At 73.1% G+C, this 55,558-nt stretch carries 51 protein-coding genes and 1 pseudogene (2 of these 52 only partly in view); 14 read left to right on the top strand and 38 right to left on the bottom strand.

Features of this window, described 5'->3' with window-relative positions; all coding sequences use genetic code 11:
* Positions 1-93 carry the 3' end of a response regulator gene (locus M1E25_RS08590; RefSeq protein ID WP_251412181.1) on the top strand. 624 nt of this gene lie to the left of the window's left edge, so the window shows 93 of its 717 coding nt (coding positions 625-717); its start codon lies off the left edge, out of view; it ends in the stop codon at positions 91-93.
* A gap of 11 nt (positions 94-104) precedes the next feature.
* Here the strand turns inward: M1E25_RS08590 and M1E25_RS08595 are convergent, their stop codons facing one another.
* From M1E25_RS08595 to M1E25_RS08605, 3 genes are all read right to left on the bottom strand, one after another.
* Positions 105-1,820 carry a sensor histidine kinase gene (locus tag M1E25_RS08595; protein WP_251412183.1) on the bottom strand — a complete coding sequence of 572 codons (1,716 nt, stop codon included), beginning with the start codon at positions 1,818-1,820 and terminating at the stop codon, positions 105-107.
* Positions 1,821-1,908: 88 nt separating this feature from the next.
* On the bottom strand, positions 1,909-4,338 hold the full coding sequence (locus tag M1E25_RS08600; protein ID WP_251412185.1) for a glycoside hydrolase family 65 protein: 2,430 nt from the start codon (positions 4,336-4,338) through the stop codon (positions 1,909-1,911).
* Positions 4,339-4,353: 15 nt separating this feature from the next.
* Entirely contained in the window at positions 4,354-5,214 is an 861-nt protein-coding gene (locus M1E25_RS08605) for a universal stress protein (protein ID WP_251412187.1), read from the bottom strand.
* Between the two features lie 263 nt (positions 5,215-5,477).
* Between M1E25_RS08605 and M1E25_RS08610 the strand changes: the two genes are divergently transcribed.
* Positions 5,478-6,149, top strand: a complete 672-nt coding sequence (locus tag M1E25_RS08610) for a CBS domain-containing protein (protein WP_251412189.1) — start codon at positions 5,478-5,480, stop codon at positions 6,147-6,149.
* A gap of 117 nt (positions 6,150-6,266) precedes the next feature.
* Here M1E25_RS08610 and M1E25_RS08615 read toward each other — a convergent pair whose 3' ends face one another.
* Complete coding sequence (locus M1E25_RS08615; RefSeq protein WP_251412191.1) at positions 6,267-7,262, bottom strand: Acg family FMN-binding oxidoreductase; 996 nt, start codon at positions 7,260-7,262, stop codon at positions 6,267-6,269.
* Between the two features lie 238 nt (positions 7,263-7,500).
* On the opposite strand from M1E25_RS08615, the gene M1E25_RS08620 reads away from it, so the two are divergent.
* A complete protein-coding gene (locus M1E25_RS08620; protein ID WP_251412193.1) occupies positions 7,501-7,959 on the top strand; it encodes a cyclic nucleotide-binding domain-containing protein in 459 nt (152 codons plus the stop codon).
* 138 nt (positions 7,960-8,097) lie between these two features.
* Here the strand turns inward: M1E25_RS08620 and M1E25_RS08625 are convergent, their stop codons facing one another.
* From M1E25_RS08625 to M1E25_RS08635, 3 genes are all read right to left on the bottom strand, one after another.
* Positions 8,098-8,802: a helix-turn-helix domain-containing protein gene (locus tag M1E25_RS08625; protein WP_251412195.1), complete on the bottom strand. Its 705-nt coding sequence runs from the start codon at positions 8,800-8,802 to the stop codon at positions 8,098-8,100.
* A 113-nt stretch (positions 8,803-8,915) separates the two neighbouring features.
* The gene (locus M1E25_RS08630; protein WP_251412198.1) at positions 8,916-9,779 is read right to left on the bottom strand and encodes a universal stress protein; all 864 of its coding nucleotides are present in this window, start codon (positions 9,777-9,779) and stop codon (positions 8,916-8,918) included.
* A gap of 66 nt (positions 9,780-9,845) precedes the next feature.
* Positions 9,846-10,892 (bottom strand): zinc-dependent alcohol dehydrogenase family protein, encoded by a 1,047-nt coding sequence (locus M1E25_RS08635; protein WP_251412201.1) that lies wholly within the window; start codon positions 10,890-10,892, stop codon positions 9,846-9,848.
* Between the two features lie 141 nt (positions 10,893-11,033).
* On the opposite strand from M1E25_RS08635, the gene M1E25_RS08640 reads away from it, so the two are divergent.
* On the top strand, positions 11,034-11,699 hold the full coding sequence (locus M1E25_RS08640) for a CBS domain-containing protein (protein WP_251412204.1): 666 nt from the start codon (positions 11,034-11,036) through the stop codon (positions 11,697-11,699).
* A 45-nt stretch (positions 11,700-11,744) separates the two neighbouring features.
* Here the strand turns inward: M1E25_RS08640 and M1E25_RS08645 are convergent, their stop codons facing one another.
* From M1E25_RS08645 to M1E25_RS08660, 4 genes are all read right to left on the bottom strand, one after another.
* Complete coding sequence (locus tag M1E25_RS08645; protein WP_251412206.1) at positions 11,745-12,035, bottom strand: DUF1876 domain-containing protein; 291 nt, start codon at positions 12,033-12,035, stop codon at positions 11,745-11,747.
* A gap of 74 nt (positions 12,036-12,109) precedes the next feature.
* A complete protein-coding gene (locus tag M1E25_RS08650; protein ID WP_251412208.1) occupies positions 12,110-12,727 on the bottom strand; it encodes an Rv1733c family protein in 618 nt (205 codons plus the stop codon).
* A gap of 121 nt (positions 12,728-12,848) precedes the next feature.
* A complete protein-coding gene (locus tag M1E25_RS08655; protein WP_251412210.1) occupies positions 12,849-13,376 on the bottom strand; it encodes a flavodoxin domain-containing protein in 528 nt (175 codons plus the stop codon).
* A 131-nt stretch (positions 13,377-13,507) separates the two neighbouring features.
* Positions 13,508-15,817 carry a heavy metal translocating P-type ATPase gene (locus tag M1E25_RS08660; RefSeq protein ID WP_251412212.1) on the bottom strand — a complete coding sequence of 770 codons (2,310 nt, stop codon included), beginning with the start codon at positions 15,815-15,817 and terminating at the stop codon, positions 13,508-13,510.
* Positions 15,818-16,000: 183 nt separating this feature from the next.
* Here M1E25_RS08660 and M1E25_RS08665 point away from each other — a divergent pair, with 183 nt between their 5' ends.
* Entirely contained in the window at positions 16,001-16,861 is an 861-nt protein-coding gene (locus M1E25_RS08665) for a universal stress protein (protein WP_251412214.1), read from the top strand.
* A gap of 45 nt (positions 16,862-16,906) precedes the next feature.
* A complete protein-coding gene (locus tag M1E25_RS08670; protein WP_251412216.1) occupies positions 16,907-18,451 on the top strand; it encodes a bifunctional aminoglycoside phosphotransferase/ATP-binding protein in 1,545 nt (514 codons plus the stop codon).
* Positions 18,452-18,641: 190 nt separating this feature from the next.
* Here M1E25_RS08670 and M1E25_RS08675 read toward each other — a convergent pair whose 3' ends face one another.
* From M1E25_RS08675 to M1E25_RS08740, 14 genes and pseudogenes are all read right to left on the bottom strand, one after another.
* Positions 18,642-18,863: an acyl carrier protein gene (locus tag M1E25_RS08675; protein WP_251412218.1), complete on the bottom strand. Its 222-nt coding sequence runs from the start codon at positions 18,861-18,863 to the stop codon at positions 18,642-18,644.
* Between the two features lie 20 nt (positions 18,864-18,883).
* The gene (locus M1E25_RS08680) at positions 18,884-20,266 is read right to left on the bottom strand and encodes a dihydrolipoamide acetyltransferase family protein (protein ID WP_251412221.1); all 1,383 of its coding nucleotides are present in this window, start codon (positions 20,264-20,266) and stop codon (positions 18,884-18,886) included.
* Between the two features lie 2 nt (positions 20,267-20,268).
* A complete protein-coding gene (locus M1E25_RS08685; protein WP_251412222.1) occupies positions 20,269-21,267 on the bottom strand; it encodes an alpha-ketoacid dehydrogenase subunit beta in 999 nt (332 codons plus the stop codon).
* Positions 21,264-22,280, bottom strand: a complete 1,017-nt coding sequence (pdhA, locus tag M1E25_RS08690) for a pyruvate dehydrogenase (acetyl-transferring) E1 component subunit alpha (RefSeq protein ID WP_251412231.1) — start codon at positions 22,278-22,280, stop codon at positions 21,264-21,266. The genes M1E25_RS08685 and pdhA overlap by 4 nt, the downstream gene beginning before the upstream one ends.
* Positions 22,277-24,073 carry an acetate--CoA ligase gene (acsA, locus tag M1E25_RS08695; protein WP_251412234.1) on the bottom strand — a complete coding sequence of 599 codons (1,797 nt, stop codon included), beginning with the start codon at positions 24,071-24,073 and terminating at the stop codon, positions 22,277-22,279. Before acsA ends, pdhA begins: the two co-directional genes overlap by 4 nt.
* 107 nt (positions 24,074-24,180) lie before the next feature.
* Positions 24,181-25,611: an MBL fold metallo-hydrolase RNA specificity domain-containing protein gene (locus M1E25_RS08700; RefSeq protein WP_251412236.1), complete on the bottom strand. Its 1,431-nt coding sequence runs from the start codon at positions 25,609-25,611 to the stop codon at positions 24,181-24,183.
* A 109-nt stretch (positions 25,612-25,720) separates the two neighbouring features.
* On the bottom strand, positions 25,721-26,902 hold the full coding sequence (locus tag M1E25_RS08705) for a 4-hydroxybenzoate 3-monooxygenase (RefSeq protein ID WP_251412238.1): 1,182 nt from the start codon (positions 26,900-26,902) through the stop codon (positions 25,721-25,723).
* A complete protein-coding gene (gene pcaDC / locus M1E25_RS08710) occupies positions 26,899-28,113 on the bottom strand; it encodes a bifunctional 3-oxoadipate enol-lactonase/4-carboxymuconolactone decarboxylase PcaDC (RefSeq protein WP_251412240.1) in 1,215 nt (404 codons plus the stop codon). Before pcaDC ends, M1E25_RS08705 begins: the two co-directional genes overlap by 4 nt.
* Positions 28,110-29,657: a 3-carboxy-cis,cis-muconate cycloisomerase gene (gene pcaB, locus M1E25_RS08715; protein WP_372500543.1), complete on the bottom strand. Its 1,548-nt coding sequence runs from the start codon at positions 29,655-29,657 to the stop codon at positions 28,110-28,112. Before pcaB ends, pcaDC begins: the two co-directional genes overlap by 4 nt.
* Positions 29,626-30,198, bottom strand: coding sequence for a dioxygenase family protein (locus tag M1E25_RS08720; RefSeq protein WP_251412244.1), 573 nt, complete (start codon positions 30,196-30,198; stop codon positions 29,626-29,628). Before M1E25_RS08720 ends, pcaB begins: the two co-directional genes overlap by 32 nt.
* Positions 30,198-30,998 carry a protocatechuate 3,4-dioxygenase subunit beta gene (pcaH, locus tag M1E25_RS08725; RefSeq protein WP_251412246.1) on the bottom strand — a complete coding sequence of 267 codons (801 nt, stop codon included), beginning with the start codon at positions 30,996-30,998 and terminating at the stop codon, positions 30,198-30,200. Before pcaH ends, M1E25_RS08720 begins: the two co-directional genes overlap by 1 nt.
* A 71-nt stretch (positions 30,999-31,069) precedes the next feature.
* Positions 31,070-32,287 (bottom strand): thiolase family protein, encoded by a 1,218-nt coding sequence (locus tag M1E25_RS08730; RefSeq protein ID WP_251412249.1) that lies wholly within the window; start codon positions 32,285-32,287, stop codon positions 31,070-31,072.
* A complete protein-coding gene (locus M1E25_RS08735; protein ID WP_251412320.1) occupies positions 32,284-33,021 on the bottom strand; it encodes a CoA-transferase subunit beta in 738 nt (245 codons plus the stop codon). Before M1E25_RS08735 ends, M1E25_RS08730 begins: the two co-directional genes overlap by 4 nt.
* Positions 33,022-33,144: 123 nt before the next feature.
* Positions 33,145-33,942: pseudogene (locus tag M1E25_RS08740) on the bottom strand (CoA transferase subunit A); the annotation flags it as partial.
* Positions 33,943-34,109: 167 nt separating this feature from the next.
* On the opposite strand from M1E25_RS08740, the gene M1E25_RS08745 reads away from it, so the two are divergent.
* Together M1E25_RS08745 and lnt are read left to right on the top strand one after the other, a co-directional pair.
* A complete protein-coding gene (locus M1E25_RS08745) occupies positions 34,110-35,765 on the top strand; it encodes an IclR family transcriptional regulator domain-containing protein (RefSeq protein WP_251412252.1) in 1,656 nt (551 codons plus the stop codon).
* Between the two features lie 112 nt (positions 35,766-35,877).
* The gene (lnt, locus tag M1E25_RS08750; protein WP_251412254.1) at positions 35,878-37,476 is read left to right on the top strand and encodes an apolipoprotein N-acyltransferase; all 1,599 of its coding nucleotides are present in this window, start codon (positions 35,878-35,880) and stop codon (positions 37,474-37,476) included.
* Here lnt and M1E25_RS08755 read toward each other — a convergent pair.
* Positions 37,400-38,305, bottom strand: coding sequence for a Gfo/Idh/MocA family protein (locus M1E25_RS08755; protein WP_251412256.1), 906 nt, complete (start codon positions 38,303-38,305; stop codon positions 37,400-37,402). The genes lnt and M1E25_RS08755 overlap by 77 nt on opposite strands.
* Positions 38,306-38,502: 197 nt before the next feature.
* Here M1E25_RS08755 and M1E25_RS08760 point away from each other — a divergent pair, with 197 nt between their 5' ends.
* Complete coding sequence (locus M1E25_RS08760; RefSeq protein ID WP_251412258.1) at positions 38,503-39,015, top strand: DinB family protein; 513 nt, start codon at positions 38,503-38,505, stop codon at positions 39,013-39,015.
* Between the two features lie 48 nt (positions 39,016-39,063).
* Here the strand turns inward: M1E25_RS08760 and M1E25_RS08765 are convergent, their stop codons facing one another.
* The 6 genes from M1E25_RS08765 to M1E25_RS08790 all read right to left on the bottom strand — a co-directional run bounded on the left by M1E25_RS08765 (position 39,064) and on the right by M1E25_RS08790 (position 43,475).
* Positions 39,064-39,474, bottom strand: coding sequence for a hypothetical protein (locus tag M1E25_RS08765; protein WP_251412322.1), 411 nt, complete (start codon positions 39,472-39,474; stop codon positions 39,064-39,066).
* Positions 39,475-39,721: 247 nt separating this feature from the next.
* Positions 39,722-40,390 (bottom strand): uracil-DNA glycosylase, encoded by a 669-nt coding sequence (locus M1E25_RS08770; protein ID WP_251412324.1) that lies wholly within the window; start codon positions 40,388-40,390, stop codon positions 39,722-39,724.
* 144 nt (positions 40,391-40,534) lie between these two features.
* Positions 40,535-41,305, bottom strand: a complete 771-nt coding sequence (locus M1E25_RS08775; RefSeq protein WP_251412260.1) for an SDR family oxidoreductase — start codon at positions 41,303-41,305, stop codon at positions 40,535-40,537.
* Positions 41,306-41,320: 15 nt separating this feature from the next.
* Positions 41,321-42,082, bottom strand: coding sequence for a 3-oxoacyl-ACP reductase FabG (gene fabG / locus M1E25_RS08780; protein WP_251412262.1), 762 nt, complete (start codon positions 42,080-42,082; stop codon positions 41,321-41,323).
* Positions 42,083-42,270: 188 nt separating this feature from the next.
* Positions 42,271-42,654 carry a DUF3037 domain-containing protein gene (locus M1E25_RS08785; protein WP_251412264.1) on the bottom strand — a complete coding sequence of 128 codons (384 nt, stop codon included), beginning with the start codon at positions 42,652-42,654 and terminating at the stop codon, positions 42,271-42,273.
* A complete protein-coding gene (locus M1E25_RS08790; RefSeq protein WP_251412267.1) occupies positions 42,651-43,475 on the bottom strand; it encodes a HipA family kinase in 825 nt (274 codons plus the stop codon). Before M1E25_RS08790 ends, M1E25_RS08785 begins: the two co-directional genes overlap by 4 nt.
* Before the next feature lie 57 nt (positions 43,476-43,532).
* On the opposite strand from M1E25_RS08790, the gene M1E25_RS08795 reads away from it, so the two are divergent.
* Together M1E25_RS08795 and M1E25_RS08800 are read left to right on the top strand one after the other, a co-directional pair.
* Positions 43,533-45,614, top strand: coding sequence for a S9 family peptidase (locus M1E25_RS08795; protein ID WP_251412269.1), 2,082 nt, complete (start codon positions 43,533-43,535; stop codon positions 45,612-45,614).
* An 89-nt stretch (positions 45,615-45,703) separates the two neighbouring features.
* Complete coding sequence (locus M1E25_RS08800; protein ID WP_251412270.1) at positions 45,704-46,165, top strand: Rieske (2Fe-2S) protein; 462 nt, start codon at positions 45,704-45,706, stop codon at positions 46,163-46,165.
* 15 nt (positions 46,166-46,180) lie between these two features.
* Here M1E25_RS08800 and M1E25_RS08805 read toward each other — a convergent pair whose 3' ends face one another.
* A complete protein-coding gene (locus M1E25_RS08805; RefSeq protein WP_251412272.1) occupies positions 46,181-47,107 on the bottom strand; it encodes a LysR family transcriptional regulator in 927 nt (308 codons plus the stop codon).
* 72 nt (positions 47,108-47,179) lie between these two features.
* Between M1E25_RS08805 and M1E25_RS08810 the strand changes: the two genes are divergently transcribed.
* A complete protein-coding gene (locus M1E25_RS08810) occupies positions 47,180-48,160 on the top strand; it encodes a DMT family transporter (RefSeq protein ID WP_251412274.1) in 981 nt (326 codons plus the stop codon).
* On the opposite strand, the gene M1E25_RS08815 is transcribed toward M1E25_RS08810, so the two are convergent.
* Positions 48,151-49,482, bottom strand: coding sequence for an aminotransferase class I/II-fold pyridoxal phosphate-dependent enzyme (locus M1E25_RS08815; protein ID WP_251412276.1), 1,332 nt, complete (start codon positions 49,480-49,482; stop codon positions 48,151-48,153). The genes M1E25_RS08810 and M1E25_RS08815 overlap by 10 nt on opposite strands.
* Before the next feature lie 34 nt (positions 49,483-49,516).
* Between M1E25_RS08815 and M1E25_RS08820 the strand changes: the two genes are divergently transcribed.
* Positions 49,517-50,182, top strand: coding sequence for a pyridoxamine 5'-phosphate oxidase family protein (locus M1E25_RS08820; RefSeq protein WP_251412278.1), 666 nt, complete (start codon positions 49,517-49,519; stop codon positions 50,180-50,182).
* Positions 50,183-50,234: 52 nt separating this feature from the next.
* On the opposite strand, the gene M1E25_RS08825 is transcribed toward M1E25_RS08820, so the two are convergent.
* A complete protein-coding gene (locus M1E25_RS08825) occupies positions 50,235-51,194 on the bottom strand; it encodes a DMT family transporter (RefSeq protein ID WP_251412280.1) in 960 nt (319 codons plus the stop codon).
* 162 nt (positions 51,195-51,356) lie between these two features.
* The gene (locus tag M1E25_RS08830) at positions 51,357-52,352 is read right to left on the bottom strand and encodes an EamA family transporter (protein WP_251412283.1); all 996 of its coding nucleotides are present in this window, start codon (positions 52,350-52,352) and stop codon (positions 51,357-51,359) included.
* A gap of 166 nt (positions 52,353-52,518) precedes the next feature.
* Here M1E25_RS08830 and M1E25_RS08835 point away from each other — a divergent pair, with 166 nt between their 5' ends.
* Complete coding sequence (locus M1E25_RS08835; protein WP_251412285.1) at positions 52,519-53,340, top strand: PhzF family phenazine biosynthesis protein; 822 nt, start codon at positions 52,519-52,521, stop codon at positions 53,338-53,340.
* Between the two features lie 30 nt (positions 53,341-53,370).
* Here the strand turns inward: M1E25_RS08835 and M1E25_RS08840 are convergent, their stop codons facing one another.
* Together M1E25_RS08840 and M1E25_RS08845 are read right to left on the bottom strand one after the other, a co-directional pair.
* The gene (locus M1E25_RS08840; RefSeq protein WP_251412326.1) at positions 53,371-54,168 is read right to left on the bottom strand and encodes a CPBP family intramembrane glutamic endopeptidase; all 798 of its coding nucleotides are present in this window, start codon (positions 54,166-54,168) and stop codon (positions 53,371-53,373) included.
* 128 nt (positions 54,169-54,296) lie between these two features.
* Positions 54,297-55,558 carry the 3' portion of a glutamate-cysteine ligase family protein gene (locus M1E25_RS08845; RefSeq protein WP_251412287.1) on the bottom strand. 235 nt of this gene lie beyond the right edge of the window, so the window shows 1,262 of its 1,497 coding nt (coding positions 236-1,497); the start codon falls outside the window, past its right edge; the stop codon is at positions 54,297-54,299.

Here is a 55,558-nt window from a genome sequence, read left to right on the forward strand (position 1 = left end):
GTGCAGCGACGCGTGCAGGCAGCGGTGATGGCGGCCGGCCTGGCCTCGGGCGGTTCGGGCCAGTCCCCGCCGGGCGGGGGCGCGGGCCGCTGAGCTCCGCCGGGTCAGTCCCCGGGCAGCGGGACGGCCCACACCAGCCGGGTGCCACCACCGGACGGCTCTTCGAGACGGACGTCACCGCCGAGCGCCTGGGCCCGCTCGGAAATGTTGCGCAAGCCCCCGCGCGGAGTTCCGACGGCGATGCCCCGCCCGTTGTCCACGACGGTGAGCCGCAGCCCGTGGCCCGCGACCGCGAGGGAGATCTCTGCAGCGCTCGCCCGGGCATGCCGGGCAATGTTGGTCAGGGCCTCGCCGAGCACGGCGACCACGTGGTCGGCCATGTCGCGCGGAACGTCCGTGTCGACCAGCCCCTCCATACGCAGAGCGGGGGTGAATCCCAGCTGGGGGACGGCCTCCTCGATCGACTCCGCCACCCGCACCCGCAGGCCCGGTTCGGTCGGCCCGCCCTCGTGCGTCCGCAGGCCGAAGATCGTGGACCGGATGATCTTAATGGTGGCGTCGAGGTCGTCCACGGCACGCTGCAGGCGTTCCGTCGCCTCCGGGTGCGCGACGAACCGCTGCATGCTCTGCAGTGTCATGCCCGTGGCGAACAGGCGCTGGATCGCCAGGTCGTGAAGGTCGCGGGCGATCCGGTCGCGGTCGGCCAGCAGCACCAGCTGCTCGGCGTCCCGCCTCCGCTCCGCCAGCTCCAGTGCCACCGCCGCCTGATCCGCGAACCCGAGCAGCGGGCCCGTCTCGGACTCGGTGAACACCGGCTCGCCCTGGGGCCGGGCCAGCAGCAGCACACCGCGCACGCCCTCGCCGGTGCCCATCGGCACGGCCACCGCCGGCCCCAGGCCCGCCCATCGCCGGGGCCCCACCGTGATGCGGGGATCGTGCTCGATGTCCGTCGTGGTGACGGTCTCGCCGGTGATGAACGCGGCCCCCATGAAGGAGCCCTCGCACGGGGTCACCAGGCTCAGATGGCGCTCGGCCGCGAATCCGACGGCTCGTGCCACCTGCAGCTCCTGGGCTCCCTCGACCGGCAGCGCGACCACGGCCAGGGCCGCGGAGCTGATGTGCCGGGCGCTGTTGACGATGAGTTCGAGCACCTGGGACTGGGGCGCACCCGAGAGCAGGCTGCTGGTCACCTCCGTGCTGGCCTTCAGCCAGCGTTCGCGGCGGCGCGCCTCCTCGTACATCCGAGCGTTCTCGATCGCCACGCCGGCGGCGACGGCCAGGGTGGAGACGACCGCCTCGTCCTCGGCGTCGAACTCCTTGGCGGTGCGCTTCTCGGTCAGGTAGAGGTTGCCGAAGACCTCGTCCCGCACCCGGATGGGGACGCCGAGGAAGGAGTGCATCGGCGGGTGGTTCTCCGGGATGCCGTAGGAGGCGGCGTGCTCGGAGAGCTCCGCGAGCCGCAACGGTTCGGGGTGACGGATCAGCTCGCCGAGGATGCCGTGTCCGGCCGGGAGCGGGCCGATCGCCTCGACCTGCTCCTCGCTCATACCGACCGGGATGAACTGGGCGAGTGTCCGGTGGTCCTCGCCGATCACCCCCAGGGCGCCGTACCCGGCGTCCACCAGGACCACGGCGGCCTCGACGATCCGCTGGAGCACCTCGGGCAGATCGAGCTCCTGTCCCACGGAGACGACCGCCTCGAGCAGCCCGTGCACCCGGTCCCGCGTGCCGCGAACCTCGTCGATACGAGCCTGCAGCTCCTCGAGGAGGTCGTCGAGCCGCAGGCGCGGCAGCGACCCGGAGCCCGCTACGCCTTCCACGCCACCGGTCCCCTTTCTGCAGGTTCCCCGCCCAGGTTCCCGAAGGGCAGCCGACCGGCTTCCCGTTTCACAGTATCCAGCGGACGGCTCAAGGGCGCGGCAAGCGCAGGGTGCGAGCCTCCCCAGGGGCGATGGTGACACTCTGACCTGGGAGAACGACCAGAATGGGATCGCTGTCGGAGTCGGGGACGCTGATCCGCAGCCGGTGGCCGCGCAGCCGAACCCCCACACCCCAGTGGCCGCGGTAGCGCAGGGAGAACCGGAACTCCGGGAGCTCCGGCAGCGGCGCCGGGTCGAAGGCGAGGGCCCCACCGCGCGGCTCCATCCCGGTCAGCCCCCGCTGGACGAGGTCCAGCGTCCCCGCCATGGCACCCAGATGGATGCCCTCACCGGTGGTCCCTCCCTCCACGTCGCACACGTCGGTCTCGAGCGCCCTGCGGCAGTAGTCCCAGGCGTCGGTGCGCCGGGCCTGCGCGAGCACCCGTCCGTGCACGAGACCGCTGAGCGTCGAACCATGACTGGTGCGGTCCAGGTAGTAGTCGACGGTGCGGCGCCAGGTCGGGGCGTCGAGCCGGTATCCGAGCCGCTCGAAGAGGGCGGACAGCTCTGCGGGCCGGAACAGGTATCCGAGCATCAGGACGTCGGCCTGTTTCGAGGCCCGGTAGCGGTTCACCGAATCGCCCTCGGCCTCCAGGATGCGGTCCAGCCGGCGGATGTCGCCGTAGCGCTCCCGGTAGCTCTCCCAGTCCAGTTCGGCGAGCCGCTCGTAGCCGTCGAACTGGCTGACGACGGAGTCGTGAAAGGGAACGTGCAGGGTGCGGGAGACCTCGTCCCACCGTTCGAGTTCGTCGAGTGCGATGCCGAGCCGCTCGGACAGTTCCTGGCGGCGTCGCGCGGGCAGGTCCCGCATCAGCCGGACGGCGCGCTCGAGAACCCAGGCGGCCATGACGTTGGTGTAGGCGTTGTCGTCCAGACCGGGCTCCGTGCTGCCGGGGTAGGCGTCGTGGTACTCGTCCGGCCCGATCACGCCGCGGAGCCGGTGGCGCCCGAGGGAGGCGTCGAAGTCGGCGCCGGAGGCCCAGAACCGGGCGATCTGGAGCAGCATCTCGGCGCCTTCGGTGTGCAGGAACTCGGTGTCACCCGTGGCCTCGCAGTACTGCCACACGTTGTACGCCACCGCGGAGCCGACGTGGCGCTGCAGCCGCGAACGGTCGGGAAGCCAGTGCCCGGAGCGCGGATTGAGGTGGAGGCACGGGGTCTCCTCACGGCCGTCGCTCCCGCTCTGCCAGGGGTACATGGCACCGGCCCGGCCGATTTCCCGGGCCGCCCGGGAGGCGGCCGGCAGCCTGCGGTGGCGGTAGCGCAGCAGAGCCCGCGAGACCTCCGGGAAGTGGAGGTTCAGATACGGCAGGACGAACAGCTCGTCCCAGAAGACGTGGCCCCGGTAGGCCTCACCGTGCAGGCCCCGGGCCGGAACGCCCGCGTCCGTGTCGACGGTGTGCGGCGACAGCGTCTGGAGCACGTGGAACAGGTGCAGGCGCAGGACGCGGCCGGCCTCGCCGGGCACCTCGATCGCGGCCCGCTGCCACAGGTGCTCCCAGGCGGTGACGTGCGACGCCAGCAGCGCCGGATAGTCCGGCGCGGCGTCCGCGTGGACCAGTGCGCTGCCGAGCGGGTCGCTGATGGCCCGGTCGCGGGAGGTGTGCAGAGCGACGGTCTTGTCGACGGTGACCGGGCTCCCCGGCGCCAGCGGGACCACCACGGTCCGCGCCGCCGAGTCCCGGGCCCGGCTCAACCGGGACGAGGTGGGTTCGGCACCGGTCACCGTGGTGCGCGCGGCCATCCCGATGCGGATGTCCGAGGTCGTGGTGCGGCAGCGCAGCCACACGGTTCCCGGCTCCTGCGCCCCGGTGTGCACATGTGTCAGATGACGGTCGGCGAGGTCCCGGTAGCGGGCGACGTTTCCGTTGGTGACCGCGCCGTCGAGGCGGGACTCCACCTCGAGGTCGCCGGCCCAGTCCTCCGCGGTGAACACCGTCCGCAGGGCGGCCAGATGGGGCGTCCCCATGTGCACCAGCCGCTGCTGTTCGACCGCCAGGACACGTCCGTGGCCGTCCCGGAGGCGGAACCGGCGGGTCAGGAGTCCCCGGCGCAGGTCGAGGGTCTGGCGTTGGTCCAGCAGGGCTCCCGATCCGGCGGAGAGCCAGGGGCCGGGCCCACCAGGGACTGCCTCGCCGGAGCCGTGGCGCCCGGCGTCGCACGGACGGAACCGCAGGGGAAGCCAGTTGGGCAGGTTGACCAGGTCCTCGTTCTCGACCTGTTGTCCGGCGACGGTCGAGGTGAGCCGGTTGTAGCAGCCGGCCGCGTAGGTGCCGGGGTAGTGCACGTCGTCCGCCCCCTCCTCGGGCGCTGCGCCGCGGGTGGCGAAACGCCCGTTGCCGAGGGTGCACAGGGCCTCCCGCAGGCGCTCGGCACCGGGGTCGTAGCCCTCGTACTCCCACGTCCAGTAATCCGCCACGTCGAGGCCGTCCCCTCAGACCGACCGGGGGACGACAGCGACCGGACACGAGGCATGGTGCAGCACGGTGTGGCCGGCCCGGCCGAGTTGCAGCCCGGTGCGGTCCCCGGTGCGCGTCGCACCGACCACCAGGAGGTCGGATGCGGCCGATGCCCCGAGGAGCACCTTGCCGACCGGCCCCTCGGCGACCTCCCGGTGCAGGGTGGCGGGGCTCCGTTCGGGCAGGGACACGCCGACGGCCGCGGTCAGGGCCTCCGAGGCCAGTTCCTCGTGGGCCACGTGCGGTCCGCCCGTGAGCAGCGGGTGGTACTGGGCGTGATGGGCCGGGGCCCGCCAGGCGCGGACTGCGTGCAGCTCGCAGCCGCGTGCCTCGGCCTCTTCGACGGCGAAGCGCATCACGGCCGCGTCCGCCGAGGCGTCGCCCACACCGAGGGTGATCCGGTGGAAGGTCCCGTGGACGGACCGTTCCGTGCCGCGCACGACGATCACGGGGCAGTGGGCCCGGGCCGACACCGTCAGGCTCACCGAGCCGAGAAGCAGTCCGGCGAGGGTGCCGTGGCCGCGGCTCCCGGTGACGAGCGCCCGGGTCCGGCGGTCCTCGTCGAGAAGGGCGTCCACGGGGTCGGCGGCGATCACGACACCCTCGACCTGCACCGGACGGCAGGCCCTGCGGGCGCGTTCCACAGCCGCGTCGACGATGTACTGCGCAGCGTCCAGGCCGGCGTGGCCCGGATCCGCGCTCCCGTGGCGATCGTGGAAGGCGGCGTGGACCAGACGGAGAGCGGCACCGTGACGGGCAGCCTCCGCCACGGCCCAGTCGAGGGCCCGCAGACTGCCGGCGGAGCCGTCCACGCCGACCACCAGAGGCCTCTGCATCCTTCCCACCGCCTCTCGGGGGCCACCGAAGTACCGATCCCCCGCCGGGACTTCTTCACCGTGGCACCGGCGTGGCCCGGCGGGCGAGGGGCGGGTCGGCCCCGTTTGGGGACCTTCGGCCCCAGGTGCGGGGCCGGACCCGCCGGGAGGCTGGAGGCAGGCGGGCGGCGCAGGACCGGCTCCGGCCGGACGCCCGGCCCCGGGCCCCGGCCCCGCGGCATGGTGGGCGTCCGCGGCCGGGTCCCGAGTGAGGAGAGACGGCCATGAGGCATCGCGCGGTGGGGAGTCTGATGGCGGGCGATGTGGTGACCGTTACCGCTCCGACGCCGTCGTCCGCATCGGCCGATCTGATGGAGGAGCACCGCATCAACGGTCTTCCGGTGGTGGATGCCGACGACCGGGTGGTGGGCATGCTCTCCGCCAGCGATCTGCGCCGCCTGCGGACCTCCGAGGAGGATGTCCGGCGGGGTGACGGGAGGCGCGGCCGGCTGCCCCGGGCAGTCCGCCGGCCCGGGAAGCCCGCGGCGCGCACGGCCCGGGGCCGGCGGACGACGGGGGATGTGATGACCGTTCCGGCAATCGTCGTCCACGCCGAGGAGAGCATCGCGGAGGTGGCCAGGACGATGGCGGGCCGTGGCGTGGAGCGGCTGCCCGTCGTCGACGAGGAGGACCGGCTCGTCGGTATCGTGACGCGCCGCGATCTGATGGAGGTCTTCCTGCGGCCCGACGGGGAGATCCGCGGCGAGGTGACCGAGACGGTCCTCGGGCAGACCCTGGGGCTCCCCTCCGACGCCGTCGACGTCCGGGTCGCCGACGGCGTGGTGACGCTGAAGGGCCGTCTGGGACGGGCGGGCGAACTCCCGGTCCTGCTCCGGCTGGTGCAGCAGGTCGACGGGGTCGTGTCGGTGGTCGACGAACTGACTGCGTCCGGCTGACGACCGCGGAACCGTTGCCGCAGTCATGCCCGGGCGCACCGCGCGCAGGGCGGCCGTCACGGAAAGCCGTCGAGGGTTTCCGTGACGGCCCGTTCCGGCGGGCGCAGGCCCTCAGGCTCAGGCAGTGCCGGAGATGTCCAGCACCTCGCTCACCGGCCGCCGCGGGGTCGGCGTGCCGGGCGGTCCGTATCCCAGGCGCAGGACCACTTGGACGTGTCCGGTCCCGGTCACCGGTTCCCGCAGCATCCAGCGCAGATCCGGCCACTCGACGGCCTGAGTGGCGAACGAAGTGCTCAGACCGTCGAGTGTGGCGAGCAGCAGCACGCGCTCCATCGCCTGCCCGGCGGCCATCCAGTCCGGGGGGCCGTCCCGCTCCGTGCTCAGCAGCACCAGGTGCGGGGAGGTCTCGAAATCGGCCGCCGGACGTCCGGGAACGGTGCGCCGGCCGGCGAAGTCGCGGACCGGCGCCCGGCCGCCCCGCATCCGTGGCCCGAAGGCATCCTGCGGGACCCCGTCGCTCGCCCGGTGGCCGGTCTCGCCGCCGGGCCGCGTCCAGTGGGCGAGGTCCTCGTCGCGTTCGGCGTCCATGTAGTCGTAGGCCTCGGCGTCCGTGGTGGCAGCGAGCACGGCCTGCAGATGCGGCCCGGTGGCGAAGTCCAGCCGTACGCCCTCCTGCCGCGCGGTCTCCCGCAAAGCGGTCTCCACATCGCGGGGGATTCTCCGCTCCTCGAAGGGGTTGCGGCTGGTGTGCCGGAGCCCGATGGCCGGGTACAGGGTGGCCAGCACGCCGGGCCGGGCGGCCGGGACGACGCGCACCAGGGCCAGCAGCGCGGGGTCGCCCGCGTCCGGGAACAGCACGGTGTCGGCCGCCCACCCATGGTCTGCCAGGGCCACCCGAAGGTTCAGCAGGGCGGCGGCACAGCCGAGATGCAGGGCCCGGCCCTCGGGGTCGGCATGCGGGATGGTCCGGTCGAGGTCGGCCCGCAGCTGGAACGTCCGGCTGCCCCGGGCGTACCGGAAACGCCACGGCTGCGCGTTGTGCATCGACGGGGCGGCAACGGCTGCGGCGACGAGATCGCTCACCGTGCGGTCGTCGAGTGGTCTCTGGGGCACGTTCCCTCCGGCACCGGCGGGGCGGCAGGTCCCTTTCCACCGTGCCGCGCGGGGTCGGCGGCGGCTGGGGCCGAACGTCCCCGGCCCGCGGCCGTCCGGTGCAACGGGTGCCCTTCCGGGCCGGCCGCGCACCGGACGGGACCGGTCGGTCCGGGGATGGGCCGTGCGGCCCATGACCCGCCTGTCCGGGCGGCCGCACGATGGGGAGGACGCCGGGGTCGAGGACGGAGGTCTGATCATGACGAGGCATGGTGTGCTGCGTGCTCTTCCGGCGAACCGCCGTGACCGGTTCATGGCCCTGGCGAAGGAGGTGTCCTTCCCGGAGGAGACCCGCATCGCCGAGGAGGGCAGCCCGGCCGACCGGTTCTGGATCATCCACACCGGCAATGTGGCGCTGGACATCAGCGTCCCGGGGCGGCGTCCGGTGGTGGTCGAGACCATCGGCATGGGAGAACTGCTCGGCTGGTCCTGGCTGTTCCCGCCCCGCCTGTGGCACCTCGGAGCGGAGGCCACCAGCCCGGTGCGCGCGTGGGAGTTCGACGCCACGGCCGTGCGGGAACTGTGCGACGAGGACCCGGTCCTGGGCCGGGCACTGATCACCTACATCGCGCACATCATCGCGGACCGCCTGATGGCCGCGCGGACCCGGCTCGTCGATCTGTACGGCCCGTACCGAGCGGGTGCGATACACCGCTGAAACGCCGGCCCCGCGACTCGACGGCACGCCCCTTCCGGCGCAGGCACCGCCGGTCCACGGCCGTGGTCCCGCGGCCCGGGCGTCGGTCCGGCGAGGTCCCTCGGCGTGGGCGTCCGGCCGGGTCCTGCCGCAGCCGGCTCAGGCCGCGGCCCGCCCGGTGCGGATCCTGCGCCCGGTGAAGCGCTCCGGCTCGATGCGCACCCACAGATCCCGCTCGCCCCCGGGCCACGGCTGGATGTGCGCCTGCTCGGCGAGCCTGCGGACCTCCTCGGGGTCGGTCACGTGCGCGGCCGTGCCCGAGACGAGCACGCTCCACCCCTGGCTCAGGGCATCGTCCACCTGGTCCACCTCGAACGCGACCTGCTCGCCGGGCACCGGGTCCGGGGCGCTGCCGGGCACCGTTCGGTAGACAATCGCGCCGGCGACCACCGCGTAGTTCACCGGCAGTGCCTCCGGGCCGCGCGGCGTGGACTGGACGACCCTCCCCACCCCCCTGTTCCCCAGCCGGTCCCAGCACTCCTCGGGGCCGAGGTCCAGCAGTTCGGGGTGGGCTGCCGCGTCACCGGTGCCGGGCGGGGCGTCGACGCCGCCCCCGTAGAGCTTGCCGACGGTCGTCCGCAGAACGCCTGCCAGCCGGATGACCGCTCCGGGGCTGACGTCCGCGGGCCGCTCCTCCAGGTACTGCAGGTATCTCGGAGCGATGCCCGCGGCGGCGGCCACGTCCTCGCGGGACAGGCCGAGTTCCTCCCGCCGCAATGCGACCCGGCGGCCGAGGTCACCCGGGCGGGGCGGCCTGGCACGGGGGCTCCGGCTGCCGGCTCCCCCGGTGCTGTCGTCCGTCACCCGTCTCACGTCCTTCCACCGGCGGTCCCCTGCGTCCCTCTCTCCAGGGGATCACCGCTGCGGGCATCACGCCATTGCGGCGGAAGGCCGGACCTCCCGCCGCGACGTCCGGGTCAATCGTGGGGAACCACCGCGACCGGACACGGGGCGTGGTGCAGCACGCCGTGCGTGACGTGCCCGATGTGCCCCCCGACACCGCGGCCGTGCCGGCGGCGTCCGACCACCAGGAGATCGGCGGCGGCTCCCGCTTCGGTCAGGTCCCGGCCCACCGACCCGTGGAGCACGTGCTCGACGACCTCCACCCCCGGGTACGCATCGCGCCACGGACCGAGGAACCGGGCCAGCGCCTGCACCTGCTCGCCCTGCAGTTCGGTGACGAGACCGGGGCCGATCGGGGAAACCGCGTAGCCGTAGGCCAGATGCTGGTTCCAGACGTGCACCACGTGCAGGGCGCTCTTGCGGGAGGCGGCCTCGTCGAACGCGAAGGCGATCAGCGGGTCGCAGGGGAGACGGAAGTCGAGGCCGAGCACCACCACCCCCCGGCTCTCGCTCTCCGGCACCCGGGGTGCCCGGACGAGGACGACCGGTCGTTCGGCGCGGGCGATCACCTGGAGCCCGACGGAACCGTAGAGGAAACCGTTCACCGTGCCGAGCCCGTGACTGCCGAGGGCCAGCAGTTCCGCCTCCGCGGCCGCGCGGAGCAGCAGTCCGGCGGGGACGCCCGGGACCTGTTCGGCACTCACCTCGAGCCCGGGACGGCTTCCTGCGATCTCCCGCTCGGTCGTCCTCAGACGGTTCTCCGCCCAGTGCCGCTGTTGCTCCGGCCCGAGCGGGAAGTGCGGATTGCTCGGCAGCCACTCCCACACCTGCAGGAGCCGCAACGGCAGGTTGCGGCGGGAGGCCGTCTCGGCGGCCCATTCGGCCGCGGCCATGCTCTCGGGCGACCCGTCCACCCCTGCGGTCACGGGCAGTTCCATGGCTCGGCCTCCTCGCTTCGCACCGGTCCGGTCGCTGCCGCTGCCGGACCTCCTGTCCCGGGCCCGTCAGGGCGGACGCTGCCCGTTCATCAGCACCGCCGCCCCGGTGACCCGGTCACCGGCGAGGTCCGCCAGAGCCCGGTCCGCCCGGTCCATCGGGTAGCGCTCCACGTGCACCCGGGGGCGCAGCCGCTCGGCCTCCTCCAGGAACGCACGGGCGTCGGCACGTGTGTTGGCCGTGACGCTGCACAGAGTGCGCTCCTGGAAGAGGTGGGCGGCGTAGTCCAGAGCGGGGATGGTGCTGAGGTGGATGCCGGCGACGGCGAGCGTGCCGCCCCGGTCGAGTGCCGACAGGGCCACCGGGACGAGGTCGCCCACCGGGGCGAAGAGGATGGCGGAGTCCAGGGGCTCGGGCGGCGCGTCGTACGCCCGGCGCGCGGAGGCCGCCCCCAGTTCCAGGGCGAGCCGGCGCGCGGCCTCCGCCCGGGTGAGCACGTGCACGGTCGCGCCGCGGGCGAGCGCGAGCTGGGCTGTGATGTGCGCGGAGGCCCCGAAACCGTAGATGCCCAGACGTCCCGCGACAGGTACCCGGGCGCGCGCGAGCGCCCGGTAGCCGATGATGCCGGCGCAGAGCAGCGGCGCCAGTTCGTCCTCCGGCCAGTCCTCGGGGAGCCGGTGGACGAAGCGGGCGTCGGCGAGGGTGTACCCGGCGTAACCGCCGTCGAGGTCCCAGCCCGTGTAGCGCGACTGCGGGCAGAGGTTCTCGCGCCCGGACCGGCAGTACGCGCAGCTGCCGCAGGTGCCGGCGAGCCAGGCGACGCCGACACGGTCGCCCTCGCCGAGACCTTCGGCGGGCTCGCCGGACCGGACGACCCGGCCGACCACCTGGTGGCCGGGGACGCAGGAGACCCGGTGCACCGGCAGGTCGCCCTCGGCGAGGTGCAGGTCCGTACGGCACACGCCGCAGGCGTCCACACGGACCAGGACCTGGTGCGGGCCCGGCTCGGGGACGGAGCGCCGGATGCGTCGCAGCGGGGAGGTGCGGACGGGGCCGGGCCGATCGACGACCCAGACGTCCGTCTGGGTGGCGGTTTCCTGCGTCCTCCCGGCCATGCCCCCAACGTGGCACGGCCGGGAGGGGTGCGCGCATGGGCCCATGCGACCGGTGCGGGGGCCGCCCGGCCCATCTCGGCCGGGCGCGCCGGACCGCAGGCTGGTAGGTGACGTGCGTCGGTCACGGGTGAGGAGCGTGTGATGGAACACCGGACGGTCGGGGAACTGATGACGCGGAAGGTCGTGACGGCACCGGGCGACCTGCCGTTCAAGGAGGTCGTGGCCCTGCTCGCGGACAACGACGTGACGGCGGTTCCCGTTGTGGACCGCGCGGGCCGGCCGATGGGCGTCGTCTCCGAAGCGGACCTGCTGCGCAAGTCGTCGAGCCGGTCGGACCTGTCGGGGCGCACGCCCGTTCCGCATCTGGAGGAGTGGGAGCGGGCCAAGGCCGAGGGAACCCGCGCGGAGGAACTGATGTCGGCGCCGGCCGTGTGCGCGCACCCGGACTGGAGTGTGGTGGAGGCGGCCCGGTTCATGGCCGTTCAGGGCGTCAAGCGGCTGCCCGTGGTCGACGAGGCGGACCGGCTGCTCGGCATCGTCAGCCGTGGCGACCTCCTGCGGATCTTCCTGCGCCGGGACGAGGCGATCCGCGAGGAGATCCTGCGGGACGTGCTGGACCGGACGCTGCATCTGGCGCCGTCCCCCGTCACCGTGGAGGTCTCCGAGGGCCGGGTACGACTCGGCGGGACCGTGCCGTACCGGAGTCTGGCCCCGGTCCTGGAGCGGCTGTGCGCAGGCGTGGACGGGGTGGTCTCGGTGTCGGGGCGGCTCACCGCGGAGAGCGACGACACGACTGCCGCAGCCTGACGGTGATCCCGGGCCCCGAGCAGTCGCTCGGGGCCCGGGGTCGGGTCAGGTGGGCCAGCCCAGGACGGGTTCCCGGGCCCGCCCGCGGAGTGGAGCGGCCATGTCGTGAATGTCGCGTTCGGCGATGCCCAGCAGCTGCTGGGCCACGTCGCCGAGTGCGCGGCCGGCGGCCAGTTCGTCGCCGATCTCGGGGACGTCCAGGTCGTCGGGGCTGCACCGGGCGACGCCGAGGCCGGTGAGCGCAGCGCCGCCGGTGTCCAGGACCGCCCGCGCCTTCGTCGTACCGTTCTCCTCGGAAAGGAAGAGACGGACCTTCCACTCCAGTGTCCGCGCCATGTCCGGGCTCCTCCCGTCGCCGCGCACGCCAGTCGTGCACGGGGCCTGTGGCCGGGCTCGTGGCCGGCCCTCGGTCACCCCTGCGATCTCCTGGACCACCGGGGTTCCAGCAGCTGCCACTCGGCCTCCCACTGCGCGTAGCGCCGGCGGTCGAGCATGTACACGAAACCGGCCCGGGCCAGCAGGAACACCGTCAGCGTGGCCCCGCCGGTCACCGCGCCGGCCAGCCAGGCCGTGGCGACCGCCTGCTTGGACGTCATCGGCGGTTCGGTGATCGAACCGCCGCGGTCGGCCCAGGTGTTGACGATCGTTCCGGCCTTCGTGCCCGGCGCGACCTGGGCGACGCCCTGGTGCCGGGTGCCGTCCTTGTCGGTCCAGCGCACCGGCATCCGCACCGGGCTTCCGCTGCCCGCCGGATCGGGAGCCGGCTTCGCGTCGGAGACGAGCCGCGCCTTCACCGGATGCCGCTCGGCGTTCTGGGTCTGCACGGTCTCCATCCCGGTGTGCAGCGTGGTGGTACCGACGCTGATCGCGGCCGCCGGCAACCCGACGACCAGACCGATGATCAGCAGGAACCCGAACCAGGACTGGGCCCGGTCCGAGCTGCGGTACAGGGGGTTGCTGCTCTTGCGCACAGAAGTGCGGCCGGATCCGTGGTCTCCGGAGTTCCGCTGCGAACGGTGAGTACTCATGACCCGTCCACCTCACTCCCTGTACCGCCGACCGATCGCGGGGTGTTCCCTTCCACTGTGGGACGCGCCTCGTCGGGCGGGCACGGGGCCGAAGGTCCCTCCGGGGATCCCGACCGGGTCGTCATCCCGGACCGGCGCTCCCCCCGTCGGAACGCCCGAGGGCACGCCCGATTCCGGCGGCCCAGGCATCGATCTCGTCCCAGTCCCGGAAATCCCCGTAGCGGCCGCCGAACACCTCCCACAACAGCCGGCCCGGCAGCGGCAGGTGGTCGCGCTCGACCCGGCCGGCGAAGAGGTGGTGCTCACTCGCCGTCGCGGTCCGGCGGAAGGCGGCCACCCGCCGGGGTGGTTTCGCCTTCGCCTCGAACCGGCCGCCGAGCGCCCGGGCCAGGCCGACGCTGAACAGCCAGACCGGACGGTCCGCCAGGACGCGGGCGTTGTCCTCGAGGAACGCGGCGGCTTCGTCCAGCCAGTCCCCGTTGTGGACAGCGCTCCCGATCACCATGGCCTCGTAGGAACCGGCCGGCCCGGCCTCGTCGACCGGCCGGGCATCGACCTCGAAACCCTGTTCCCTGAGCCGGGTCGCGATGCGTGTGGCAATGCCACGGGTGGATCCGTGGGCACTGGCGTATCCGACCAGGACCACCATCGTGCCGCCTCCTTCCGACGCTGCATTGCCGTCACGCGTCCTTCAACCCCACGCCCGCACGCCGGGCCGTGCCAGGGGACGAACGGGCCCGGTCGTACGCCCACCGGCCCATGCAGGACCGGTTCCCGGACTCAGGCGAGGGAGAAGTAGCTCTCCTCCTCCTGGGCGAAGTGCAGGCGCAGCACGGCGGACAGTCCGTAGAGGCAGGACCGCAGGTCGTCGATCTGCTCCGGCAGCAACCTGCCCTGCTCGCCGACGAGTTCGAGGTGGTTGCCGATGCGCCGGGTGAGCCGTTCGATCTCGGTGTGGGCCCGGCTCATCGGGGCGATGGCCTCCGGCCCGCCGAGCGGGGTCGCCAGCGCCGGATAGAGCTGGTCCTCCTCGGCCCGCTCGTGCGGCAGGAGTCGCTCGGTGAGCAGGGTGTACGCCCGGCGGACGGCAGGCAGCGCCTCGGCTCCGGCGGAGAGCTTGTCCGCCGCGTCCCGGACCGTGTCGAGGACGGTGCGCAGATCGTCGTGCTCCGCCGCGAGCCGGGTGATGAGGTCGCGAGTGTCCGGGTCGAGCCGGGCGGAGGGCGGGCGCCGGACACGCAGTGCCCGCAGGGCGTTGAGGATGACCGCCACGTCGATCGCCTCCTGCAGCAGGGCCCCGGGTGCGGGCGGCAGCAGGCCGGCGGCGGCCGCGGCCATCGCCGCCAGCGACATGACCATGCCGCCGAGCGCGCTCTGCACGGCGATCCGGCGCGAGCGCGCTGCGATGTCGATGGCGTCCGCAACGCGTTCCACCCGGTCCGTGGTCAACACCACGTCGGCGGCCTCGGAGGACGCGGTGGACCCGTGGCCGCCCATGGCGACGCCGATGTCCGCGGTGGCCAGGGCGGGCGCGTCGTTGACCCCGTCACCGACCATCACGGTCACAGCCCGCTCCCGCTCGGCCCGGACCGCCGCGACCTTGTCGGCGGGCGTCTGTTCGGCCCGGACCGCGTCGAGCCCGAGGACGGCCGCGATCTCCCGGGCCGGTTCGGCGCGGTCACCGGTCAGCATGATCAGACGCCGCAGGCCGGCGGAGCGCAGCCGGCGCAGGGTGCGCGGTGCGTCGGGGCGCAGCGGGTCCTGGAGCAGGACGGCACCCAGGAGTTCGCCGTCGGAAGTCAGCCACGCCGTCGCCGAGCCGTCGAGCACCGCGCGGTTCTCCACGGCGCGCGCCCAGGGCGGCAGGCCGGAGCCCGCCGGACGCCGCCCCACGGTGAGGCGCCGGCCGTCGAGCACCGCACGGACGCCCGCTCCGGGTTCCTCGGTCACCTCGCCGGGGACCGGGAGCCGCAGTCCGCGGGCACGCGCCTCCCGGACCATCGCCCGGGCCAGGACGTGCGGCGACATCTGGTCCAGGGCGGCCGCAAGCCGCAGCACGTCATCGGGTCGGACGTCCGGAGCGGCCGCGATGTCGACGACCCGGGGGCTGCCGCCGGTGAGCGTCCCGGTCTTGTCGAGAACCATGGTGCGCACCCGTCCCAGGTTCTCCAGGGCTCCGCCGTCGCGCACCACCACGCCCTGGCGGGCAGCCTGCGACAGTCCGGAGACGATCGCGGCCGGGGCGGCCAGCAGCAGCGGACAGGGGGTCGCCACGACCAGGACGGCCACGGCCCGTACCGGCGAACCACTGAGCAGGAATGCCACCAGGGCCACCGCGAGCGACACGGGAACGAACCAGGCCGCGTACCGGTCGGCGAGACGGACCACGGGAGCGGACTCCGCGCCCGCCTGACGGGCCAGCCGGACGATTTCCGCGTAGGTGCTCTCCCGGGCGGTGGCCTCCGCCCGGAGTTCGAAGGCAGGGCCGCCGTTCACCGCTCCGCTGCGCACGCCGGTGCCCGGGGCGCGCTCGACGAGCAGCGACTCCCCGGTGAGCGCGGACTCGTCCAGGACGGCCGTTGCGCCGGCCACGGTTCCGTCCACCGGCACGACCTCCCCCGGACCGACCACCAGCCGGTTTCCCGCAGCGACGTCGTCGAGGGGCACCGTGCGGACACCGGATGCGTCGCGCAGGTGCGCGGTGCGGGGCACGCGTTCGACGAGCGCTCTCAGGTCCCTGGAGGCCCGGCGGGAGGCCGCGGCCTCCAGTGTCCTGCCGGTCGCCACCATGACCGCGACCAGCGCGCCGGCCGCGAACTCGCCCACGACGAGTGTCCCCACCAGGGACAGCAGTGCCACGAGATCGACACCGGCCCGGCCGTGCAGCAGGGCGTACAGAATCCAGAAGGCGGTGGGGACGATCGCGGCCACGGTTCCGGCCGCCCAGCTGAGGTCGGCCGCCCCCGGGGCCCCGGCCAGCCGGAGGCCGGCTCCTGCTGCGAGGGCGGCCACGGTGATCACCAGGAGCAGCCGCTCCGCGCCGGCGCGCCACAGAGCGCGGCCGGTCTCCGTCCGCGTCGTCCGGGTCATGAGTGGACGGTCGCACGCGGCGGACGGCGCGCCCATGGGCGGTTGGGGCAGCGAGCCGGTCCCATTGGTCCCGCCCGGCCCGCCCACGGGACCAATGGCCCCTGTCCCGGCTCCTGACCCGCCCGCAGGCTTGAGGATGCGGGACACGAGGCCCGTACCCTGCCCGGAACGGAGGCGAAAGCCATGGAGCCCGTCATCACGGCCGGTCTGGACGGTTCCTCCGAAAGCCTGGCCGCCGCCCGGTGGGCAGCGGGCGAGGCGCAACTGCGTACCCGCCCGCTGCGGTTGATGCACGCCTGGATCCTGCTGGCTCCCCCGGGCCCGGAAGGCACCGCGGACAGCGACCAGAACTACTGGTCGCGGCGCATCGTCGACGACGCGGAGCAGGTGGTCCACGAGCAGTTCCCCGGTCTTCCCGTGGTGAAGGACCTGGTCGCCGACGATCCCGGGGAGGCGCTGGTCGCCGCGGCGGAACAGTCGGAGATGCTGGTGCTCGGCTCCCGGGGACTGGAGGCCCTGACGAGCTACTTCCTCGGCGACACCGGCCTGCACGTGATGACACGGGCCGAACGCCCGGTGGTCCTGGTTCGGACCGGCGAGCCGTCGCCGGCAGCCGGGAAGGTGGCCCTGGCCATGAACCTGCACGGCTCCTGTGACGAGCTCATCGACTTCGCCTTCGACACCGCCGCCCGGCGCGGTGCAGGGCTCCGGGTCGTGCACGGCCTGCACCGGCACCCCCACATCCACGCCCCGTGGGGACGTTCCGCGGATGCGGAGCAGGAAATGACGAACGAGAAGCTGCACGAGATGCGGGATGCGCTGCGGCCGTGGCGGGAGAAGTACCCGTCCGTGCCGGTCGAGGAGAGCGTGCGCGCACAGGGCGGTGCGGCCCGGGCCGTGGTGCAGGCGGCCGGGGACTCGTCGCTGCTGGTGATCGGCCGGCGACGCCATCCCCATCGCACGATCCGCCCGCACCTCGGTCCGGTCCTCCAGGCCGCCGTGCACCACGCGCCCTGTCCGGTCGCCGTCGTCCCGCACGACTGACGCCGGCGGGCCGGTCACGGGGGACGCGACAGGAGGGAGGGGCAGATGCCGGTGTTCGGGGACGACGAGGAAGCGGGGCGGCCGCCGGCACACGCCGGGATCCGGGAGACGCATGTCGCGGTCGTCGTCTTCCTCGGCGAGCACGCCTACAAGATCAAGAAGGCGGTGTCCCCGGGGTTCCTCGACTTCTCGACGGCGGCCGCGCGCCGGGAGGCCTGCGAGCGCGAACTCGTCCTCAACCGCCGTTTCGCACCCGACGTCTATCTGGGTCTCGGCGAGTTCCGCTTCCCCGGCGGAGAGCACCCCGAACCCGTGGTGGTCATGCGCCGGATGCCCGAGGACCGCAGGCTCTCGGATCTGGTGCGCGGCGGGGCGGAGGTGGGGCCCTCCCTGCGTGACGTCGCCCGGCTGCTGGCGATCCACCACGCCCAGGCTCACCGGGGGCCGGAGGTCGATGCGCAGGGCAGCCGGGCGGCCCTCTCGGCCCGCTGGGAGGAGAACTTCGCGCAGGTGTGTGCACTCACCGCCGACGGCGGCCCGGGCGGTGACCTCGCGACCGGCGGCGTTCCGGAGGCCCGGGAGCTGGTGCGGCGTTATCTCGCCGGCCGGGGACCGCTGTTCGACGAGCGGATCCGCCGCGGCCGGATCGTCGACGGGCACGGCGACCTGCTGGCCGAGGACATCTTCTGCCTCGACGACGGCCCGCGGGTACTGGACTGTCTGGAGTTCGACGACACCCTGCGCTTCCTCGACGGGCTGGACGACGCGGCCTGCCTCGCCATGGACCTCGAGCAGTTGGGAGCGGCCGAGGAGGCGGCGTCCTTCCTCGCCCGGTACAGCGAGTACTCGGGTGACCCGGCTCCCCCGTCGCTGCGGCACCACTACGTCGCCTACCGGGCCTTCGTCCGGTGCAAGGTCGCGCTCGTCCGGGCCGGTCAGGGCGACGCGGCGGCCGTGACAGAGGCACGCAGGCTGCTGACGGCGGCGCTGCGGCATCTGCGCACCTCGGAAGTGGCACTGGTGCTGGTCGGCGGTCTGCCGGGCAGCGGCAAGTCGACCTTGGCCGGAGCCCTGGCGGACCGGCTGGGCGTCACCCTGTTGAGCAGCGACCGCGTCCGCAAGGAGCTGGCCGGGATTCCTCCGGAACAACCCGCGCCGGCCGGCTACGGACAGGGGCTGTACCGCCCGGAGTGGACCGACCGCACCTATGCGGCGCTGCTGGAGCGGGCCCGGGCCCTGCTGGCGGCCGGGGAGACCGTGGTGGCCGATGCCACGTGGTCCGACGCGTCGAACCGCGACGCGGCGGGCGACGTCGCGCGGAGCACCGGTTCGGCTCTGGTCGCGCTGCGCTGCGAGGCTCCCGCGGACACCGCTGCCCAGCGCCTGGCGACCAGAGGCCCGGGGCCGTCGGACGCCGGCGCTCCGGTGGCCCGGGCCATGGCGGAGGCGGAGGACCCGTGGCCGGACGCGGTGGCCGTCGACACCGGTGGTGATCTGGAGGCGGCGGTGCGGCAGGCGCTGGCGGCGGTGCGACCGCACAGTCCCGAGCCGTCGACGGTCTTCCGCCGCTCGTACATGGAGCCGGGGTGAGCCCCGGGCCCGCGCACGCTGCGCACCTGCCGCCGGGGTGTGTTGTGATGGAGAGTGAGCACCGAGGGCGACGCGAAGGGGCGCGGAGAAGCGGCACCCGATGCCGCGCACCGCGCAATCAGGGCCCGCGAGAAGCGGACGGCCCCCGGTGCTCCCCTCGGCCGTGACGCGGCGTCCGCCGTCAGCCCTGTCACGTCGTCCGGGCGACGAGGAAATCCGCGCAGCCCGACACGGTCGTCAGGTGCGGGGTGTCCTCGTCGTCGATGCGGATCCCGGCCCGGTCGCCGAGTGTCTCGAGAAAGCTCAGGAAGTCGAGCGAGTCGATCTCGAGGACCTCGCGGAACCGGTCGTCGGGGCCCAGCGACCCGACGTCCGCCTCCGGCACGATCCCGGACAGCGTCTCCTGCACCATGTTCCGTGCCTCGGCAGGTGTCACAGTTCCTCCGGTTGCTGCAGCCGACGGTCGAGAACTCGGAGAAACCGTGCCCCGACGGCGCCGTCCGTCGCCCGGTGGTCGGCCGACAGCGTGGCGGTCACCACCGGGCGTACGCCGAGCAGACCGTCGACGGCACAGGGACGCTCGACCACCCGTCCGAAGCCGACGAGGGAGACCTGGGGCGGATAGATCACTCCGAGAACGCTCTCCACCCCCTGATCGCCCAGATCGGTCACCGTGAGGGTCGGGTCGGCGACCTCGGATCCGCGGAGCCTGCCCGAACGGGCCCGGTGGACCAGGTCCTTGAGTCCGGCCATCAGCTCCGGGAGCGGGACGGTGTCCGCGTCGTGGATGGCGGGGGCCACCAGCCCGCCGCCGCGCAGGGAGACGGCTACGCCGAGGTGCACCCCGTCTCCCGGGGTGAAGTGCCCCTCGTTCCAGAAACCGTTGAGTTCGGGGACCTCCCGGGCCGCGCGGGCGGCGGCCTTCAGCAACATGGCCGCCGGCAGGAGCCGTTCGCTCACGGGGGCGAGCCGGTTGTACTCCCGCAGCCATGCCATGGAGGCCGCGAGGTCGACCGTGGTGGACAGGTAGTAGTGGGGGATCTCGCGGTTGGCCCTGGTCATCAGGTCCGCGATGGCCCTGCGCATCGTGGTCGGTCCTGCGGCGCCTGCCGCCGGTGCTACGGGCCCCCGTGGTACGGCCTCCCGGGCCGGGCGGCCCGCGGCGAGGCGTACATCGGCGGCACGTACGCCGCCGTCCTTGCCGGTCCCCTTCACCGACGCCGGGTCGACCCCGAGCTCGCCGGCCAGTCTCCGGGCGAACGGGGTGATCCGCTGTCGCGACGGGGGCGGAGCCGCGGCCCGTTCCACATCCGCTCGGGTGACCCGGCCGCCCGGTCCGGTTCCGTGCAGGGTGTCCACGTCGACCCCGCTTCGCTCGGCGAGGTGCCGGACCAGCGGTCCGGCGCTGCCGGGGGTCCCGTCCTCGGGTGCCGGGACCGCGCCGCCGGGCACCTGCCTTCCGGGGGCCGGTTCCGGAGGCTTCTGCGCGGCCTCTTCAGGCCGGTGCCTCCCGGCCTCCCCGGCGGTCCCTTTCCCGGCCTTCCCGGCGGTCCCCGGCGCCCGCTTCGGGGCCGCCTTCTCCGCGGCCGAGATCATCGCGAGCGGTGCGCCCACCGGCACCGTCGTGCCCGGATCGACGAGCAGGCGATCCACCGTCCCCGTCTCGAAGCACTCGACCTCGATCGCGGACTTCGCGGTCTCGACCACGGCGATCGGTTCCCCCTTGCGGACCCGGTCACCGGGCCGCACCAGCCACTCCTGCAGGACGCCCTCGTCCATGTCCGCGCCCAGGGACGGCATCGTGAACTCGGCCATGGTCATCCCACCGTCCTGCGTGCCGCTGCGGCGACATCCCGGACCTGCGGCAGAGCGGCCTCCTCCAGCTGCCGGGCATAGGGGATGGGCACCTCCGCGCTGCAGACCCGTTCGACGGGTGCGTCCAGGTCGTAGAAGCAGCGTTCGGCGATCCCGGCGCAGACCTCGGCGGCGAGGCTGCCGGTGCGCCAGCCCTCGTCGACCACCACGACACGGTGGGTACGGGCCACCGAGGCGTCGATCGTCGCCTCGTCGAGCGGGCGCAGCGAGCGCAGGTCCACGACCTCGGGGTCGAGTCCGTCCGCTGCGAGTTCGTCCGCCGCCGCGAGAACCTTCGGCAGGCAGCCGCCGTAGGTGATCAGGCTGACGTCCGTGCCCGGGCGGCGGACTCGCGCACGGTCCAGGTCGACGGGCTCGGTGAGCGGGGCAAGTTCACCGGAGGCGTTGTAGAGGCTGCCGTGTTCGAACACCAGCACGGGATCGGGATCCGCGAGTGCCGGAGCCAGCAGGTAGCGGGCGTCCTCGACGGTGGCGGGAGCGAGGACCCGGATCCCGGGGATGTGGGCGTACCAGCCCTCCAGGCTGTGCGAGTGCTGCGCCGCCAGTTGCCGACCGGCGCCGGTCGTCATCCGGATCACCAGCGGGACGGGCAGTTGCCCGCCCGACATGTGCAGCAGTGTCGCGGCGTTGTTGAGGATCTGGTCGAGGGCCAGCAGGCTGAAGTTCACGGTCATGATCTCGACGATCGGCCGCATCCCGCCCAGCGCCGCACCGATGCCGGCACCGACGAACGCCGACTCCGACAGCGGCGTGTCGCGAATGCGTTCCGGGCCGAACTCCTCCAGCATCCCGAGGCTGACGCCGAAGCAACCGCCGTACCGGCCGACGTCCTCCCCCATCAGGAACACACGGTCGTCGGCCCGCATCGCTTCACTCATGGCTTCGCGCAGGGCCTCCCGGTACGTCGTCGTCCGCATCGCCCGCTCCGCCTCGCCACTCATGCCGCGTCCACCGGCGGGCTGGTGACATGGCGCAGCAAGTCCGCGACCGGCTCCTCGGGGGCCTGTTCGGCTTCCCGGACGGCCGCGTCGATCTCCTCGGCGACCTCTCGTTCGATCCTCGCGAGCCGCTTCTTCGTCAGCTCGCCGTTCTCGTTCATCAGGTCGGTGAGCCGGGCGATCGGGTCCCGCTTCTTCCACTCCTCGATCTCGGCCTTGTCCCGGTAGCGGTCGGGGTCGTACATGGAGTGGGCCCGGAACCGGTAGGTGCGCGCCTCCAGGAAGTGCGGGCCGGTGCCCGCCCGGATGCCCTCCACCGCCCGGCGGGCGGCCCGCTCCACGGCCTCGACGTCCATGCCGTCGACCGCCCAGGCCACCATTCCGTACGACGCGGCGCGGGCGGCAAGGTCGGTCTGTGCCTGGTGGCGTGGAAGGGCGGTGCCCATGGCGTACAGGTTGTTCTCGCAGACCAGCAGCAGCGGCAGGTCCCACAGCGCGGCGAGGTTGGCCGTCTCGTGGAACTCGCCCTCGGCGAATGCCCCGTCCCCGAAGAAGCAGCAGGTGACCCTGGAGCGGTCGCACAGCCGGTCGGCGAGGGCCAGACCGGCGGCGAGCGGCAGTCCGCCGGCGACGATGGCGTTGCCTCCGTAGAAGCGGCGCTCGGCGTCGAACAGGTGCATCGAACCGCCCCGGCCGCCGCTGCATCCCGTGGCCCTGCCGTACATCTCCGCCATGACGTCCGCCTCCGGGACACCGCGCGCCAGCGCGTGGCCGTGGTCACGGTAGGTCGAGACGATCGCGTCCTGCGGGGTGAGCGCTCGGTGGACTCCGACGGCGACGGCCTCCTCACCGATGCAGAGATGGACGAACCCGCGGATCCTCGCGCCGCTGTACAGCTCCACGCAGCGCTCCTCGAAGCGGCGGATGCGCAGCATGGCGGTCAGGAGGTCCTGGTGGTGGCCGCCCGCCTTCGCGGCGGCGGTCCTGCCGGGGCGGGTCGCGCGCTCCGCGCTCATGCGGTCTCCTCCAGAGTGGACAGGTCGCCGGTGGGAAGCCCGAGTTCGCGTGCGCGCAGCAGCCGGCGCATCACCTTGCCGCTGCGGGTCTTGGGCAGGTGCTGGTCGAAGACGATCTCCCGGGGGGCGACGGCGGGGCCCAGTCTGCGGCGGGCGAAAGCCAGCAGTTCGCGCTGCAGTGACCCGGTCGGTTCGATGCCGGGGCGCAGGGACACGAACGCCTTGACCACGTCGCCGGCGATGGGGTCGGGACGCCCGATGACCCCTGCCTCGGCGACCGCCCAGTGCTCCATGAGCGCGCTCTCCACCTCGAAGGGGCCGATCAGGTGGCCTGCCGACTTGATGACGTCATCGGCGCGGCCCACGAACCAGAACCAGCCGTCCTCGTCCTGCCGGACCAGATCACCGGTGAGGTACCAGCCGCCCGCGAACGCCGCCCGGTAGCGGGCCTCGTCGTTGAGGTAGCCGCGGAACATCGACGGCCATCCCGGCCGCAGGGCCAGTTCGCCCTCCGCGCCGGGGCGTCGGACCCGGGTCACCCTCCCGCCGGTGATCCGCGCCCGGCCGTTCTCGCCGCGCTCGAGGACCGCCGCCTCGACGCCCGGCAGCGGACGGCCCATCGAACCGGGGCGGATGTCGCAGGCGGCGAAGTTCGCGATCATGATGCAACCCGTCTCCGTCTGCCACCAGTTGTCGTGGATCGGCAGGCCCAGCACGTCCCGCCCCCAGAGCACGGCCTCGGGGTTGAGCGGTTCGCCGACCGATGCGACGAAGCGCAGGGCGGACAGATCGTAGGTGTCGGGCAGCCGATGCCCTGCGCCTCGCGGGGAGGAGCGCATCAGCATCCGCAGCGCGGTGGGGGCGGTGTACCAGACGTTCACCCGCTGCTCGCTGAGGATCCGGTACCAGCGGTGAGTGTCGAATTCGCCCTCGTCGGAGACGAGGGTCGCGCCGAGGACCAGCGGGGCGATGACGCCGTACGACATCCCGGTGACCCATCCGGGGTCGGCGGTGCACCAGTAGACGTCGTCGGGGTGCAGGTCCAGCGCGTAGGCCGCGGTGGACCGGTGCGCGACCACGGCGTCGTGGACGTGGACGGCTCCCTTGGGCGCTCCTGTGGTCCCGCTGGTGAAGTGCAGCAGGGCCATGTCCTCGGGCATGGTCGGCGGTATGTGGAACCGGTCGGAGGCGGCGGCGAGCATGGTGTCGTAGGAGAACGTGCCGGGCAGTTCGTCGGCTCCCGGGCCGACGATGAGGACGTGCTCCAGGCTGGGCAGTGAGCTGCGGCGGCCCATCACCTTGCGCCGGTACAGCACCGCTGTGGTCACCAGGACGCGGGCATCCCCGAGGCGCAGCCGCTGCTCGACCGGATCGGTGCCGAAGGCGGAGAACAGCGGGCAGAGCACGCTGGTGTTCTTGAGGGTGCCGAGCACGGCCGTGTAGAGCTCCGGGCAGCGGCCGAGCAGAGTGAACACCCGGTCGCCGCGGCCGACCCCGAGGGAGCGCAGGACGTTGGCGAAGCGCGCGGTGCGGCGCGCCAGTTCCGCGTAGGTGACCGTGCGGACGGTGTCGTCGCGGGCGATGCAGCGCAACGCGATCCGGTCACCGTGGTGGGCTGGGCCCACGTGCCGGTCGACCGCCTCGTAGGCGATGTTCAGCCCCCGGCCACCGGGCAGCCCTGCCAGCGCCTGGCGGGCCTGCTGCCAGCTGAACCGCGATCGCGCCTCTTCGTAGTCGGCAAGGTTCGGTGCGACACGCGCCGCGCCGCCCTTGTGGATCGTCTCCCCGGCCATGGCGCTCCTTCCCCGGTCTCTCCCGGCCCCTTCCACGGTCGGGGTGCCCGGCACGGGCGCGCACTGGGCCGAAGGGCCCCTCGACGGTCCGGTCGGGTTCACGGGGATCAGCGGACCAGGACCCGCTCGCCGGAGCGCGGCACGACGGTCGTCCATCCCAGTTCGCGGTCGATCCGGTCGCGAAGGGCCGCTGCTGCGTCCGGTTCGCCGTGCACGACGTACGTCGCCCCGGGGGGCTCGGCCCCCTTCAGCCAGTTGAGGATCTCGTCGGCGTCGGCGTGGACGGAGAAGGCGGGCACGTCGACCACCTCGGCGCGGACCGGCACGTACTCGCCGAACATCTTGAGCGTCCGTGCCCCGTCCACGAGGTCACGGGCCCGGGTCCCCTCGGCGGCGAACCCCACGATGATCACGGTGTTGCGGGAGCCGGGGAGCAGCCGCCGCAGATGGTGCAGGACGCGGCCGCCGGTGGCCATGCCCGACGAGGAGATGATGACGCGGGGGCCGGTGAGGCTGTTGATCGCGACGGACTCCTCCACCGAGCGCGCCACCGCGAAGGGTGCGGGGTCGAGCACGGAGGCCCGCTCCGCGGCCAGTTCGGGCCGTATCTCTCCCGTCTCCCCGGCGAAGGCCTCCTCGTAGACCCGCAGCGCGGCGAACGCCATCGGGCTGTCGACGACGACGGGGACGTCCGGTGGCAGGACCCCGCTTCGGCGCATCCGCGCCAGTTCGTGGAGGACCACTTCCGTGCGGTCGACGGCGAAGGAGGGGATCACCACCGCGCCACCACGCCGCAGGGTACGGATCAGCGCGTCCTCGAAGACCCTGCGGGCGGCGCCGGTGTCGTGCCGGCGCCGGCCGTACGTGGACTCCACCAGAAGGGCGTCGGCACCGGTGAACGGCTCGGGCGGCCGGAACAGGGGGTGCACCGGCCGGCCGAGGTCGCCGCTGGCGGCCAGGGTGTGCCCGTCCTCGAGCGTGAGGTGCACCCAGGCCGATCCGAGGATGTGCCCGGCGTGGTGCAGCCGCAGCACGGTGCCGGGGGCGATCTCCGTCCCGGTGCCCAGCGGGACCGGCCGGAACAGGGCCATGGCCCGGTCGACGTCGGTGTCGGTGTAGAGCGGCTCGGCCGGGTGGTGCCGGGTGTGTCCGCGCCGGTTGGCGTGGTCGGCCTCCTCCTGCTGCAGCCGGGCGCTGTCCCGCAGAACGATCTCGGCGAGCCGGGCCGTGTGGACGCTGCAGAACACCGGGCCGCGAAAACCCTGGCGGACCAGCCGGGGCAGGTGTCCGCAGTGGTCGAGATGGGCGTGGGTGATGACGACGGCGTGGACGGCGGAGGCGTCCACGGGCAACGGGCGCCAGTTGCGCCGCCGCAGTGCCGCGAGTCCCTGGAAGAGCCCGCAGTCCACCATGATCCGCACATGGTCGGTCTCGACCATGAACTTGCTGCCGGTGACCGTGCCGACGCCGCCGAGGAAGGTCAGCAGGCCGGGTCTGCTCGTCGCCGGTGTCCCCGGCGTTCCCCGTGGCTGGTCCATGCGCTGGCCTCCTGGCGGCCGGATGCGAACGTCTGCCCGGGGTACCCCGTACAGGGCCGGCGCAAGCGGAGGCCGACTGCGGTTCGCGCCGGGCACTCGGACCAGGGCTTCAGACGACCGGGAGGCCGGCGTAGTTCTCGGCCAGTTCGGCGGCCGCGTGCGGCGAGGTGGCGATGCGGTCCAGCTGGGAGATCTGCAGCCGCGAGTCGAAGGGGCTCTGGCCCGGGTCGGTGTGCAAGGTGGTCGTCATGAAGCCGGAGAAGTGCTCGGCGCGCCAGACACGGCGCAGGCATGTGGCCGAGTAGGCGTCGAGGAGTTCGGTGGACCCCGTCCTCTTGAGATGGTCGAATGCCTGTGCCAGAACGATGACGTCGGCCGCGGCGAGGTTGAGCCCCTTCGCCCCGGTGGGCGGCACGATGTGGGCGGCGTCCCCGGCGAGCAGGACCCGGCCGTGGCGCATGGGCTCGGTGACGTGGCTGCGCATGGGCAGCACTGACTTCGCGGTGATGGGCCCGCGGTGCAGGGTCCAGTCGCGGTCGACGGCGGAGCGGGCCTCCAGCTCGTCCCAGATGCGCTCGTCGGGCCAGTCGGCGGGGTCGGTGCCGTTGGGCACCTGGAGGTAGAGCCTGCTGACCGCGGGGGAACGCATGCTGAACAGCGCGAACCCGCGCTCGGAGTGCGCGTAGATCAGCTCGTCGCTGGAGGGCGGCGCGTCGGCGAGGACGCCGAGCCAGGAGTACGGGTAGGCCCGCTCGAAGACCGTGCGGACGCCGTCGGGGACGGCGTGCTTGGCGACTCCGTGGAAGCCGTCGCACCCTGCCACCCAGTCGCAGCCGAGGGTGTGTTCCCGGCCCTCGTGGGTGTAGCGGATCACCGGGCGGTCTGTGCCGGCCCCTTCGACGGCGTGCACCGGTGCCTCGAACAGCAGCGGGCCGCCCTCCCGGAGCTGGAGTGCTATCAGGTCCTTGACCACCTCCGTCTGGGCGTACACGGTCACCGATCTGCCGCCGGTCAGCGACGGGAAGTCGATGCGGTGCGAGCGGCGGTCGTAGCGCAGTTCGATGCCGGCATGGACGATGCCCTCGCGGTCCAGGCGGTCCCCGGCCCCACAGGCGCGCAGCGCGTCGACGGTCCCCTGCTCGAGGATGCCGGCGCGCTGGCGCTGTTCGACGTAGTCACGGCCGCGGCTCTCCAGCACGACGCTGTCGATGCCCGCGTTGTGCAGCATGCGGGCGAGCAGCAGCCCTGCCGGGCCGCCGCCGATGATGCCGACGGTGGTGTGCACGGTCATCGTCCCTCGCTCGCTTCGTCCTCTTTCAGCACCCGCTGGGCCACGGCGAAAGCGGCGTTGGCCGCGGGTACACCGCAGTAGACGGCCGACTGCAGGAGGACTTCCTGGATCTCGTCGGTGGTGAGCCCGTTGCGCAGGGCGGCCCGCACATGCATGGCCAGTTCGTCGTGATGCCCACGGGCGACGAGCGCGGTCAGGGTGATGCAGCTGCGGGTCTTGCGGGACAGGCCGGGCCTGGTCCAGATCTCGCCCCAGGCGTAGCGCGTGATGAAGTCCTGGAAGGCACCGGTGAAGGCGGTGCTCCGGGCAATGGACCGGTCCACGTGGTCGTCGCCCAGCACCTCGCGGCGGACGGCCGTTCCCGCCGCACGCCGGGCGTCGTCGCCCGCCGGCGGAACCGGCTGCTCGGCCTCCCGCCTGCTGTCGCCGGGATCCAGATGGGTGCGCAGGGCGGCCAGCACGGCTGCGGGGCGTTCGACGCCCGCGAGGTGGGCGGCGCCGGCCACCTCGGTCAGGGCAGCTCCGGGGACGGCGTCCGCGATCTCCCTCGCGTGTGACGGAGGGGTGGCGGGGTCCTCGCGCCCGGCGACCACGAGGAGGGGAGCGGTGAGCCCCGGCAGTTCGTCACGGACGTCGAAGGCGGCCAGGGCGTCGCAGCAGGCCGCGTAGCCCTGCGGATCCGTACGGCGGAGGTCGTCCAGCAGGGCCCGGGCCCGCGGGTCTGCGGCGAAGCCGGGGGTGAACCAGCGTCCGGCGGCGGACTTCGTGAGGGCCTCGGTGCCCTGGGAGCGGACCAGGGCCGCGCGTTCGTGCCAGGAGGCCGGTGCCCCGAAGCGGGCGGAGGAGCAGACCAGGGCGAGCGAGGTCACCCGCCCGGGGTGGTCCAGCGCGAGCCGGCTGCCGACGGCGCCGCCGAGCGAGATGCCGGCGTAGGCGAAGCGATCGGCACCGAGGGCGTCGGCGAGTTCCAGCACGAGGCCGGCGAGGGTGCCGACCGTGGCAGCGCCCGGCTCCGGCCGGCCCAGGACGTCCGCAGGGGTACGGCCGTGACCGGGCAGGTCCCAGCGGATCACCCGGAACTGCCGTGAAAGGGCGGCGGCTTGGGGTTCCCACACGGCGAGGGACGTGCCCAGGGACGGGCCGAGGACGAGCGGCGGGGCGTTGTCGGGGCCGTCGACCCGGTAATGCAGTCGGGGCGTTCGCCTGCTCAAGGTGTCTCCTCTGCCTCGGGTTTCCCGGACGGGCGGGCCCGGTCCGGCTCCACGGAGATCACGGGGTTCCGCCGCAGCGCGCGGTCGGTCAGTGCGCCTGCCGAACCCGTGTACCCCGTGGGGTCGGTGAGGTTCCTCAGGCGTTCCCCGGAGAACAGGCCGGTGGCCACCAGGGCTTCCCGCAGGGCCGGTTGCGGTCCGCCGGGCGCGTCGGCGGACCGGCGGGCGGCGTCCGCCACCAGCCTGCGGGCCTCGTCGCGTCCCAGGGCGGGGGCGAGGACGGCGGCGAGGCGTTCGGTGATCACCAGACCGCCGGTCTTGTCGAGGTTGCGGCGCATGCGCGCCGGATCGACGCGCAGGCCCTCGGCGAGTTCGGCGCAGTCCCGGGCCGCGCCCGCGACGAGCCGCAGGGCGGTGCGCAGCGGCTGCCATTCGGCGTGCCAGGCGCCGGCGGGGCGTTCGTCCTCGGCGGCGAGGGAGCCGTACAGGATGCAGGCCAGGGCGGGGACTTGGCGGGCTGCCGCGGCGACGAGGGCGGCCCGGACCGGGTTCGCCTTGTGGGGCATGGCGGACGAGCCGCCGCCGGCGGCTTCTCCGGCTTCGCCGATCTCGGTGCGGGAGAGCACCAGCACATCGACGGCGATCTTCCCCAGCGCGCCGGCGGTGAAGGCGAGTGCCCCGGCGAGGTCCGCCACGGGAGCGCGGAGGGTGTGCCACGGCAGTTCGGGGGCGGCCAGCCCGGTCTCGGCGGCGAAGGCGGCGATCAGGCGGATTCCGGGGTCGGTTTCCTCCCGGTCTCCCCCGGCACCGGTGGCGTCCCCGTGCGTGCCGGCGTCGGCGGGGGCGGTTCCGTCCGCCTCGGCGAAGGCATGGAACGCGGCGAGTGTGCCCGCGGCTCCGCCCAGCTGGGCGGGGAGGGCGGACCGGACGGCGGCGAGCCGGTCGTGTGCGTCCAGGACGAGGGAGCGCCAGCCCGCGGCCTTGAGGCCGAACGTGGTGGGGACGGCGTGCTGGGTGAGAGTGCGGCCCGCCATGGGGCTGTCGCGATGCTCCTCGGAGAGCCGTTGCAGCGCCCCGGCGGCCCGGTCCAGGTCGGCCAGGACCGCCACGAGGGTGCGGGACGCCATCAGCATCAGCGCGGTGTCGAGGATGTCCTGGCTGGTGGCGCCGCGGTGCACGAACTCGGCCGCGTCCGGTGCACGTTCACGGACGGCTGCGGTCAGGTCGGCGACGAGCGGGATGACCGGATTGCCTCCCGCGCGCGCCCGCACCGCGAGTCCGGCGGGGTCGAAGTGTCCGGTGTCCGAGGCTGCGGCCGTGACGGCCTCGGCGGCGGCGCCGGGTGCCAGTCCGGTGCGTGCCTGGGCCCGGGCGAGCGCGGTCTCGGCGTCGAGCAGGGCGCGGACGAGGGCGCGGTCGCCCGTGCACTCCTCGGCGTCGGAGCCGGCCGCGACCGGGGTGAGCAGTCCGGTGTCGGCGCCGTCGCGGTGGGGGTGCGGCTCGCCCGGTCGGTCAGTCGAAGGCAAGGAAGACGGTCTCCTCATGCACACCGTCGTACTGCAGACGGATGTCGAAGCGGTGGATGCCGGTGCCCTCCGGTGTGGCCAGGAGTGTCGCCCGGCGCACCGGGTCGAGTCCGGCGAGCAGCCGGTCGTCGGGAGGTCCCCCGGGGCCGTGCAGATAAGCCCGGGAGTAGAGGTGGTGCAGCAGGCCGCGGGCGAAGAGGCACACCGACAGGTACGGGACGCCGCCGGGCGGCAGGGTGCGCAGCGCGTAGTGGCCGTCGGCGTCGGTGGCGACCCGGCCGAAACCGGTGAAGCGCACGCCGTCACGGCCCAGCACCGCCCCGGTGACCGGGTCGCGGCGCAGCGTTCCGGGGGCGCCGGCGCGGGAGCCGTCGGGGGCGGGCTGCCAGAACTCCAGCAGGGCGTCGGGGACCGGATCGCCCGCGCCGTCGTACACGTATCCGTGCACGGTCAGGGCGTCGGGGTGTCCGGCGGGCGCCATGTCGCCGCCGCCGGCGAACGGCAGGGCGTAGCCGTAGAAGGGGCCGACGGTCTGGGAGGGGGTGGGCAGTGCGGGCATCAGCGGCCCTCCTCGGTCCAGGTGGCGGCCGGGCCGTCGAGGACGATGTCCCAGCGGTATCCCAACGATTCTTCCGGGACCGACAGTTGGTGGTCGTAGGCGGCGACCAGGCGTTGCCGGGCGGCGTCGTCGGTGACGGACTGCAGGATCGGGTCGTAGGGGAAGAGCGGGTCGCCGGGAAAGTACATCTGGGTCACGAGCCGCTGGGTGAAGGCCTCGCCGAACACGGAGAAGTGGATGTGCGCCGGGCGCCAGGCGTTGAGGTGGTTGCGCCACGGGTACGCCCCGGGTTTGACGGTGACGAACCGGTAGCGGCCCTCATCGTCCGTCAGGCAGCGGCCGACACCGGTGAAGTGGGGGTCGAGCGGCGCCGGATGCTGGTCCCGCTGATGGGCGTAGCGACCCGAGGCGTTGGCCTGCCACAGCTCGAGGAGCTGACCGCGGACGGGCCGCCCGTCGCGGCCGAGCAGCCGGCCGGTCACCGTGATGCGCTCGCCGAGCGGCTCGCCGGCGTGCTGCCGGGTGAGGTCGTGGTCGAGGTCGGTGACGTCGGTGACGCCGAAGACCGGTCCGCTGAGTTCGACGGCCTCCGGGTCTCCGATCGGTACGAGTGGCCGCCGGGGGTGGCGCAGGCCGCTGCTCCGATAGGGCGGGTAGTCCCGGGCGGGGTGGTGGCGCACGGGCGAGCCGGCCGCGACGGCTGTGCGGTAGGCATCGCGCCGCTGCTCGATCTCCTGCGAGACCTGTTCCTGCGTCAGCGGTCCGGACGGGGTCTCGGAGCGGGCTTCGGACGGGGTCATCACTGGGTCTCCTTGCCGTGGTCTCCGCCTCCGGGCCCCCGGTTGTCCGCGTCCGGGGGCCCGGGGACGGGTCATCGCTCGAGGACGAGTGCCAGTCCCTGCCCGACGCCGATGCACAGCGCGGCCAGCCCGGTCCCGGAGCCGGCGGCGGCGAGCTGGTGGGCGACGGCTCCCGCGATCCGCGCGCCGGAGGCGCCGAGCGGGTGGCCGAGGGCGATGGCGCCGCCACGCCGGTTGACGATGCCGGGGTCGAGTTCGGGCCACTCGGCGAGACAGCCCAGGGCCTGTGCGGCGAAGGCCTCGTTGAGCTCGACGGTGCGCAGGCCGCCGAAGTCCGTTCCGGCCCTGGTGAGCGCGCGGCGGACGGCCTCCACCGGCCCGAGGCCGAAGTACTGCGGCTCGATACCGGTGACGGCGCTCGCCCGGACCCGGGCCAGGGGCTCGCGGCCGGTGGCCTTCAGCCCCTCCTCGTCGACCAGCAGCAGGGCGGCCGAGCCGTCGTTGAGGGGGGAGGAGTTGCCCGCCGTGATGGTGCCGCCGTCCTTGCGGAAGGCGGGCTTGAGCCGGGCGAGCGCCTCGAGGGAGGTGTCCTCGCGGACGCACTCGTCCCGGGTGAGGACGCCGGCCCGGCCGCGTGAGGTGACCGGCCCGTCGTAGGGGACGACCTCGGCCGCGTACGAGCCGTCCTTCCAGGCACGGGCGGCCTTTTCGTGGCTGGCGAGCGCGAAGGCGTCCTGCTGTTCGCGGGTGATCCCGTGGCGGTCGGCGACGAGTTCGGCGCCCTCTCCGAGTCCGACCGTCCATTCCGCCGGCATGCGGGGGTTGGTCATCCGCCAGCCGAGGGTGGTGGAGTGGAGCGTCTGGGGGCCTGCGGGGAAGGCTCGTTCGGGCTTGGGCAGCACCCAGGGCGCGCGGGTCATCGACTCGACACCGCCGGCGATGACGACCGAGGCGTCACCGACGGCGATGGAGCGGGCGGCCTGGATCACCGCCTCCATGCCGGAGCCGCAGAGCCGGTTGACGGTCACGCCGGGCACGCTCACGGGCAGGCCGGCCAGCAGCACGGCCATGCGGGCGACGTCCCGGTTCTCCTCCCCCGCCCCGTTGGCGTTGCCGAACACGACGTCGTCGATGCGTGCCGGGTCCAGCTCCGGCGCGCGGTCGACGAGGGCCTTGACGACATGGGCGGCCAGGTCGTCGGGCCGCACGTCGGACAGCTCGCCGGAGTACTTGCCGATGGGCGTGCGGACGGCGTCGACGATGTACACGTCGCGGAGTCGGTCGGTCAACGGGGGCTCCTTCCGGCGGCCTTGAGGGCGCGCAGGGCTTCGAGTTCCTCCGCGGTGGGAGGAGAGGTGGTCGTGATGTCGTCCGCGGTCCGCAGTTTCCAGCCCGTCGCTTCGCGGACCTGCTCGACGGTGACCCCGGGGTGCAGTTCGGTGAGGACCAGTTCGGCGGTCCCCGGGTCGGGGCGGAGCACGCCGAGATCGGTGATGACGGCAGCCGGACCCGCCCCCGGCATACCGAGGGCGCGCCGGTCCCCGGGGCCGGACCCGTGCCCCAGGGTGGTGACGAAGTCGGTCTTCTCCACGAAGTTGCGGGTGCTGTGCCGGAGCACGACCAGCACCCGGCCGCAGTTGGCCGCAATCTCGGGGGCTCCGCCCGCGCCGGGCAGGCGTCCCTCGGGCCGGTCCGGACCTCGGTCCACGACGGTGGTGTTGATGTTGGCGAAGCGGTCGATCTGCGCGGCGCCGAGGAACCCGACGTCGATCCGGCCGCCCTGGAGCCAGTAGTTGAACATCTCGGGCACCGTGACGACGGCGTCCGCAGTGTCGGCGAGTTCCCCGTCACCGATGGACAGGGGCAGCCGGGTCGGCTTGGACCCGATGGTCCCGGACTCGTAGATCAGCACCAGCCCGGGCTCCGTGATGCGCCGGGCGAGGTTGGCGGCGGTACTGGGCAGGCCGATGCCGACGAAGCAGGTCCGGGCACCGGAGAGCATCCGGGCAGCGTTGATCTCCATGAGTTCGTCACCGGTCCAGGCCGCCGCGTCCGCACCGGTGTCGCCGCCCGGACCCGGCTCGTGTGTCCGGGCAGGCCGCCCGGCTGCCGGCGTCTCCTGCGTGGGGGGCTGCGGACGGATGCCCCGCACGTGTTCGTCGATCCAGCGGGTGAAGGTCTCCCGGTCGCGGGCGATGGCGTCCCACGTGCGGTAGAAGGCGTTGTCGCGTTCGGAGTACCCGCTCGCGTAGGAGGGGTGGGCGCCGCCGGGCACCACGGCCACGGCGTCCACCGTCCAGGCCGGGAGCACCACGCCGCCGGGTCTCGGCTCGAGCGTCCCGACGATCTCCTCGACGGTGACCAGGACCCGCCCGGCGGCCAGCGCCGCCTCCTTCTGCACCCCGGCCAGACCCCAGAGCTGCACGTTCCCGTGGCGGTCGGCCTGCTGGGCGTGGATGACGGTGACGTCGGGGTTGAGCGCGGCCACCGCTGCCAGTTCCTCCCCGGTGAAGGGGCAGACCACCGTGGAGACCGTCGGGGTCCGGCCGACGAGGTCGCTGCCCCGGTAGCCGCGCAGGACCGCGAACGGCAGCTTGGACGCACCGGCGGCGTACCGGTTGGCCATGCCGGCGTGACTGTGCTCATCGGTTTCCAGCGGGCGCGGCCAGCCGTTCTCCACGGCGTCGCGGAAGCGGTGGAGCGAGCCCACGCCCGGGTTGCCGCCCCAGGAGAAGACGAGTCTGCGCGCCGCACCTGCGCCGATGAGCTGGTCGTAGACGACGTCGGGGGTCATGCGCGCCAGCGTCAGGTCGGTGATGCCCTGACGGATGATCTCGTGCGCCGCGGCGAACGGGATGAGGTGGGTGAAGCCTTCGAGTGCGACGGTGTCGCCGTCGTGGACAAGATCCGCCACGGCGTCGCGCAGGGTCCGGATGGCCGCCATCGTCCTCACCTCCGGCTCCGCGGGACCCGGCCGACGGAACCATTCCTCGCGTTTGTTCGCACAGTGAACTAGAGTTCATAATCGATGTCCGCGAGTCTGGCCCCCTCCGCTCGTGCTGTCAACGGTCGCAGGCGCGGTTCCTGCGACATCCGCGCTGGGAGAAGTGCATGTCTCATCCGGGGACCGGCCCCGCTCCGCCCCCGGAGGCGGTGGGTCCACTGATCCGCGGTCTGGCCGTGCTGCGCGTCCTGTCCGCCGCCGGCGGGCGGCTCTCCGCGGGCGAACTGGCCCGCGCGACGGGCCTGGCCCGCTCGACCGTCGACCGGGCGCTCAGCACGTTCGACCGCCTCGGCCTGCTGCGCGCCGAGGGGAGGGACGCGGTGCTCGCGCCGCCGCTGATGGAGCTGGGCAACGCCTACCTGGCCGCCTCGCGGCTGCCGCGCCTCCTCGGCCCCCTGGCGGACCGGCTCGCCGCCGAACTGGACGAGTCGGTGTCACTGGCCGTGCCCGACGGGGACGGGGCACGTTTCGTCCATCAGGCCGTACGGCGTCGTTCGGTCTCCCTCGCCTTCCGCGTCGGCGACCTCGTCCCGGCCGAACGGGGAGCCCCCGGGGCCCTGTTCGCCTCGGCCTGGACGCACGACGAGTGGGAGCAATGGCGCCGGCGCAGGGCCGCGGACCCCACGGACTCCGGATTCCCGGCCGTGCCCGCCGGAGACGGCGGCGACCACGCTTTCGCCGAGCGGGTGGCGCTCGCTGCCGAACGCGGATGGGCGGCGGACGGCGAACTGATCGAGCCCGGCCTGATCGCCGTCGCGGTGCCGGTGCACGACGCCTGCGGACTCCAGGTGTGCGCCCTGAGCGTCGTCAGCCACACCAGCCGCCACGACACGGACTCACTCGCCGCCGCCGTCCTCCCCCGGCTGCGGGAGACCGCCCAGCGGATGGAGCGGGCGCTCGCGGCGCCGACGCCCCCGGCCGCCGGTGCGCCGGCCCCCGCCGCGGCGACCGCTGCCAACCGCGCCTCGAAACAGGAACTCGGCCCGGAGTTCGTCGAGTCGCTCGCCCGCGGCATCGCCGTCCTCACCGTCTTCGGCGAGGGCCGCGAGGCACTCCCGCTCACCACGGTCGCCGAAGCCTCCGGCCTGCCCCGTGCCACCGCCCGCCGGGCCCTGTTCACACTGCGCCACCTCGGCTATGTCGCCGCGGACGGAAGCCTGTTCCGGCCCACTCCCCGGGTCCTCGAGCTCGGCTTCGCGGCGCTTTCCGGCCTCACCCTCCCCGGCATCGCCCGCCACCATCTCGCCGAACTGGTGGAGCTGGTGCACGACTCGGCGTCGATGGCCGTGCTCGACGGCGACGACATCCGCTACGTGGCCCGCGTCCCGACCGTCCGCATCATGCGGGTCGACATCACCGTGGGCACCCGCTTCCCCGCCTATGCGACCGCGATGGGGCGGGTGCTGTACGCCGGGCTGCCGGAGGAGGAACGCGGTCCGCGGCTCGCCGGCATCCGCCTCGACCCGCTGACCCCGCACACCGTCACCGCACCGGAACGGCTGGCCGCCCTCGTCGAGGAAACCGGCCGGCAGGGCCACGCCCTGGTGAACGACGAACTGGAGGAGGGGCTGCGCTCGCTCGCCGTCCCGGTGCACGACCCGGCCGGCCGAGTGGTCGCGGCCGTCAACATCTCGATGCACAGCGCGCGCAGGACACCGGAGCAGGCACTCGACGAACTGCTCCCGCCGCTGCGCCGGACGGCCCGGCACATCGAGGGCGACCTGCGGGTCGCCGGACGCTTCACCGCCGTACCGCTGTCCTGAGCCGCACCCGCCCGGGCGACGCGGTGCGCAGCGGAATGCCGCCGCTCGCAGCGAACCGCGCGCACACTGGTGGTGCACCGGTCACCAGCCGAGCACCGGAAGGGGAGGTGCCATGCGGACGCCGTCCGGCCTGCCGCTGCGGCGCCCGGGCCCGGCCTGGAAGCGGGGAGCCTGCGCGCTCCTCGCGGGCGCTCTGCCCTTCGTGGTCTTCCCGGAGCCCTCGCTGTGGTGGCTTGCCTGCGCGGTCCTGGTGCCGTGGATCCTCCTGCTGCGCACCGCACCGACCGGGCGCAGAGCCGTCGTCGAGGGCTGGCTGGGCGGCATGGGCTACCTGATGGCCGTCCACCACTGGCTGCTGCCGAGCCTGCACGTGTTCATCCTGGTGCTGGCCGCCGTGCTGGGCCTGCTGTGGGCGCCCTGGGGATGGCTGGTGCGGCAGATGCTGCACGGAACGCCCGGCCCCGGACGCACGCTCGCCGCGATGGCGGTGGTGCCGTCCGGATGGATGCTCATCGAAGCCGTCCGTTCCTGGGAGTACCTGGGCGGGCCCTGGGGACTGATCGGGGCGAGCCAGTGGCAGGTGAGCCCGGCGCTCCGGCTGGCGTCCGTCGGAGGGGTTTGGCTGGTCGGCTTCCTGGTGGTGGCCGCCAACACGGGGCTCGCGGCGCTGCTCGCCGTGCCCCGCAGGCGTACCGCGGTCGCGGTCGCGCTGGCCGCCGGCACCACCGGAGCATGGCTGCTCTCGGCCTGGACTCCGGCGCCGGAGCGGGCCGGAAGCGTGCGGGTGGCCGTCGTGCAGCCCGGTCTCGTCACCGGCGCGGACAACCAGCAGCGGCGGTTCGACCGGCAGGAGGAGCTGACCCGGCAGATCGCCGACCGGCGTCCGGCTCTGGTCGTGTGGGGCGAGAGCGGTGTCTCCCGGGATCTCGCCGACCGCCCCGACCTGCGGCAGCGGCTGGCCGCCCTGTCCCGGGAGACCGGCGCGGCATTGCTGGTGAACGTGGATGCGCGGGACCCCGGCCGGCACGGGATCTACAAGAGTTCGGTGCTGGTCGGGCCGGAGGGCCTGACCGGGCAGCGCTACGACAAGATGAGGCTGGTGCCGTTCGGCGAGTACGTCCCCGCGCGTTTCCTGCTGGGCTGGGCCACCTCGGTCGGCAAGGCGGCGCCGGAGGACCGACGGCGCGGGGCAGCGCCGGTGGTGATGGACCTGCCGGAGACGGGCCGCGGGGCCGGCGGTCTGCGGCTGGGCCCCCTGGTCTGCTTCGAGACGTCGTTTCCCGACATGAGCCGCGCACTGGTACGCGACGGGGCACAGGTACTGGTCGCACAGTCCTCGACCTCCACCTTCCAGCACAGCTGGGCCCCGGAGCAGCACGCCTCCCTCGGAGCCGTGCGGGCGGCGGAGACCTGGCGGCCGATGGTCCACGCGACGCTGACGGGTGTCAGTGCGGTGTACGGGCCGGACGGCAACCGGGTGGGCGGCGAGCTGTCCACCGACGCCTCGGCGGCAGCGGTGTACGACGTCCCGCTCGGCGGCGGCACGAGTCCGTTCGTCCGGTACGGGGAGTGGCCGCTGCAGCTGTCGGCCGGTGTTCTCCTGGTGTTCGCCGCGGTCGAGGCCGGACGGCGTTTCAGGCGGCCTGGCGCAGCGCCTCGGAGACGACGAACTCGCACATCCGGTGGGTCAGCAGCGCGTCCTCGGCGGTGAGCTGCTCCCCCGCCCGGACCGCGTCGAGGAAGGCGAGGACTGCCTGCTCGATCCCCCGTTGCCGGGGCACGGGCACCCAGTCACCGCGTCGGCGCACGCTCGGCTGTCCCTTGTGCTCGACGACTTCCGCGAGGTTGAGGACCTGTCGCTTGGTGTCCCGGCCGGAGACCTCGAGCACCTCTTCGGCGGAGCCGCTCATCCGGTTCATGATGCCGACGGCGGTGAACCCGTCGCCGGCGAGCTGGAGGACGACGTGGTGCAACAACCCGTCCTGTACCCGCGCGTGGACGCGGGTGTCCTCGATCTCGCCGGGTGCCAGGAAGCGCAGCGTGTCGACGACGTGGATGAAGTCGTCGAGCACGAAAGTCCGCGGTGCGCCGGGGAGGCCGATGCGGTTCTTCTGCATGAGGATCAGGTCGCGGGGACTGTCGCGGCACTGCACGTAGCCGGGCGCCCAGCGCCGGTTGAAGCCCACGGCCAGGCCCGTGCCGTGCTCGGCCGCCAGGGTGACGAGACGTTCGGTGTCGGCGAGTTCGTAGGCGATGGGCTTGTCGACGTAGGTGGGGACGCGGGCCCGCAGGAGACCGGCGACGAGCGCCGGGTGCGCCTGGGTGGGAGCGTGCACGAAGGCGGCGTCGAGGCCCACGCCGAGCAGGGACTCGAGTTCGGCATGGCGGTTGTCGATCGGGATCCGGTGGACGTCGCCGACCCGTTCGAGGGTGGCGGTCGTCCGTGTGTGCAGGTGCAGTTCCAGCCCGGGCAGGGCGGCGAGTACCGGCAGATAGGCCTTCTGCGCGATGTCGCCGAGCCCGATGCAGCCGACCTTCACCCCAGTCTCCTCAGTCCGGCGGGGGCGCGTGGATGCGCGGGTCCTTCTCCGGAGCATACGTCCGCCGGGGTGTCCGGCACGGTCCGGGAGGTCCGTCCCGGTGCCGTCCCCGGGCGGCGGGAGCGGGCGTGGGGCACGCGGTGCGGGGCGGCGTATTTCGCTCGCGACCGGGCCGCCGGGCCGCCATGATGACGGCCATGACCTCATCCGAGCGCACCGGTCCCTCCGCCTCCGCCGGCGAACGCGACATGCTGGACGGCTGGCTCGAATTCCATCGCGAGACCCTCGTGGCCAAGTGCGAAGGCCTGTCCGACGAACAGCTGCGCACGGCCTCGGCCGAGCCGTCGATGCTGTCCCTGCTCGGCCTGGTCCGCCACATGGCGGACGTGGAGCGCCACTGGTTCCGCCGGGTGCTCACCGGGGAGGAGATCGAGCCGATCTTCTACACCGAGGACGACCCCGACCGCGACTTCCGGGCGGGCGACGGGGACACCTGGCAGGACACCCACACCACCTGGCAGGCCGAGGTCGCCGCCGCGCGGGCCGCAGTGGGCGGGCGGTCCCTGGACGACCTCGCCGTGCGCGAGAACCGTGAGGGCGGAAAGTTCAACCTGCGCTGGATCTACGTGCACATGATCGAGGAGTACGCGCGGCACAACGGCCATGCCGACCTGCTGCGCGAGCGGATCGACGGGGCCACCGGAGTCTGACCTGCCCGCCGGGGCAGGGTGACCGTGCGAGGCTCTTTCCCTGCCCGGTCACCCTCCCGCCAGCCGCAGTTCCATCCGTCCGATCGCGGTGCGCACGCCCTGGGCGTACCGGTCGTCCGGCAGCGCGGTGGAGGCCCGCCAGGCCATGTCGAGGTGCAGACGGGCTTCGTCCGGGCGGTTCAGCCGGGCGTAGTCGGCAGCCAGGTTCAGGTGCAGCGAGGCGTACAGCGCCCGGACCGCCGGGTTCTCGCCGTGCGAGGGACCGGCCACCGACGCCTGCTCCGCGGCCTGCAGCGCCCTCAGGTCCCAGGCGAGTTCATCGGCCGGGTCGTCCTGCATGTCGGCGAGGTAGTGCGCCAGGGTGCACCGGTGGAAAGCGTCGCCGTTGTCGCTGATCTCCTGCCACAGCAGGGCGAGCCGGTTGCGCGCCTCCTCCCGGTCTCCCCCGTGGTGCAGCATGACGGCCTGCCCGATCCTGGTCGTCACGGCATCCTCGGACTGCTGGTCCCCGCACTCGCCGGTCACTGCCGCCTCCTCGGGTCGTGAAGTACGGCAAGCCGGTTTCCGGCGCCATCCGCTCCAGCCCCGTGGATACCGTCAGGGTGGCTGGTCCCCGGTCCGACGCGCCCGGCACGCCATGCACACTTCACCGACTCGGGCGGGTGCCGGGCCGCCGCGCCGCCTCCGCTCGGGGCGCCCCGGCACGTCAGCCCAGGTCCGGGATGCGCCAGTCGACCGGCTTGTGGCCCTGGGCCTCGATCGCGTCGTTGATCTGCGTGAACGGGCGGCTGCCGAAGAAGCGCTTGGCGGACAGCGGGGAGGGGTGGGCACCCTGGATCACGGCGTGCCGTTCGGTGTCGATGAGCGGGAACTTCTTCTTGGCGTAGTTGCCCCACAGGACGAACACGGCGGGGTCGGGCCGGGCGGACACGGCGTGGATGACCGCATCGGTGAACTTCTCCCAGCCCTTTCCCTTGTGCGAGTTGGCCTCGCCCGAACGCACCGTGAGCACCGCGTTCAGCAGCAGGACCCCCTGCCGGGCCCAGGGCAGCAGGCAGCCGTTGTCGGGCACCGGGTGGCCGAGGTCGTCCCGCATCTCCTTGTAGATGTTGCGCAGCGACGGCGGCGTCCTGACCCCCGGGCGCACCGAGAAGCAGAGCCCGTGGCCCTGCCCTTCGCCGTGGTAGGGGTCCTGGCCGAGGATCAGCACCTTGACCTGGTCGAAGGGGGTGGCCTCGAGTGCCGCGAAGACCTCCTCGCGCGGGGGGTGGACCGGCCCCCGTGCCCGTTCCTCCTCGACGAACGCGACGAGCTCCTTGAAGTAGGGCTTGTCCAGCTCGTCGCCAAGGACGCCGCGCCAGGAATCGGGCAGCATGTCGGTCACAACAACCTCCGGTGTCAACGGTTCCGCCACCCATGAACGTACCGGTGACGACCGACAGTGCGACGGCCGGACGGGGGACGGCAGCGGGCCCCGGCCCCGCACGACGCGGAGGCGGGGCCCGTGACGCCACCGATGTCAGCCGACTCCGCCGTTGAGGAAGATGCCGCCGTCCACGACGAGGTTCTGGCCCGTGACCCACGCGGCGCGGTCGGAGAGCAGGAACTCGGCCGCGCCCCCGATGTCCTCGGGCCTGCCGAGGCGCTGGAGTGGGTAGGCGGCCGCGGCCTCCTCCTCCCGGCCCTCGTAGAGCGCCTTGGCGAACTTGGTCTTCACCACGGCGGGGGCGATCGAGTTGACCCGGACACCCGGTGAGAACTCGTGGGCCAGCTGCAGGGTCAGGTTGATCATCGCGGCCTTGCTGATCCCGTAGGCGCCGACGAAGGGCGAGGCGGACACACCCGCGATGGAGGCGATGTTGACGATCGCTCCCCCGTTGTCCTTCTGCCACGCCTTCCAGGTCTGCTGGGCGAACCCGAGCGCCGAGATCACGTTGGTCTCGAAGACCTTGCGCGCCACGTCGAGATCGAGGTCGGCGATGGGCCCGAACACCGGATTGGTACCGGCGTTGTTGACGAGGTAGTCGAGACGGCCGAACGCCGCCATCGCCCCCTCGACGGCCTCGGCCCGGTGTGCTTCGTCGTGGGCCTTGCCCGCGATCCCGATCACCCGGTCCTCGGCACCTCGGGACAGCCGGTCCGCGGCCTCCTTGAGGGCCTCCTCGTTGCGTCCGGTGATGACGACCCGGTCGCCGCGCGCCACGAGGGCTTCGGCGATGCCGTATCCGATGCCGCGGCTGGCGCCCGTGACGAGCGCGACCCTGCCGCTGTCCTGCGTGTGCTCGGTCATGTGTGGGTCTCCTGGTCAGTTGAGCGGGCCGCCGGCCACGTACAGGACCTGACCGGAGACGAAGCCGGCCTGCTCGCCGGTGAAGAAGGCAATGGTGTTGGCGATGTCCTCCGGGTGGCCGACGCGCTGCACCGGAATCTGCGTGGCGGCCGCGGCCTGGAAGTCCTCGAAGCCCATGCCGACGCGCTCGGCGGTGGCTGCCGTCATGTCGGTGACGATGAACCCCGGCGCCACGGCGTTGGCGGTGATGCCGAACTTGCCGAGCTCGATCGCGAGGGTCTTGGTGAAGCCCTGCAGTCCGGCCTTGGCCGTCGAGTAGTTGGCCTGTCCGCGGTTGCCCAGCGCCGAGCTGCTGGAAAGGTTGACGATGCGGCCGAACTTGGCATCGACCATGTGCTTCTGGCAAGCCCGGGCCATCAGGAACGCACCGCGCAGGTGCACGTTCATGACGGTGTCCCAGTCCGTGTCGCTCATCTTGAACAGCAGGTTGTCGCGCAGCACACCGGCGTTGTTGACGAGGAGGGTCGGCGCGCCGAGCTCCGCGGCGACCCGGGCGACGGCAGCCTCCACCTGGTCGGCGTCCGACACGTCGCAGCCGACGGCCAGGGCCTTGCCGCCGGCGGCCGAAATCTTCTCCACGGTGTCCTTGCAGGCCGCCTCGTCGAGGTCGAGGACGGCGACGGCGCGGCCTTCCCGGGCCAGACGGACGGCGGTCGCTGCGCCGATGCCGCGGGCGGCGCCCGTCACGATGGCCACGCGCTGCTCGGTGGTGGACATGCGGATTCTCCTCGCGTTCGGGTGCGGTCCCTCCCCGGCGGACGCTCTCGGTGCGGTGGACACCAGGTGAGTGAGCAACCGCTTAGTAGGTCGGTGGACGAAACGCTAGAAGCCCTGGCACCCGGTGTCAACGGCCCATGGCCCCGGTGGCCCCAAGTCACGCGACCCCGGGCCCGTTCGGCCGCATCTCAGCGCACCAGAAGGCCGAGCAGCCGTTCCGCCTCCGCCGCCGGATCCGTGGTGAGGCCGGTGTGCACGGGCCCCGGCTGGACGACCGTGCTGCGCGGTGCGATCAGCCAGCGGAACCGGCGCCCGGCCGCGTCGCCGGCCGCCTGCCCGGCCCGCCGACCGCCCTCGCACACGTCCTCCACAGCGCGCAGTGCGGAGCGGATGCCCTCGACGTCCGCTCCGGGGTCGAGCGCATGCAGCCTCGCCTCGTCCAGATACGTGCGGGCGACGACGCAGGACTTCGCGCGGCAGTAGACGACGACTCCGGCATTGATCTGCTCACCGCGCTCGACACGCGGCACAACCCGCAGCAGCGCGTACTCGAACACGTCCCGGTCGCTCATCGCACCTCCTGCCCCTGCGGCCTGCCGGTCAGCCAGCCCGGCGCCCGGGACGGCCCGTCGGCGCTCGGCGGGCCCAGGACGATCCGCTCGTGCACGTTCCCGGACCGGGCCAGCAGCGCGTCGGCGTAGGTCTGTCGCAGTTCGTCCGGGGAGGCGAAGCCGGGCTCCTCCGTCAGCCACACGTCGGGGACCAGCGCCGTCACCTCCTCCAGCAGTTCCCGCGTGACCAGCGGAGCAAGTGCGGACGCAGCGGGCGCGATGGCCGGACCGACCGGCGCCAGCACGTGATCGGACGCGTCGTACGGCTTGAGGACGGCGCCGGCGGCGGTCGGCCAGTTGTGGTGCCAGATCATCGTGGCGCCGTGGTCGATCAGCCACGGCTCGCCGTGCCAGACCAGCATGTTGGGATTGCGCCAGGACCGGTCCACGTTGTTGACCAGGGCGTCGAACCAGACGATCCGCCCGGCCTCGTCGGGCGCGACCTCGTAGGCCAGGGGGTCGAAGCCGATCGCTCCGGGCAGGTAGTCCATCCCGAGGTTCAGGCCGCCGCTCGCCTTGAGCAGTTCCTGGACCTCCTGGTCGGGTTCCCCGAGCCCGATGACCGGATCCAGTTCGACGGCCACCAGATCGGGAACACGCAGCCCGAGCCTGCGGGCGAGTTCCCCGCAGATCACCTCGGCCACCAGGGTCTTGCGGCCCTGGCCCGCTCCGGTGAACTTGACGACGTACGTGCCGAGATCGTCGGCCTCGACGATGCCGGGCAGCGAGCCGCCCTCCCGCAGGGGCGTCACGTACCGGGTCGCGATGACTTCGGGCAGCATCACCCCAGATTACGGGGACGCGTCCACCGGGGCCTCAGTGGCTGCAAGAGTGGCTCCGTGCCCGATGCATCCGAGTTCCCCCGCCAGTTCGCCCGCACGCGCCGTTTCTCGCTCGGTGTCCCACGGGACTTCACGGTCTCCCCCGACGGGGAACGCGTGGTGTTCCTGCGGACCGGCGGGGGCCGGGATCCGGTGAGCCGGCTCTGGTCGTACGAGGGCGGGCGCGAACGACTGTTGGCCGGGCCGGAGTTGTGCGGCGCCACCGGCGAGGGCGGCACCCCCGAGGAGGAACTGCTGCGGCGGGAGAGGGCCCGCGAGCAGGCGGACGGGGTGGTGGCGTATGCGACGGACCGAGCGGCAGGAATCGCCGCGTTCGCGCTGAACGGAGAGCTGTGGGCGGCCCTCCTGTCCGGCCCCGGCAGCGCTCCGTTCCGGATCCCGGCGGCCGGTCCGGTCGTCGACCCCCGGCCCTCCCCCGACGGCCGGCACATCGCCTACGTCTCGGCGGGCGCGCTGCACGTCACCGGTGTGAGCGGCCACGACGCCCGGAGTCTCGCCGAGCCCGACGGCCCGGAGGCGAGCTATGGGCTCAGCGATCACGTGGCCGCCGAGTCCATGCACCGCCGGCGGGGCTTCTGGTGGGCCCCGGACGGCCGCGCCCTACTGGTGGCGCGGGTCGACAACACGCCGGTGCGACGTTGGTACATCGGCGATCCGGCCCGCCCCGGGCAACGTCCCCGGGCCGTCCGCTACCCCGTCGCCGGTACCGCCAACGCGGACGTGTCGCTCCACATCGTGACGCTCGACGGCAGGCGCACGCCGGTGCGGTGGGACCGGAGCGCGTTCGAGTACCTCGCGACCGCTGGGTGGGACGAGCACGGCCCGCTGATCGGTGTGCAGAGCCGCGACCAGCGCACCCTGCGCTTCCTCTCGGTGGACCCGGCGACGGGTGACACCACGCTCCGGGACGAACTGCGGGACCGCGCCTGGGTCGAGCTCGTGCCGGGGACGCCGGCCCGCACCGCGTCCGGTGCGCTCGTCCGGCACGAGGACGACGGCGCAACCCGACGGCTGTCCGTGGACGGGCGCTGTGTGACGCCCGAAGGACTCCAGCTGCGGGAAGTGCTCGCCGTGGACGGCGAAAAGGTTCTCTTCACGGCGAGCGAGGACCCCGTCGAGACACACGTGTGGTCCTACCGGCCGGAGACCGGATGCGCTCTCCTGAGCTCGGGCCCCGGTCTGCACACGGCCGTTGCCGGAGGCGGCACCCTCGTCCTCGACGGCCTCACGCCGGCCGGCCGGCGGACGACGGTGCGACGCGCCGGCCGTCCCGACCGGGCCATCGCGTCACTCGCGGAGGAACCCTTGCTCATGCCCCGGCCCGCCCATTCGTCACTGGGCGAGCGCCGGCTGCGCGGCGCGCTGTACCTGCCCTCCTGGTACGAACCCGGCTCGGGTCCGCTGCCGGTGCTCCTCGATCCGTACGGTGGCCCGGCCATGCAGGTCGCCGTCCGGGCACGCACCTGGGCCTCCTGCGTGTCGCAGTGGTTCGCCGACGAGGGCTTCGCCGTGCTCGTCACCGACGGCCGGGGCACCCAGGGCCGCGGGCCGGTGTGGGAGAAGGCCGTGCGCGGGGACACGCTCACGGCTGCCCTCGACGACCAGGTGGACGCGCTGCGCGCGGCCGCGAAGGAGCATCCCGAGCTCGATCTCGGCCGGGTCGCCATCCGAGGCTGGTCGTTCGGCGGCTATCTCGCGGCGGGGGCGGTCCTGCGCCGGCCGGATGTCTTCCACGCGGCCGTGGCCGGGGCGCCTCCCGCCGACCAGCGCCTGTACGACACCCACTGGAAGGAGCGTTTCCTCGGACATCCCGACCAGGAACCGCGGAGCTACGACGCCTCCTCGCTGATCGGTGACGCCGACCGGCTGCGTCGTCCGCTGCTCCTCGTGCACGGGCTGGCCGACGACAACGTTTTCGCGGCGCACACCCTCCGGCTGTCGGCAGCGCTGCTGGCGGCGGGGAGGCCGCACAGCGTCCTGCCGCTGCCGGGGGTCTCCCACATGGCGGCCCAGGAGGATGTCGCGGAGAATCTGCTGAGGTTCCAGCTCGACTTCCTGAAGAAGGCTCTTGGGATGTGACCATGTAGTCCCACTGCGGCGCCGCGAGCGCCCCTCTCCCCGCTCGCGCCGCGGACCTCCTCCGGGCCCATCGAAAAGGAAACATCACCATGACGGAATCTCAGGAAACGGAACCGGCCCTGTGCCGCCGTGCCGTGGTCGCGGTCGCCGGAGCGGCCGGCCTGACCGCCGCGCTCGCCGCCTGCGGCGCCTCCGGCGAGGGCGGCCAACCGGAGGACTCCCCCTCCCGCACGGGTGGCTCGAGCGATCCGGGTACGACCGGCGGCGGTGCGCTCACTTCGACCGGGGACATTCCGGAGGGCGGGGGCAAGATCTTCGCCGACGAGAAGATCGTGGTGACCCAGCCGTCGGCGGGGGAGTTCAGGGCCTTCTCGGCGGTCTGCACCCACGCCGGCTGCATCGTGTCGAGTGTCGGCGACGGCACCGTCAACTGCGCCTGCCACGGGAGCCGGTTCAGCATCGACAACGGCAGCGTCGAGCACGGCCCCGCGACGAAACCCCTGCCGGCGGAGAAGATCACGGTCAAGGGCGACTCGATCACCCGGGGCTGAGACCGGGGTTCCCGTTCAGCGGTCAGCCGTCAGAAGGCAGCCCTCAACGATTCGGGCCGCCTTCTGCAGTGCGCCCACGGCGGCCCGGACGGCCGGACGGCGGTCGGCGTCGGCCCGCCAGATCCCGTAGATGTGCCGGCGCATGGTGTGCCGCACCGGAACCACGCTGACCCCATCGGGTACCGGGCCCCGCCCCAGGCGAGGGGCGACCGCGACCCCCAGCCCGGCGGCGATCAGCAGGAGCTGGGTGTGGTGCTCCTCCGCGGTGTGCGCGATCCGGGGTTCGATCCCCTTGCCGCGGAGGGTGAACATCAGCCAGTCGTGGCAGAACTCGCCGGCCGGCCAGGAGATCCAGGCGTCACCCGCGAATTCCTCGAGATCGACCTCGCGCCGGGCGGCGAGCGGGTGCCCCGCGGGCATGGCCACGTCGGCGACGTCGTCCAGCAGCGGTGCCTTGGCGAGCCCCTCGGGCAGGGAGATCGGCCTGTTGTACCAGTCCAGGACCACCGCAACGTCCAGGTCGCCGCGCACCACCCGCGGCACCGCGTCGTCCGGCTCCGTCTCCTGCAGGCTCACCCGGAGTTGCGGGTGAGCGGAGGCGAGCTCGGCAAAGGCCGCCGGGAACAGCCCCCGCGCCGCGGTCGGAAAGGCCCCGAGCAGCAGTTCCCCGACGGCCGCTCCGCGATGCGCCTCCAAGTCCGCCTCGGCCAGCGCCACCTGGGACAGGATGCGCGCAGCATGGTCGGCGAGCAGGCGGCCGGCGTCGGTCAGCCGTACGCCGCGCCCGTTCCTGCCGAGCAGTTGCTGGCCCGCCTCTCGCTCGAGCTTGGCCAGCTGCTGCGAGACGGCGGACGTCGTCACGTGGAGGCCGTCGGCCGCCGCGCTCACCGACCCGTGACGGGCCACGGCTTCCAGGGTGCGGAGACGCTCCAGGTTGAACATTAAGCAATACTAAGCGATGACTCCACAGATTCTCGCTTGTCCTAAGAGGTTGCCGGCTGCATGGTTGACCGCATGACCACCGCAGCAGCACCCGGAGCGACCCCCGCGCCGGCGCCCCCCGCCCCTGTCGTCCCCCCGATACCTGCACCGCTCCCCCGCCGGACCTCCGTGGACTGGCGGATCCGCTTCGCGGCGCTGTCCCTGATCTGGGGCTTCAGCTTTCTGCTGATCAAGGTGGGGACCCGGGGCTACGCACCGCTCCAGGTCACGCTGGGGCGGATGCTGTTCGGGGCCGCCGTGCTGGTGGCGGTGCTCGCGGTCAAACGGCAGCGGCTGCCCCGGGGAATGCGCACCTGGGGCCACCTCACCGTCGCCGCGTTCCTGCTCAACGCTCTGCCGTTCTCGCTCTTCGCTTATGCCGAGGTGACCATCCCGTCCACCCTCGCCGGCATCTGCAACGCGACCACGCCCCTGTGGGGGATGCTGCTGTCCACGGTGGCCCTGTCGGAGGACCGGCCCACCCGCCGGAGGTTCGCAGGGCTGGGTATCGGTTTCGCCGGCGTGCTGACCGTGCTCGGAGCCTGGCAGGGCTTTGCCGGCCAGGACCTCGCCGGCACCTCCATGGCGCTTGTTGCGGCGCTCAGCTACGCCGTGGGCTGGATCTACGTCCGGCGCACCCTGGCCGGCACGGGGAACTCCCACCTGTCCATGTCCGGCGCCCAACTCCTGCTCGGCACCCTCCAACTCGCCGTGGTGACACCCCTGTTCACGTCCGTGCCGACTTCGCTGCCGGTCCTGCCGCTGCTGGCCGTGGTGGCCCTCGGCGCGCTCGGGACCGGGCTCGCGTTCCTCCTCCAGTACGGTCTGGTCGCCGAGGTGGGACCGACGACGGCAACCCTGGTCACGTACTTCATCCCGGTCATCGCGACCGCCGCCGGTGTGGCGCTGCTGGACGAGCAGCTCACCTGGAACACCCCGGTGGGCGCTCTCGTGGTGCTGCTGGGCGCGGCCCTGACCCAGAGCCGGCCGCGGTTGCATCGTCGTCAGCCGTAGCGGACCCCGGTCCCCGGCCGGGCCGACGCCGCGAGGGCGTCGGCGAGCGTGCCGATGTCGTCCGGCGTCAGCGGCGAGACCGTGACCCGGACGCCGGGGGGTGAGGAAATCCGGAACCGGGCCCCCGGGGCGACCGCCCAGCCCGACTGCAGCAATCGGGCCACGGCGACGGTTTCGTCGGGCACCGGCAGCCAGACGTTCATTCCGCTGCGGCCGTGTGCCCGCACTCCCCGCTCCCGCAGGGCGTCCAGCAGGGCATCGCGGCGCTCGCCGTAACGCCCCGCGACGAAGGCGGGGTTCACGGCACCGGTCCGCCACAGATGGACGACCGCGCGCTGAAGCAGGTGGCTGACCCAGCCCGGGCCGAGCCGCTGGCGCCCCTGCACCCGGTCGACCGTCGTACGGTCGCCGGTGAGCACCGCGAGTCGCAGGTCGGGGCCGTACGCCTTGGCCGTGGAACGCACCAGCGCCCAGTGCTCCACGCTTCCGGCCAGCGCATGCAGCGGCAGGCTCACGATGCCGTGCCCGTGGTCGTCCTCGATGAGCAGCAGTTGCGGGTGCGCGGCGAGCAGCGTCCGCAGCTCCGCGGCGCGCTCCCGGCTCAGGCTCGCGCCCGTCGGGTTCTGGGCCCGGCAGGTGACGACGAGCGCACGGGCTCCGCGGGCCACCGCTCGTTCGACATCCCCGGGCAGCGGGCCGTCGTCGTCGACTGCGACCGGAACCGTGCACAGCCCGAGGGCCGGGATCAGGTCGAGGAGGCTTCCCCAGCCGGGGTCCTCGACGGCGACCGCGTCCCCCGGGCGCAGATGTGCGCCCAGCACCCTCTCGATGGCGTCGAGGGCACCCGAAGTGACCGCGAGCCCGCCGTCGGGCACCCCTTCCGCGCGGAAGGCGGCCCGCGCCACACTCTCCAGCTCCGCGTCGAGCGGGGGGTCTCCGTAGAGCGGCGGGTGCGTACCGTACGCCGCCGCAGCGGCCGCGAGCGCCGGGGCGAGGTCGGGCAGCAGAGCGGTGTCGGGGTTGCCCCGGGAGACGTCCCGCACCCCGGACGGGACGTCGACGCGGATCGTCTCCCGCGGCGCGCTCGCGGGCCGGGCCCGGATACGGCTGCCGCGGCGGCCCGCGGTCTCGATGACGCCACGGTCGCGAAGGGTCCGGTACGCCGCGGCGACAGTGTTCGGGTCCACGCCCAGCTCGGCGGCCAGTCCGCGCACCGGTGGCAGCTGTTCGCCGGGGCTCAACGCACCCTTGGCGACGCCCTGTTCCACGCTGGCGGAGATCTCCGATGCGCGGCGCCCCTGGATTGGATATTCTCCTAGCACAAACATTATTATGCACTAGTTCAATGGAGACCGCGTGACCGACGCGACAGCTTACGAACCGACCGGCCGGACCGTCCCCACCCGTGCTCCGCAGCGCGCCTCGTACGACCGCGGGCTCGTGCACGCCTTGCTCGACGAGGCGTACGTCTGCCACCTCGGATTCGTGCGGGACGGCGCCCCGGTGGTGCTGCCCACCCTCTACGCCCGCATCGGCGAGAGCCTCTACATCCACGGCTCGACCGGCTCGCGACCGCTGCGTTCGGCTGGCGGGGAGGCCGACCCCGGGCTCCCGGTGTGCCTGACCATCACCCACGTCGACGGGCTGGTCCTGGCGCGGTCCGCCTTCCACCACTCGATCAACTACCGCTCCGTGGTGGTGCACGGCGTGGCCCGTCAGGTGACCGATGCCGACGAACGGTCGAAGGCACTGGATGCACTGGTGGACCACGTCGTGCCCGGCCGTTCGGCCGACTCCCGGCCCGCCAGCGCCAAGGAACTGGCCGCCACTGCGGTGCTCCGGCTCGACCTCGAGGAGGTGTCCGCGAAGGTGCGCGAGGGCGGGCCGAACGACGATCCCGAGGACCTGTCGCTGCCTCACTGGAGCGGTGTGGTCCCGGTTTCCGTGCAGCGGGGTGTCCCCGTCGCGGCGGACGACCTGGACCCTTCGGTCGCACTGCCCGCCTACCTGCGCACACGTTGAACTCCCGTGGCGGGACCGCCTGCCGGGACTGTCCCGCCATGGCGGAATCCGGTCAGGCCGGAGCGGCCCGGCGTACGGCCGCGGCGAGCCGGGCCTCCGAGGCCGCGAGCCCGGCGACCGCGGCCAGCAGCAGTACCGTGCCCGACACGGCAGCCAACGTCAGCTGCTCACCCAGCAGGACGACGGCAATGATGGCCGCGCTCACCGGCTCGATCAGCATGATCACCGAGGTCGTCGCCGCCCGGACGACCGCTGCCCCCGCGAAGTACAGGGCGTAGGCGAGAGCGGTCGGCACGACGGCCACGTACACCAGGAGGGTCAGCACGAGAAGGGGATCCGCGGTCTGCGGCAGCAGCCCTTCCGCCGCGGCCGGCGCCAGCAGGCAGACGGCTCCCACCGCGAAGGCCCAGCCCGTGGTGGAGCCGGCGCCGGGGCCCCCGCCGTCCCTGCCCAGCCGCCGGGTCACCAGGTTGACGGTGGCATAGCCGGCCGCCGACACCAGTGCCAGCACGGCCCCGTCGGGCCGGACGGTAGCCGCCCCACCGCCGAGGACCAGGACGCAGAGTCCGCCGAGTGCTCCGGCGACGGCGGCCGTTCCGCCGACGCCGAGCCGCTCCCCCAGGCTCAGTCGCGCCCCGACCGCGATGAGGACGGGACCGGCGCCCAGCGTGATGACCGTGGCCACGGCGAGGCCGGTGGCCTGGACCGCGGCGAAGTACGCGGTCTGGAACACCGTCAGCCCCAGGCCGGTCGCGCCGATGCGCACGAGCCGGCGGCGCACCGGCTCGGGGGAGGGCTTCACCGTCCGCCGCCGGCGCGGCCGCAGAGCATGTGCGGCCAGCAGGACGGCCAGCCCTCCGACATAGCGCCAGAACGACAGGGCGATCGGCCCGAGGTCGCTGCTGCGGTAGACGAGCGCGGCGGCGGCACCCGCCGTTCCCCAGGCCACACCGGCCAGGACGAGATAGACGAGACCACGCCCGACGGGCAGCGCGGGGGAAGAATTCGACACGAGTGGTTCTCCACGGGAAGAAATCCGGACGACGTCTGCGACGAATGCGGGCGCGCCGAACCACCCGGGCACGGGCCCGAGTCAGGTCTTCCGGGTTGCGGCCACCCGCCTCAGCGGACCGGAGGCGGCAGCACGAGTGCGGTCGAATACATGATCGCCACCCTATGCCGTCCGCGAGCCGGCCGGACGACTGCCCTCGGCCTCGTCGCCGTCCTCCGGCGACGAGCCGGTGAGCCCGCCCGGCGACGCCGGACGGGGCACCGATGTCTGGGCGATGAAGGCACCGGCGAGGACGAGCGTTCCGCCCAGAACCTGCGCTGCCGAGAGGTGCTCGCCGAGCAGTACCCAGGCCAGCACGGTGGCGACCACGGCCTCGAGACACGCCACCACTCCGGCGACCTGGGGCGAGAGCCGGCGGATGGACAGCACGCCGGTGAGATAGGCGACGACCGTCGCAACCAGCACCGTCCACCCCAGCAGCAGGACCGCCGGCACCCTGGCCCCGTCCAGGTCGGCTCGGCCGGCGAGCACCGACCAGTCCGTCTCCCACGGCCGGGCGACCACGGTCAGCGCCGCGGCGCCCACGAGCAGCCCGTAGGCGATGACGCCGATGGGATCGGCCGCGTCCCGCCCCTCGGCGCCATGGTCGGAGAGGACGAAGTACCCGACCTGGCAGAAGGCCGCGCCCAGGGCGAGCAGCAGACCGACCGGATCGAGGCGCATCCCGGCCCAGACCTCGACCACACAGGCGAGTCCGGTGACAGCGAGGACCACCCCGGCGACCGCGGCCCGGCTCACCGCCCGGCGCTGCACGAACCTCACCCAGCCGAGGACCAGGGCCGGGGCGAGATACTCGATCAGGAGGGCGACGCCCACCGGGATCCGCGAGAGCGCGGCGAAGTAGCAGGCCTGGACGCCCGCCACGGCGAGCAGCCCGAAACCGGCCAGCAGCGTGGGGCGGCGACACAGCAGTGCACGGTGCCGCCAGGCGACCGGGAGCATGACGAGCGCGGCGCCGGCGACCCGCAACCAGACGGCGTGCAACGGCTCGAGCCCGGCTTCGATGAGCGGTTTGACCGCCACCCCGGATCCCCCGAACGCGACGGCGGACACCAGGGCGAGCGCGAGGCCGCCCCTTCTCCCCTGCGATGACTGCATCGGGCCATGGTGGCAGGTCCGGCGACAGGAGCGTCACCCGGCATGGCACCTGTCCTGTGTGCTCAACCGGTTCGGCCGGTCCACGGTCGCGGACCCCAATCTGGAGGAGCCACGGAGTGATGAGTGGCCTTTGCCGGGCCGGTATGGACGGACCTAAGGTCCCGGCATGCGGATTCGAATCGTGGATGCCTTCACCGACCGTCCCTTCGCGGGCAATCCGGCCGCGGTCGTGCTGCTGGACTCGGACGGCTTCCCGTCCGGGGAATGGATGCAGAACGTCGCCGCCGAGATCAATCTCTCCGAGACCGCCTTCGCACACCCCTTGCCGGAAGGATCGGACGCGGACTGGGCGCTGCGCTGGCTGACCCCGGCCACCGAGGTCAACATGTGCGGGCACGCCACCCTGGCCACGGCGCACGTGCTCCACACCGCGGGCACCGCCGTCGGCGCGGTGCGGTTCGCGACCCGCAGCGGCGTCCTCAGCGCCACTGCACGGGACGACGGGACGATCACGCTCGACTTCCCCACCGCACCGCTGACCGCCGTCGAGGTGCCCGGGACGCTGTCCGCAGCGCTGGGCGCCGAGGTTCTGTCCGCCCACGACACCGGGCCCGACGTCGGGGACCTGCTGGTCGAACTCGCCGACGAGGACACGGTGCGCTCCGTCGTCCCCGACCTCGCCGCCGTCGCCCGGCTCGACCACCGCGGTGTGATCGTGACCGCGCGGGCCGCAGTCGCCGCCGACGGATACGACTTCGTCTCCCGCTTCTTCGGTCCGGCGTCCGGCATCGACGAGGACCCGGTCACCGGCAGCGCGCACACCGCTCTCGCCCCGTTCTGGGCCGCCCGCCTCGGGCGCGACGAGCTCACCGGATTGCAGGCATCGGCGCGCTCCGGGCTGGTGCGCGTGGACCTGTGCGGCGAGCGCACGTTGCTGACCGGCGGCGCTGTCACCGTCATCGACGGCGAGCTGCTCGTCAGCGCCTGACTGCGCAGCCGCCGGTCGTTGCGCCTCGGTTCAGGGGGTCGGCAGCCAGCCGACCTTCCCGGCCAGAAGGGCGTAGCCGATGAAGGCCACGATGTCAATGGCCGCGTGGGCGACGACCAGCGGCCCCACCCGCCCCCAGCGCCGGTAGAGCAGGACGAGGACGACGCCCATCACGATGTTGCCGACCAGCCCGCCGATGCCCTGGTAGAGGTGGTACGACCCGCGCAGCAACGAGCTGGCCAGCAGTGCCGCCATCGGGGTCCATCCCAGCCGGTCGAGCCGGCACAGCAGGTAGCCGACGACAATCACCTCCTCGACCACGGCGTTCTGCACGGCGGAGGCGACGAGCACCGGCATCTTCCACCACACGTCCGGCAGCGACTCCGGCACCACCGTGAGGTTGAATCCGGCGGCCCGCACCGCGAGGTAGAACAGCAGCCCGCTGCCACCGATGCAGGCGGCGACCACGGTTCCGCGGGCCAGATCCGAACCGGGGCGCAGACGGTCGAAGCCGACGGCGCGGAGTCCGCCCGCGCCTTCCCGCACGAACAGGTGCGCAACGAGCAGGACAGGGACCAGGGCCGTCGCGATGCCGAAGAGCTGCCATGCCAGGTCGAGCCACGGCCGGCCGGGAGCATACGAGGCGTTGAGGTTGGCGGCCTGGTCCTTCAGACCACCGGGCTTCGTCACCGAGCCGACGAAACTGATGAGAGCGGAGGCGGCACTCGCACCGACGGACAGTGCGAGGACGATCACCGTTTCGCTGCGCAGGATGCTGCGCGGTACCTCGTTCCCGGGCCGAGGGCCCACCGGCTGCTCCAGGTCCATGTGCACGCACGCCTCCAGTTCGCAGCGGCTCTCCCGTTGCCGGGCTCCCTTCCCGCGGGAGGATCACAGCTTGCCGGACGCGGGCCTGCCGGGCGCACTCCGGGGGCGGACCGGGCCCGGCGGCAGGCTCAGAGCGAGCGCGGCCAGGTGTGCACCGGTTCGCCGGAACGCATCAGCTCGCAGTAGCGACGGGTCGTCACGGCCAGCGCCGCGGCCCGGTCGAGACCGGAGTCCAGCGCCTGGTGGAACGTGGCGGCCTGCCAGGAGGCCCCGTTCACCCGCAGCCTGCAGCGTTCCTCGATGATGCCCAGGTAGTGGTCGCGGTCGGTGGGCTCGACACCCCAGGCGTCGAGGCCCGCGGCTGCGAGGGGCAGCAGTTCCTCCTGGACGAGCCGCACCGCGGGGACACGGGCGACACCGCCCTGGCGGCCGGGCCTGGGCCAGCGCAGTTCGGCGTCGATGCCGTACCGGCAGGCGTCGTCGAAGTTGGCCGCGGCCTCCTCGAAGGCCAGCTTCGACCACACCGGACGGGACTCCTCGGCGAGCGTGCGCACGAGGCCGTAGTAGAGCGCCGTGTTGGCGATCACGTCCGCGACGGTCGGCCCGGCGGGCAGCACCCGGTTCTCGACCCGCAGATGGGGGACCCCGTCCACGACCTCGTAGACCGGCCGGTTCCAGCGGTAGATGGTGCCGTTGTGCAGCACCAGTTCGTTCAGCTCCGGGATGCCGCCGTTCTCGATGATCCGCAGTGGCTCCTCCTCGCTGCAGATCGGCAGCAGTGCGGGGAAGTAGCGCAGGTTCTCCTCGAAGAGGTCAAAGGCGGAGTCGATCCATCGCTCCCCGAACCAGGTCCGCGGGCGGACGCCTTGCGCCTTGAGTTCCGGCGGCCGGGTGTCGGTGGCCTGCTGGAACAGCGGGGGCCGGGACTCGCGCCACAGCTCCCGGCCGAAGAGGAACGGCGAGTTGGCCCCGAGGGCGATCTGCACCGCGGCCACGGCCTGGGAGGCGTTCCACAGCGCGGCGAAGCGCCCCGGAGTGACCTGGAGGTGCAACTGCACCGAGGTGCACGCCGCCTCGGGGGCGATCGAGGAGGAGTTGAACGTCAGATGCTCGACGCCGTCGATGTCGAGGACGATGCCCTCGCCGCGGGCGGCGATGATCTGGTCGTTGAGCAACGTGTAGCGGCCGACGTCGGTGAGGTTCGAGAGAACGGCGTCCTGTCCGGCGAGCGTCGGAAGAATGCCGATCATCACGATTCCCGCGGACAACTCCTGTGCTTTGCGATCGGCATAGGAGAGGCCGGCGCGCAGTTCCTCGGCGAGCTGATCGAGAACCCTTCCCGACAACCGGTGCGGGAGAATGTTCACCTCGAGGTTGAACTGGCCGAGTT

Origin of the sequence: Streptomyces meridianus (assembly GCF_023703325.1) — a bacterium.
GTDB classification, from domain to species: Bacteria; Actinomycetota; Actinomycetes; order Streptomycetales; family Streptomycetaceae; genus Streptomyces; species Streptomyces meridianus.

Bases quoted from the DNA above. Each gene is read 5' to 3' on its own strand.
- M1E25_RS08605 (WP_251412187.1), bottom strand. From the start codon at position 5,214: ATGCAGAGGCCTCTGGTGGTCGGCGTGGACGGCTCCGCCGGCAGTCTG.
- M1E25_RS08610 (WP_251412189.1), top strand. From the start codon at position 5,478: ATGAGGCATCGCGCGGTGGGGAGTCTGATGGCGGGCGATGTGGTGACC.
- M1E25_RS08620 (WP_251412193.1), top strand. From the start codon at position 7,501: ATGACGAGGCATGGTGTGCTGCGTGCTCTTCCGGCGAACCGCCGTGAC.
- M1E25_RS08630 (WP_251412198.1), bottom strand. From the start codon at position 9,779: ATGGAACTGCCCGTGACCGCAGGGGTGGACGGGTCGCCCGAGAGCATG.
- M1E25_RS08635 (WP_251412201.1), bottom strand. From the start codon at position 10,892: ATGGCCGGGAGGACGCAGGAAACCGCCACCCAGACGGACGTCTGGGTC.
- M1E25_RS08640 (WP_251412204.1), top strand. From the start codon at position 11,034: ATGGAACACCGGACGGTCGGGGAACTGATGACGCGGAAGGTCGTGACG.
- M1E25_RS08645 (WP_251412206.1), bottom strand. From the start codon at position 12,035: ATGGCGCGGACACTGGAGTGGAAGGTCCGTCTCTTCCTTTCCGAGGAG.
- M1E25_RS08650 (WP_251412208.1), bottom strand. From the start codon at position 12,727: ATGAGTACTCACCGTTCGCAGCGGAACTCCGGAGACCACGGATCCGGC.
- M1E25_RS08655 (WP_251412210.1), bottom strand. From the start codon at position 13,376: ATGGTGGTCCTGGTCGGATACGCCAGTGCCCACGGATCCACCCGTGGC.
- M1E25_RS08660 (WP_251412212.1), bottom strand. From the start codon at position 15,817: ATGACCCGGACGACGCGGACGGAGACCGGCCGCGCTCTGTGGCGCGCC.
- M1E25_RS08665 (WP_251412214.1), top strand. From the start codon at position 16,001: ATGGAGCCCGTCATCACGGCCGGTCTGGACGGTTCCTCCGAAAGCCTG.
- M1E25_RS08670 (WP_251412216.1), top strand. From the start codon at position 16,907: ATGCCGGTGTTCGGGGACGACGAGGAAGCGGGGCGGCCGCCGGCACAC.
- M1E25_RS08675 (WP_251412218.1), bottom strand. From the start codon at position 18,863: ATGGTGCAGGAGACGCTGTCCGGGATCGTGCCGGAGGCGGACGTCGGG.
- M1E25_RS08680 (WP_251412221.1), bottom strand. From the start codon at position 20,266: ATGGCCGAGTTCACGATGCCGTCCCTGGGCGCGGACATGGACGAGGGC.
- M1E25_RS08685 (WP_251412222.1), bottom strand. From the start codon at position 21,267: ATGAGTGGCGAGGCGGAGCGGGCGATGCGGACGACGACGTACCGGGAG.
- pdhA (WP_251412231.1), bottom strand. From the start codon at position 22,280: ATGAGCGCGGAGCGCGCGACCCGCCCCGGCAGGACCGCCGCCGCGAAG.
- acsA (WP_251412234.1), bottom strand. From the start codon at position 24,073: ATGGCCGGGGAGACGATCCACAAGGGCGGCGCGGCGCGTGTCGCACCG.
- M1E25_RS08700 (WP_251412236.1), bottom strand. From the start codon at position 25,611: ATGGACCAGCCACGGGGAACGCCGGGGACACCGGCGACGAGCAGACCC.
- M1E25_RS08705 (WP_251412238.1), bottom strand. From the start codon at position 26,902: ATGACCGTGCACACCACCGTCGGCATCATCGGCGGCGGCCCGGCAGGG.
- pcaB (WP_372500543.1), bottom strand. From the start codon at position 29,657: ATGAGGAGACCGTCTTCCTTGCCTTCGACTGACCGACCGGGCGAGCCG.
- M1E25_RS08720 (WP_251412244.1), bottom strand. From the start codon at position 30,198: ATGCCCGCACTGCCCACCCCCTCCCAGACCGTCGGCCCCTTCTACGGC.
- pcaH (WP_251412246.1), bottom strand. From the start codon at position 30,998: ATGACCCCGTCCGAAGCCCGCTCCGAGACCCCGTCCGGACCGCTGACG.
- M1E25_RS08735 (WP_251412320.1), bottom strand. From the start codon at position 33,021: ATGGAGATCAACGCTGCCCGGATGCTCTCCGGTGCCCGGACCTGCTTC.
- M1E25_RS08745 (WP_251412252.1), top strand. From the start codon at position 34,110: ATGTCTCATCCGGGGACCGGCCCCGCTCCGCCCCCGGAGGCGGTGGGT.
- lnt (WP_251412254.1), top strand. From the start codon at position 35,878: ATGCGGACGCCGTCCGGCCTGCCGCTGCGGCGCCCGGGCCCGGCCTGG.
- M1E25_RS08760 (WP_251412258.1), top strand. From the start codon at position 38,503: ATGACCTCATCCGAGCGCACCGGTCCCTCCGCCTCCGCCGGCGAACGC.
- M1E25_RS08765 (WP_251412322.1), bottom strand. From the start codon at position 39,474: ATGCTGCACCACGGGGGAGACCGGGAGGAGGCGCGCAACCGGCTCGCC.
- M1E25_RS08770 (WP_251412324.1), bottom strand. From the start codon at position 40,390: ATGCTGCCCGATTCCTGGCGCGGCGTCCTTGGCGACGAGCTGGACAAG.
- M1E25_RS08775 (WP_251412260.1), bottom strand. From the start codon at position 41,305: ATGACCGAGCACACGCAGGACAGCGGCAGGGTCGCGCTCGTCACGGGC.
- fabG (WP_251412262.1), bottom strand. From the start codon at position 42,082: ATGTCCACCACCGAGCAGCGCGTGGCCATCGTGACGGGCGCCGCCCGC.
- M1E25_RS08785 (WP_251412264.1), bottom strand. From the start codon at position 42,654: ATGAGCGACCGGGACGTGTTCGAGTACGCGCTGCTGCGGGTTGTGCCG.
- M1E25_RS08790 (WP_251412267.1), bottom strand. From the start codon at position 43,475: ATGCTGCCCGAAGTCATCGCGACCCGGTACGTGACGCCCCTGCGGGAG.
- M1E25_RS08800 (WP_251412270.1), top strand. From the start codon at position 45,704: ATGACGGAATCTCAGGAAACGGAACCGGCCCTGTGCCGCCGTGCCGTG.
- M1E25_RS08805 (WP_251412272.1), bottom strand. From the start codon at position 47,107: ATGTTCAACCTGGAGCGTCTCCGCACCCTGGAAGCCGTGGCCCGTCAC.
- M1E25_RS08810 (WP_251412274.1), top strand. From the start codon at position 47,180: ATGACCACCGCAGCAGCACCCGGAGCGACCCCCGCGCCGGCGCCCCCC.
- M1E25_RS08830 (WP_251412283.1), bottom strand. From the start codon at position 52,352: ATGCAGTCATCGCAGGGGAGAAGGGGCGGCCTCGCGCTCGCCCTGGTG.
- M1E25_RS08835 (WP_251412285.1), top strand. From the start codon at position 52,519: ATGCGGATTCGAATCGTGGATGCCTTCACCGACCGTCCCTTCGCGGGC.
- M1E25_RS08840 (WP_251412326.1), bottom strand. From the start codon at position 54,168: ATGGACCTGGAGCAGCCGGTGGGCCCTCGGCCCGGGAACGAGGTACCG.